The sequence below is a fragment of the Bacillus sp. RCC_6_1 genome (assembly GCF_041360755.1).
GTDB lineage: Bacteria > Bacillota > Bacilli > Bacillales > Bacillaceae_G > Bacillus_A > Bacillus_A cereus.
The window spans coordinates 271,138-328,808 of the sequence record NZ_JBFUPV010000001.1 but is presented as its reverse complement, the minus strand read 5'-3'; the positions used below and the strand labels follow the sequence as shown (position 1 = coordinate 328,808).

Sequence of the window (57,671 nt, the reverse complement as noted above, 5' to 3'; positions counted from 1 at the left end):
ATGTTAGCGGCGAAAGGTAGTTTTAATAAGTGAATCCAGTGATATTTTTAAGCTATGAAAATAAAAGAGGTGCTATTATATATGAAAAGAAAAACATTGGATATTCCAGTTACATTGCGAAGAGAGTGGTTTTTAATAGAGTTAGCTCATTTAACGAAAAAATATGGAATTGAAATTGCAACTAGTAAAATGGATGCTGCACCGTTTTTAAAAGATCAAGTTACGGAGTCAAAGATAGGGAAAGGGCTACAATACGATAAATATGATGATGAGTATATAATTGAAAATTAAAGGGTAACAACAAAATTAAATTAATTTATAACAAAATATAAAATAAAGCAGATTCTAAATATAGAATCTGCTTTATTATGAAATACTTGTAGTCAACTAGCCTCTTTCTAGTGTTTTTCCTACATATTTCTCTTGCGTTATTCCAAAAGAGTCACGAAGAATGCGAGCATAATCTTTAGATTCTATTGGTCGTTTATTTTTGGTGCCTTTAAAGGTTTCTGTATAATTTTTATTTGTTAATGATATGTGACCATAAGTAGTTAATTTACAAGTGATAGCTCCTTTATTAAAAGGAGATTCTTTATGCTCTACAATCACTTTTTGAATCTTATTCACTTTTTTCTCATCTATTGGATCTACAGTGAAAGCATAGCCTATTTTCCATTCGTGTGAAGGTTCAGATTGTAAGAAACTTGTAGATTCCCCGTTAGCTCCTTTTCTCATTTCTAAAATATGCGTACCTTTTCGAGTATTTCGCTTACGAATTCGATATTCTCCTGTTTGAGAGGAGATGACTTCTCCGTTAAAAGGGACTGGATGTAAAGGGAGATGAGATGCAAAACCTGCATCCACAACATAATCTTTATCCTCATGACTTAATATGATAATGACATGACCATCATCGGGTTTCCATTTATTATCGTAAAGGTCATAAACAGTACCGGCTACTTTGTATACTTGAAACCCACAATCAATTAAAAAATAATACAATAGGGAGTTTAATTCATAACAAAGTCCACCTCGTTTTTGAATAAGTAACTTTTCTATTAAGTTATCTTTTGAGATATTCTTAATAGTACCAGCCATAATATCAAGATTTTCATAGGGGAGAATCATTCCCATTTTTAAGAGAATTTCATCTAAATCATCAAATGTTATTTCTTTTGCAGGAATTTCTAAGCGTTTAAAAAACTCCTTTTGTAATTTGGTCATCATAAAGTATTCTCCTTTCTTTTTACAGAATTTTCTTCTGCTCACCGATAGGTTAGTACTTCTAAAAAGTTAATTCAAGTGTGCGGAAATTATCATAATATATGTTTCTGGAAATATGATTTTCTATTCGGAAATTTCAGTTTAATTTTTAATCGTAGGAAAGTCTTATAATACAAGCTCCTTTAAAATTAGTTTGTATTTAATGAAAAGAAAGTACATATCTTTATTATATTTTTAAATAACTAACTAGTAATAAAATGTTTTTTTACTAAAATTTTTTCAAGATTTGTATGCTTTATATAAACAATAATGATTTAAAAAATATCTGGGTGTAGCGAAGTTAACAATTATTGAGAAACTTTTTTGTCGTATTCTATCAAAAGGAAGAGGTAGAAACAAAGAGAATAACGAGAGTTAAGGAAGAGGGTATACAACTAGTAACCTTCTAAAAATAGGGTTAACATCTTTTAAACATAAAAGATTAGCTATTATTAAGGAAGGGAAAATATAAAATATTATAAAGAACACCTTCTTTCAAAAAAATAGGGGGGAGTAATATGCGACTGATGAGAAGATGTGTGGCCTTACTAATTGTATTTTTTATCATGGCTCCAACGATTAGCACAAATGTACAGGCAGAAGTTGTAAAAGAGCTTGGAAAGGGGTTTCCTGATACAGAAGTATTCACACCTGGAGAATGGTTTTTAGGCCAAAAACCTGCTAATTATGATGAGAATAAACCGCCAATTCTCTTTGTACAAGGAAGAAATGGTAATGCTGATAGTTGGTATGGAAAGACAGTATATCATGATATAAATGATATGTATGATTATGCTTTAAAAGCAGGCTATCAAACAGTGTTTATACAATTGTATGATGCTGCAGGGAAAGGTTCGGCTAGTCAGTGGGATAACGGAAAATTGTTAGCACAAAAACTTGAAGAAATATATAATTATTTCGGTAAAAAAGTTAATATTGTAGCGCATAGTAAAGGTGGTATTGATACACAAGCCGCATTAGTTGAATATGGTGCGAATCGATTTGTTGGAAATGTTATTACACTTGCTACACCACATCACGGCTCAAATTTAGCAGATTTGTCATATAGTTGGTGGGCAGGTTGGCTTGCTTCTATATTAGGTCAAAAAGATGATGGTACGTATTCGTTACAAATAGGTGAAATGGCAAAGTTTCGTTCAATAATAGATAACAACCCAGCAGCTAAATTAAACCGTTACTATACGGCTACTGGAACTAGCTGGGGGCCAACATTTTCTGCATTATCTATGGGCGGGTTATATTTATCATCGTACGGTTCAAATGATGGACTAGTAAATGAATGGAGTGCGAAGCTATCGTACGGTACACATTTATTTACAGATTCCAGATTTGATCATGACAATATAAGAAAAGGATCAGCTGTTTTTGCACGAATTGAACCATATTTACGTACGACAAATGTGGGATTACCAGCTTTAGTAGCATCCAGCACTAGTTCAAATGGAGATCTAGAACAATTAAATACAACTTCAAATCAAAATATTTTAGGAGGCGAATTACCACAAAATCAGTGGATAGAGCAAACCGTTACAGTTGATAAAAAAGCGGAAGGAATCGTTTCTATACTAACCGCTTCTTCTGATGTAGAAGTACAAATGGTATCTCCAAAAGGAAAAATCTATGCAAATAAAGATAGCGCTATAACTACTGGTGAAGGCGAATCTTTTTTTAATGGGGCGACAATTAGAACGTTTAAGTTTGATAAATTAGAAGTAGGCGAATGGAAAATCAAAATGATGGCGAAGCAGTCGAAAGATGCATATTTAGTTGTAAGCGATTACAAGGATGACGCACCATTTGTTCTTCGAATGCCTACAAAAGTTAAAATAAATAAACCTGAGTATAAACTGAAAAAATCACCTGTAGCACCTGAAATGAAAGGGGATCTTTCCATAACAGTAAGAGTCGTTAATAAAGAAGGTAAGTTAGTCTCTGAATTTAATGAATTACAAAATGTTAATACGAATACATTTACAGGTGCTTTGAAAGATATAAAACAACCGGGAGTATACAACGTTACGATGGATATAAAAGGGATGAATAAAGAAGGAAAACCATATAATCGTACGATTGTTAAGTCGGTTTATGTAGAGAAATAAGGAAGAATAAATAAGTATAATAAAAAGTGCAGAAATCTTGTGTTAGAAAGAATTCTGCACTTTTTTATGTGGGGAGAGATAATAAAAGTTGAAAAAACTGTTATTCAATAAAAAAAGATGCTGAAATAGCATCTGAATGTGAAGAAATAATTTTAACTTAGTTTTGTAACTGTTAATTCAACTGAATTTATACCATTGTCACAAGTTACAATACTTTGACGATTAAAACCACTATTATTTCTAAGTTGAAGAGTTGAATTAGCAGGCACTGTAACAATTGTTTCGCCAACGAGTTGAAGACATTCGTTATTTGATGAAGTATTCATTTGAATAGCGAAGTCACCTTGACTATTAGCAAGTGGATTGTTATTTAAAAATATAGTTATGACTGGGATATGTGGAAATACAGGATTTAAAGTAGTATTAATACTGGAAATGAACGAAACTCTATAATCACCAGCTTGTCTAAAGTGTATAGTAGTAGGATTTAGTAAGGAAACACCTCCTGCTAAAGGTCCAACGTGATTAAATGGAAAAGGATCTCCAAAAGGAACAGTTATAAATTCAGTTTGCCAAAAAGTTCCGTATGCAGGACAGCTTCGTTTATGTGAATGGTCACATGAACATTTTTTATTTGAACTGGAAGAAGATTTGCATGAGCATTTTTTATACGAGTTTGAAGAATGATAGTATGAACCCAAAATATTACCTCCTATTCTTAATAAATTTAAACCACATAGTAGTTTATGAAGATGAATCACAATTGGCGTGTATGCTTGTACTATAAAAGGAGATAGATTTGGAATATAAAGTGGTCAAATGATGAAGTGTAGTATTTGGGTATTACCTGTAACACCTTTTGAAGATGACAAGGTTTATCATTTGATAGAAAAATAAATGGAATTTCTAAATAGATTGAAGTAATGAGGAAACGTTTATCCCGCTATTTTCCGAGCAGTAAGACTCCCACCTCAAAATTCAGCGAAAGCAAAGAAGTTAGGTGGGGGATGAATTAAACCCCCACTCATTAAAATTTCACTTTACTATATTTATTTAGTCTGACAAAACAGAAATATTACCTTTAGCTGTATGGATGTTATCATTTGGTGAAGTTATAATATTTATCTATATTTACATTAGGTTATTCAGTTTATTTTTTATTTGCGTAGCTGAGCAGGAAAAAGTCAGAAAATATAGAATAATGTACATATGAAGCATCGTTTGTTTTTGGTGTGAATAGTAATTAAAGATACGCTAAAATATTTAAAATTGTAACGAAAGAGAGATTAAATAATAGAGGGAGCAACTTACATGGAAAATATATTAAAGGTATCTTCAAAATCAAGCCCAAATTCAGTCGCAGGTGCAATAGCAGGAGTACTAAGAACAAGTGGTAATGTGGAAATTCAAGCGATTGGGGCTGGAGCTATAAATCAAGCGATTAAAGCAATTGCGATTGCAAGAGGGTTCGTCGCTCCAAGTGGTATTGACTTAGCTTTTGTTCCAGCGTTTCAAGAGATTTCTATCAATAATGAAGAAAGAACAGCGATTAAATTAATTGTAGGCCCTAGAAAGAAAAGGTCTTAGTAGAAGAGAGCGTTACTATAAGGGAAAAAGGCCAATAGACTTCCCAGGTTAGATACGCTATTTTATGTAACCGATCCTTGGGTGTGGACACGGCATTATACCGGACTCATGTCTGTTAATTTCTCCTTAAATTTAGCGCGTGTTCTAGATACTTAAAAATGCCAAATCCTTTGTGATATAAGGGATTTGCCATTTTTGATGTTTTTAAAAATAAACAACCTTAAAACTGCTCATTTAGAAGATTTAGTTTTAGTAGCGGCCATTGAACGTTTTTATGATAGTTTACCTGATAAATGGTCTTTCTAATTCTTGCAGCTATAGACTGTTCGTGTTGGTATCTATTCAAGTCAATTTTATTACGCTCCATAACCTTTGTTTTAATTTGATTCAGTGTTCCTGCTCCATCTAGTTCGGTTAATATTGCTATAATTTCATCTAGCCATGAAGTGCTGTTGGACATACATATACCTCCTAATAAAACATGTGTACTTATTTTTATTTTAATCTTTTAAATTTATATACTCATATATTGATTCGACAAAATTAGCAAAATATAAATCTATTGATAATATTATTAAAGCGTTGAATGAGAGCTTTATTCTTTCTGAGGATGAGCAAGAGGAAGATATGTATCAGGCTAATATTGATTCGGATTTTAGTAAAGTAAAGATTGCAGAAGAAGAGAAACCGGAAAATCGAAAAAAAACTAAAATGGAATCTGGTAGGGAAGTATGGCCTCGTGATCCGAAAAAAGCTAAACAAGCTATTAAACAGGCAGAATTTAAATGTGAAATAGATGACACACATGAAACATTTGTATCGGAAGCCAGCCGAAAAAATTATATGGAGGCCCATCATCTAATACCGTTAAGAATGCAACATGATTTTGAAAATAGTTTAGATGTTGTTGGAAATATAGTTAGTATATGTCCGAACTGTCATAGGTTGATTCATTATGGAAGAGACAAAGATAAGAAAAAAGTTTTAGAACTTCTCTTTGAACAAAGAAAAGATTCTTTGAAGAAGTTCGGTATTGAGGTATCTCTCAAAGAGCTATTTGGATACTATGGAATTCTAAAATAAGAATATTCATAGCTATAGTGAAGGTAGAATGTTTCATACTTAAACATAGCTATTATTGTGATGGAAATTTAAATTTCGTCTTTTGAAAGTATCAATAATTTGTATTATTTTTATAGGGTTATATATTTTTCTTTTGCTCTGCTGTATAGCAGAGCTCTTTTTTTTTGTCGTACAAAAGCCACCTATATATGTGAAGTGCACCCCAATTGTTAGGCTGTGTCTAACAATTGGGGTGCACTTCAGTCCTGTCGGGCGGCTTCTTTTAATTTATATTCACCAATTCATTAAACTTAAACTTAGTATTCAAACCAAAGGCATCTGTACAATATATAGTTTTCGTCATCGGTTCAATATGTAATACATTTATGTACATGTCTTGCACCATTCCATCACGATAGTATGAGATATGTATTTCTTCTTCCTCGTGAAAAGATTGCATTAACGCTCTTTCTATTCGTTCCATAGTATCTTGTGTTAAAAAAGGTTTAGGTACTTTATATTGTTCCTCAAACATTCTATGTATTTCCTCGTATTGCTCCGGTATTGAAGCAAACGGATTCCATTTCACCATACCTCTTCCACGTACTACAGGAAAGCTGTTATATCCCATGATGTAATACCTCACTTTTGTTTTTTTAACGCCACTACAAACAAACATGTGTTCTTTTTTAAGGTTTGAAAAGGGACCATTTTGTTAACATGAATATTCAAAAATAATTTTTTCAAGTTAGAATATTCAAAAACTTATTTATGCAAACAAGCATGTCATGATAACATTTAACAAAAGGGGGTAGAAGTAGATGAGTGTTGACATTATTTCTAAAGAAGAAATCACAAAATTATTAAACGAATGGTATCAAGCTATGATTTCACAACGTGTATTACAGTCTCAGAAAATAAAAGAAGATATTGCAAATAAAATCAATAATATTAAGGAAGACCAAACAATATTAGTCTACTACGCTTTATTGAATGCACGGTATAAACTGCTAATTCGGGATATGGATAGTACAAAAGATATTCTGGACAAAATCGAGCCTTTACCAGAGTCTACAGAAACATTTTTAGAGTACTATCATCATTTATTTAAAGCAATTTACGCTATTAATAAAGCAAACCATAGTGAAGCAAGAATGCAATTTGAAAAAGCTGAAACGTTTTTAGAGTACATGCATGATGAAATTGAAAAAGCTGAATTTAATTATTGGCTTGCAGTCCATTACTATCACGTATTAAAACCGATCCTAGCAGTTCAATTTGCTACAAAGGCGAATGAAGTATTTTCAATTAGTCCAGGGTATGAATTAAAAACTGCAGCATGCTTAAATACTTTAGGAATGGCACACATTCGACTAAATGAATTCGAAAGTGCAGAGGAATATTTACTTTCAGCACTAGGTACCTTCCAAAAATCTAATGATGAACTTCTTATTAAACGAGTTAAGCATAATTTAGGACTTTTATACGCAAGTCAAAACATGCCAGAGTTAGCAATTAAACACTTAGAGGATTCATTAGAAAATAACGCTAAAACTATGTTTCTTTTAGCAAGAGAACATTTTAAGTTAGGTTATAGTCATATCGCTAATGAATATATTGAGAATGGCTATAAGATTAGCGACTTATGTTATCGTCATCATTTCCGAATTTTAAAAGCAGTACATAACTATGTACCGCAAGAAGAATTAGAAAATGTGGTTATAGAAGGTATTTCGTATTTTGAAAAAGAAGAATTATATGATTGGGTAAAAGAATATGCTTCTCTTTTAGGTGAAAGATTCTATGGTTCAGAAAATCACAGAAAAGCAAGCAAGTATTTGCACATCGCTTTAGATGCAGACAAAAAGAGCATAGAAAGAAGGGCGCTAAAATGAAAAAAGCAATCTTATTAATGATGATGTTATCCGCTGTTTTTACTTTTGGTCTTACTAATGTAAAAGACATACCACAAAACGAAGCAATTGAAGTGTTTATGGATCATGGAGAACATATTTAAAACCTAAGGAAGAGGGCGCTTATAGTGTCCTCTTTTTAATATCTATTATTTATATGATGAGGTTGCAGGTACGTCTTTTGGTTATTGTTTGATAAACGTAAGATGTTTCTAAAAATGTGTATACAAAGGTGTAATTTTGTACTGTATATGTTCACGTACTATATAAAAAAGTATGAAAATCTATAAAAATAATTATTTCAATAAAATTTGTTTTAGATATTAAAAAGTGCCAAAACCCTTGTGGTATAAGGGGTTTGGCACTTTTGTGTTTTTTATATTTTATCAAATAAACAATTCTAAAACTGTTCATTCTTCTCCCAAGATTCAACGATATAATGTGCGATCGTCGGATTGAAGCCTTTACCAACTAAAAACATAATCGCAGCAACTTCTGTTAATGCGTGTTCATGTGATGTATGTTTTGCTTCATTTAAACCGTAATCTACCCATGGTTTTACGAAATCTAGTACGGGTTTCTTGAAAGGTAAAAACTGTGTACCGACAACTTGTTGAATTTGTTGTTGTGTTGGTTCAGTAATTGGTCCAGGTGGTAAGATTTGTGGTTGTGTAATGTCTAGTGTTGGTCCAGGTGGTAAGATTTGTGGTTGAGTTGGATCTATTGTTGGTGGTTTAGGTGGTGAGACACGTGCGTCGTAGTTTGGTTGATACATTTGTTGTTGGTATTGCGGTTGTTGTGGTTGAGTTGTGTATGGGTTTTGTGGTGCTGCATATGGATTTTGTTGATATTGTTGTTCTTGGTTTTGTGGTATTACATATGGATTTTGAGGATATCGCTGTTCTTGATTTTGTGGTGCTGCATATGGATTTTGAGGATATTCATAATTTGGACGTGTGTCATATGGATTTTGTTGAAATTCAGTTTCTTGGTTTTGCGTTGTTGCATATGGGTTTTCGTCATATTGTGGTTCTTGCTGTTGTAACTCTTGTTCTTCGTATTGTTCTGTGTATCTCTGTTCTTGTTGTTGAGGATACAATGGTTGCCTTGGATAAGGCGGTTGATTATTATAGAACATGTTTATTCCTCCTTCATGATGATGCCTACCACCTAGTGTATGGGCGGACAAGAAAATATGTGATGAAAAAATGCGGGCGTGTTACAATAAGTAACTGGGTGAAGATAAAATGACAAAACAAGAAAAAATTCAAAAAACAATTACTTTTGTAAAACATATTTTAGAAAAAGATGCGAGTGGGCATGATTGGTATCATATTGAACGTGTACATAAAATGGCGATTTCTTTATCTGAGCAAGAAGGTGGAAATCGTTTTATAATTGAAATGGCAGCATTACTTCACGATGTGGCAGATGAAAAGCTAAATGAAAGTGAAGAAGCAGGAATGAAAAAAGTTTCTGATTGGTTAGAAGAGCTACGGGTTGAAGAAGAGGAAAGTAAACATATTCTTCATATCATCGCCAATATGTCTTATAAAGGTGGCCATGGCGGCACAGTAGAGTCACTTGAAGGGAAAATTGTTCAAGATGCGGATCGTTTAGATGCTCTTGGTGCAATAGGAATTGCTCGTACATTTGCATATGGTGGGGCGAAAGGGAGATTAATGTATGACCCAACTATTCCGCCGCGTGAAGAAATGACGAAAGAAGAATATAGAAAAAATAATGATCCATCTTTAAATCATTTTTATGAAAAACTTTTGAAATTAAAAGATTTAATGAATACGAATGCAGCAAAACAAGAGGCTGAAATTCGTCATCGTTATATGGAACAGTTTATTGAACAATTTATGAAAGAGTGGAATGCACAAATATGAAAATGTTAACTGTGGAGAACTTATCAAAATCATATGGGGAAAAGCCGTTATTTGATGGATTATCATGTAGTATTACAGAAGGACAACGTGTCGGAATTATCGGTGTAAACGGAACTGGTAAATCGACATTATTAAAAATTATTGCAGGATTAGAAACTCCTGATACAGGTGATATGACGCATTCACGTGGGTATACAATTAGTTATTTATCACAGCAACCAGAGTTTGATGAAAAACTAACAGTATTAGAGCAAGTGTTCCATGGTGATACACCTTTAATTCGTCTTCTTCGTGATTATGAAAAAGCACTATTAAATATTGAAAAAGATCCAAGTAATGAAAAAGTACAGGAACAATTATTTGCAGTGCAGCAACGTATGGATGCAATGAGTGCATGGGAAGCAAATGCAAGTGCGAAATCTCTTTTAACGAAATTAGGAATTACAGATTTCACTGCAATTGTTGGGAATTTATCTGGTGGACAGAAAAAACGTATCGCAATGGCACAATGTTTTATTGAAACACCTGATTTATTAATTTTAGACGAGCCTACGAACCATCTTGACCATGAGACAGTTGAATGGTTAGAAGAATATTTAGCAAGATATACAGGTGCGGTATTACTTGTAACCCATGATCGTTATTTCTTAGATCGTGTGACGAACCGTATTTTTGAATTAGATAATGGTAAATTATATAGCTACGAAGGAAACTATAGTACATTTTTAGAAGCGAAAGCACTTCGTGAAGAGCAAGAATTGGCACAAGAATCGAAACGCCAAAATTTATATCGTCGTGAACTTGCTTGGATTCGTCGTGGTGCAAAAGCCCGTTCTACGAAACAAAAGGCGCGTATTCAGCGTTTTGATGAGCTAAAGGAACTAGAAGGACCAGCTGCAAAACAGTCAGTTGATATTGCACTTAGCGGTAGCCGTCTTGGGAAAAAAGTACTTGAGTTAAAAGATGTAACGAAAAAATTTGGTGATAAAACGGTATTAAACAACTTTAATCATATTGTGAAACCAGGCGATCGCATCGGAATTATTGGAGCGAATGGAAGCGGGAAATCTTCGCTATTAAATATGCTTGCAGGTAAGTTATCTCCTGATAGTGGTGAAATTGAAGTTGGACAAACTGTAAAAGTTGCTTATTATACGCAAGAAAATGAAGAGATGAATTTAAATCAGCGTATGATTGAATACATTAAAGAGATTGCAGAAGTTATTCATACGACAGATGGAAAAGTAATTGGTGCATCTCAAATGTTAGAACGTTTCTTATTCCCGACGCATTCACATGGTACACCACTTGGTAAACTATCTGGTGGTGAAAGAAGACGTTTATATTTATTACGTATTTTAATGGGAGAACCAAACGTACTTTTACTTGATGAACCTACAAACGATCTAGATACACAAACATTAACAGTACTAGAAGATTATTTAGAAGATTTCCCAGGTGTCGTTTTAACTGTATCGCATGACCGTTACTTCTTAGATAAAGTAGTAGATGAACTGTTCATCTTTACTGGCGGAGGCGAAGTGCGTGAATTCCTAGGTAGTTATACAGATTATTTAGAAATGGAAAAAACGAGAGAACTTATGGAGAAAGCGGAAGTTCAAAAAGAGAAAAAAGTTGTAGAAGAAGCTCCAAAACAACAACGTAAACGTAAACTTTCATACAATGAACAGCGTGAATGGGAAACGATTGAAGATACAATTGCCGAACTTGAAGAGAAAATTGAGTCAATTGGAGAAGAACTTGCGAAAGTTGGATCTGACTTCACAAAGGCACAGGAATTATCTGAAGCACAGCAGAAAACAGAAGAAGAGCTAGAAAAACAGATGGAAAGATGGAGTGAACTATCAGACATCGTTGAAGGATTAAAATAAAAACAAGCTGCATATATTGAAAAGTAAAGAGAAAAACTTTACACTATTGGTAGAACCTATTTTAGGAGGGAAAAAATGAGAACATCTAATCCAATGTTGAAAAAAGAGGCATTCCGTAAAGAGGGAGCAAGCGCTTCTGCGATGACGATTGGCGGAACAGTAGGCAAAACGTTCATTATGCTTATCTTGCTACTTGCAACGTCTGTCTATTCATACATACAGATGATGCAGGGGACGATGAAGATGCCAGTATTAATTGGTGCTTTAATCGTTGCGGCAATCATCGCATTTGCGTCTATGTTCTTCCCGCGCATTTCACCTTTTGGTGCACCAATCTATGCAGCGGTAGAAGGGGTTGTGTTAGGAAGTATTTCAGCAGTTTATACAATGAAATTTGGCGATTCTATCGTTTTAAATGCTGTATTACTAACAATCTCAATTCTATTTGCAATGTTAGTGTTATATGCAACACGCGTAGTAAAAGTAACGGATAAATTCCGTACAGGCGTTATGGCAGCAACACTTGGAATTATGGTTATGTATTTAGTCGTATTCCTACTAAATATGTTTGGTGTAACTGTTCCATACATTCACCAAGGTGGTACAATCGGTATTATTATTAGTGCAGTTGTTATTGTAGTTGCTGCATTAAACTTATTACTAGATTTCGATTTAATCGAAAATGGTGTACGTAGTCAAGCTCCGAAATATATGGAGTGGTATACTGCGATGGGACTAATGCTTACATTAGTATGGTTATACTTAGAAATTCTTCGTTTCGTTTCTTACTTTACGAAAAATGACTAATAAAAAAATCCTGCATGAAAAATGCAGGATTTTTTTATTTTCAAAGATATATTGAATGTATGGTATAATATGGATGATAGCAACTTGAAGTGAAGGAGATGGAATATGATGAAAGAGAAGAAGGGGATTATGAAAAAATTATTTTCTAAAAGTTTTTTCATAGAACTAGATGAAGCTTTAACGTATCCATCATCAAAAGTTATTACTTCAGCGATTGAAGGATATGCAACTGAATGCAATGAAAGACTAAAATTTGAGAGTAAAGTTAAACCGATTACTTTCTACTTAGAAAATGTAATGTACCGTGCTGAAATAAAGATGGCTCGCGGAGGATATTACATATCTTGTACTGAAGTGTAATAAATTTTGAAACTATACATGTTTGAACTATGTATGGTTTCTTTTTTTGTTTTGTAAGGTCCAAAATAATACTTTCTACTTACGGATATATCATTTTGTGCTTTTTACCATTCAAACATTTCTCCTTACAATGAAGAAAAACATGTGAGGTGGTATAACTTATGATGAATCGAGTTGTATTAATCGGTAGATTGACAAAGGAGCCAGAATTATACTACACAAAACAAGGCGTCGCTTATGCACGAATATGTGTTGCGGTGAATAGAGGATTTCGAAATAGTTTAGGTGAACAACAAGTCGATTTTATTAATTGTGTCGTTTGGCGCAAATCGGCTGAGAATGTAGCTGAATATTGTAAGAAGGGGTCGCTCGTTGGGATTACAGGGCGTATTCAGACTAGTAATTACGATGATGAACAAGGCAAGAGAATATATAGAACTGAAGTTGTGATTGAGAGTATTACCTTTTTGGAGAGAAGGCGGGAGGGGGCATCGTAATAAAAGGTGATTTTAAGTAATAGCTTCGGAAAAAATTGTGGAAAGTATTTTAATAAACTTAAAGAGGGGATACCGCCAGCTTTTTTGAAAAAACAAGTAAAGAGTATACAAAATTTTATAACGTTTTTTGGCTAATCCAGTAACAAACGAGAACCATAAAACCCATCACAGGATAGGAATGTATAAAAAGATGAATCGAGTGATAGAAAATAAAAAAAGGGATTCCTTCTGAGAGTAAGGAATCCTCCTTTTTGTTGCAACCGATAATAGGACGTTATGTTAATTAGAAATGTATACGATATTCATAAAATCCGAACTGTTCAATTTGTTAAAAAAAACTATAGTTGAAATTCTTTCTTTATAATTTCAGCTACTTCTGTAGCATTTAAATTCGTATTATTGATCCTTATATAATTTTTCTCTGTAATTTCTCCTTCTCTTGAATTTAATCTAAAATTTTCAAATGTGCTTAATAAATTTTGTTCAGATTGTTCAATCTTTCTTTTTGTTGGCTTATGTTCAAGTCGATGAGGTGTTTTATTTCGTTGAAGTCTTTCTTCTACATCAGCTTCTAATTCAACAAAATAAATATCAACCCCTTGGGAACGAAAAATATTACATATACTTTCAACATCATCCCAATCTTTCTTTTCATTAAACGCCCATACGTATGTAAAAATCATTCCATAATGTTCACTCTTTGAAAATGATTGAAATATTTCCTTTCGGAAAAGATGGGTTAATCGCCACATTTCCGAAGAGAATCCATACAATGGCTCCAATAAATCAATTGTCATATGGTTATGAAATAATTTTAAATCAGTCATCTTTGCTAGTTCTTGTCCAACTGTCATTTTCCCAACTGCTTGTGGCCCAAATATCAAAACAAACTTTTTCATCGAATTCCCTCCAAAAAATAATAAGACATTAATTATAAAATAAGAGATTCTGTAAATGTATCACAATCAAAATATTTTGTAGAATCTATATACTTTTCTGCCTTTTGTATTTATAAAAATAGTTGTCTTCCAATAACGAAAAATATGTAAATAAGCTATCCATATGGATAGCTTATTTACATATTTTTTTGTTTAGCGTGTTTTTTTCAAAAATAATGGCGATGCCTCAAGAAATGGATAAAAAATAAAAATCATCGGAAACGAAAGCTTTTAAAATCCCGTTCCTAATTTAAAATGTAAAAAGAATGAAATAGTATGGTAGCGGGAAGAAAGTAGTAAAATTAAGCATCCGAGTAGGAGTATAGAGTGATAACATGTTACAATACAGCTAAGAACATGCAATAAAGGAGAGTTTTTTACGTGAAGATTAAAGCAATTGAACCGACGCCAAGTCCAAATACAATGAAAGTTATTTTGAATGAAGTATTACCATCAGGAGCGCGTAATAATTATACAAATGAAAATAAAGAACAAGCACCAATGCAAGTGCAAGAAATTTTGAAAATTGAAGGCATTAAAGGTGTATATCATGTAGCCGACTTTTTAGCAGTGGAGCGAAATGCGAAGTATGACTGGAAAGTTTTATTACAACAAGTTCGTGCTGTTTTCGGCGAAGAAGTAGTGGAAGAAAGTGAAGAACAACAACTTGCTCATTTTGGAGAAGTGAAAGTGTTTGTTCAAATGTTCTTTACAATTCCAATGCAAGTAAAGTTAACAGATGGAACGACGGAAGAACGTGTTGGTTTACCTGATCGTTTTAAAGAATCAATTATGAAAGTGCAAATGTCTGCACCAAATGTTGTAAAAGAGCGTAAATGGGTGGAACAAAGTACACGTTACGGTAACTTTGAAGAAATCGGGAAAGAAGTAGTAGAAGAGATTGTTGCTGCTTATTCAGAAGAACGTGTAAATGAAACGGTTAAAGAATTATTAAATCAAGCAGGTGCTGTTGAAGTAACGATCCAAAAGCGTGAGCCATATAAAGTAACAGAAGAGATGATGAAAGATTCTGACTGGAAAAACCGTTTTGCAGCATTAGAACAAATGGATCCTACTGAAGAAGATATTCCAGTGTTGAAGATGGCGTTAGATGATGAAAAAGTTTCAATACGCCGTTTAGCAACAGCGTATTTAGGTATGGTAAAAGGTGATGAAGTATTACCGTTATTATATAAAGCTTTATTAGATCGCTCTGTAAGTGTTCGTCGTACTGCAGGAGATTGTTTATCAGATGTAGGTGATCCGGCAGCGATGTTCGTTATGATTAAATCTCTGAAAGATCCAAGTAAATTAGTACGCTGGCGTGCAGCTATGTTCTTATTTGAACTTGGAGATGAAAGTGCGATTCCAGCATTAAAAGCAGCGCAAGATGATCCAGAGTTTGAAGTAGCGATGCAAGCACGTCTAGCATTAGAACGTATTGAAGGCGGAGAAGAAGCAAAAGGTTCTGTATGGAAACAAATGACGGAGTCTCGTAAAGGGGAATAATATATGATTGTTTTCTATGATAGTTGGTGTCCGATGTGTACGGCGGTTGCAGAACGTACGAAAAAATTAGATAAAAAGGGTAAGATGAAATTTGTTTCATTTCGAGATGAAGATGTAGTTGAGAAGTATGAGCTTTCTCAAGAACTACAAAGTAAGATGGAACAAAGATTGTATATTTTTAAAAATAATAAGTGGTATGACGGCATTCATAGCATACATGTATTAGCAAAGGCCGTTCCATCTTATTGGTTTGCCGTTCCTTTTATAAAGTTATCTATCGTACTTTGTTTTGGAAGTAAAGTATACGATTATATCGCTAACAATAGAAAACTTGTTCCAGTGGGGCATTGCCGCGGTGGGGTTTGTGAAATCCCTACAAAAAAATGAAATCATCGTTATCTTTCTTTTGCACCTATTAATAGAGCGTGATATGATGAATTTGGAATGAAAGTTGAAGGAGAGATTACAAGATGTCAAATGCTTATGAAGAATACATGCGCCAAATGGTAATCCCAATGCGCCAAGAGTTAGTGCGTTCTGGGTTTGAAGAGTTAACTACAGAAGAAGCTGTAACAGAATTTATGGAAAATACATCAGGTACAACTTTAGTAGTTGTAAACTCTGTTTGTGGTTGTGCAGCTGGTTTAGCACGTCCATCAGCAGGTCAAGCGGTTGTTCGTGCTGAAAAACAACCTGATCATCTTGTAACTGTATTCGCAGGTCAAGATAAAGATGCTACTGCAAAAATGCGTGAATACTTCGGAGAAATTCCTCCATCTTCACCATCTATGGCATTATTAAAAGGAAAAGAAGTTGTTCACTTCATTCACCGTCATGAAATTGAAGGTGCAACTATGGACGAAATTATTACGAACTTAGAACAAGCTTTCGAAAAGAATTGCTAAAGAAGGGGGAGAGTAAATCTCCCTCTTTTCTTTATATAGAGGTGAAACAATGATCGTAACAACAGCAGGAAGAACGAATAAAGAAATGACAGATTATGCAAAGCAGGTAGCCGCAGAATTAAATCGTTCATTCGTTAAACGTAATGACATACCAGTACATAAGCTGCATGAGCAGTATGAACAAGATGTGCTTGTCGTAGGGAAGAACCGATTAGCTATTTATCCGAAAGGTACGGAAGAATCGTTTTTCTTTCATCCGAACTCAGCGATGTTTCGTGTGAAAAGGTTAATGCGTGGAGAACACGATCCGTTTGTACAAGCCACGCAATTAGAGAGAGGAATGACAGTGTTAGATTGTACGCTCGGGATGGCATCAGATAGTATTGTAGCTAGTTATGTTGTTGGTGAAAGCGGAAAAGTAACAGGACTTGAAGGCAATGAGTATATGGCTTATATTATGGAAAATGGTTTGAAAACATGGTCTTCATCCGTTTCTGAAATTGATGAAGCAATGCAAAGAATTCAAGTAAAGCAAACGGAGCATTTTTCATTTTTAGCGCAATGTGAAGACAATAGTTACGATGTCGTTTACCTTGATCCGATGTTTGAAGAAACTGTCATAGAATCCGACGGAATTAAAGGATTAAAACACTTCGCTTTGTATCATGATATTACTGATGAAACAATTGCGGAGGCAAAACGAGTGGCGAGAAAACGTGTCGTTTTAAAAGATCATTTTCGTAGTTCTAGATTTGAAAAACACAATTTTTATGTATACAAAAGAAAAAGTGCTAAGTTTCACTTTGGTGTAATTGACCCTTGCTAATTGTTTGAAAAGATGTATAATAAGCAATAATTAATTAAATATACTGTCTGTGATGAAGAGAGTAGTCTTTTTTAGAAGGAAAGCGAGCTAGGGATGGTGTGAGCCTAGTACGGAAGAAAAAGATGAAGCGCACTTCGGAGATGCTTCTTGAACGAATAGTAGAGAAAGCCGAGGCCCCCTGTCCTCGTTATAAACGGGAAAGTGGTTCGTAACGAACAACAAGGGTGGTACCACGGGTTAAAACTCGTCTCTTTTTTAGAGACGAGTTTTTTGTGTTTTAAAAAATAAGGAGGTTGTATCATGGATTATAAAATGCAGTTTGTGGAAAGTTTATCTAATATTTTCACGAATGAATTAACGCAAAAACAAATTTTAGATTTAATTGAAACACCGAAACAAGATGAATTTGGAGATGCAGCGTTCCCATGCTTTTCATTAGCGAAGCAATATAAAAAAGCACCAGCTCTTATCGCAAAGGAAGTTGCTGAGAAATTCAATGATCCGTTTTTTACGAAAGTAGAAGCCGTTGGTCCTTATGTAAATGTATTTTTCAATCGTGAAACTGTAAGTGATGCAGTATTAAAAACAGTTTTAGCGGAGAAAGAAGAGTTCGGTCAAAACCACTTTGGCTGTGAAAAAACAGTAGTAATTGATTATTCCTCTCCTAATATCGCGAAACCTTTTTCGATGGGGCATTTACGTTCTACAATGATAGGAAATTCGCTGAAACATATCGCTGAAAAATGTGGCTATGAAGTTGTAGGGATTAATTATATAGGAGATTGGGGAACACAGTTTGGAAAGTTAATTACGGCTTATAAAAAATGGGGAAATGAAGCAGTAGTTAAAGAAGATCCAATACGTGAGCTATTTAAGTTATATGTCCAATTCCATGAAGAGGTAAAAGACGACGAAGAACTAGAAGAAGAAGGACGTGCTTGGTTTAAGAAATTAGAAGAAGGTGATGAAGAAGCGGTAGAGCTTTGGAATTGGTTCCGTCATGAGTCCCTTAAAGAATTTTCTCGCATTTATGAACTTCTCGGCGTAGAATTTACTAATTTTCAGGGAGAAGCATTTTATAATAATTTAATGGAAGATTTTATTGGGATTTTAGAAGAACATGAGTTGCTTGAAGAATCAGAAGGTGCATTAGTCGTTAATTTAGAAGAAGAAGGAATGCCGCCTTGTTTAATTAGAAAATCAGATGGTGCGACGATTTATGCAACGCGTGACTTAACGGCAGCTTTATATCGTCAAAACACTTATGGGTTTGATAAAGCGCTATATGTTGTTGGTCCAGAACAAAGCTTACATTTCAATCAATTTTTCACCGTATTAAAAAAACTTGGCTATACTTGGGTTGATGGTATGGAACACGTACCGTTTGGCTTCATTTTAAAAGATGGTAAGAAAATGTCGACACGTAAAGGAAGAGTTATTTTACTTGAAGAAGTACTCGAAGAAGCAATCGAACTTGCAAAACAGAATATTGAAGAGAAAAATCCAAACTTAAAACAAAAAGAAGTAGTAGCAAAGCAAGTCGGTGTTGGTGCAGTCATCTTCCACGATTTAAAAAATGAGCGTATGCATAATATCGAATTCTCATTAGAAAATATGCTGAAATTTGAAGGAGAAACAGGACCTTACGTACAGTACACACATGCACGTGCTTGCTCTATTTTAAGAAAAGAAAGTGTAGAATTTGAAACATGTACGTTTGCTTTAAAAGATGATTATAGCTGGAGTGTCGTAAAATTACTTAATAAATTCCCTCAAGTAATTGAAGCAGCTTTCAATAAAAATGAGCCATCTATTATTTCGAAATATATATTAGATGTAGCACAATCATTCAATAAATATTACGGTAATGTTCGTATATTAGAAGAGAGCGAAGAAAAAGACAGCAGACTCGCATTGGTTTATGCTGTGACGGTTGTATTAAAAGAAGGATTACGTTTACTTGGGGTGGAGGCACCTGAGGAGATGTAACATAGTAGTAAACTGACAAACTGGGTCTAGTATAAACCTGGTTTGTTTTTTTTATTGGATATATATTTTTTTTGCAAAATCAATTAAAATCTTTTTAGAGAGGGTGATTCATATTGATTCGAACTTTTATTTTACAAATTCCTTGTCATAGAAGATTAGATAGGAGTTTTTTTAAACTACAAAAGTACATACCTTTATGTGCGCGTTGTACAGGCATGCTTATTGGTATTTTAATGTTTCCAATTTATTTTTATATGACACCTTCATTTCTTTTGGCAATCATACTATCATTTTTCGCTCAAATTCCGTTACTTATCGATGGGTTCACCCAAAAGTGGAAATGGAGAAGTAGCTCAAATTTGCTAAGAATAACTACTGGTGTATTAAGCGGTAATGGTATGGGATTATTCATTTCCTCTAGTGTTATATGGATATTATCTTAAGATATATAGTAATGGAGGTATTTACATAGATGTTCTGGATTTACTTAATTCTAATTTTTATTTCAGGTGGAAGTGGAATTGGTTTTATGATTCAAAATAAGTATACAGAAGCAATAATAGCTTTTGTTATTTGTATACTATTGTTTGGGCTACTGTATTATTATCTTAAGAGAAACAAAAGAAAGAGAAAAGCAGATTGTGACGATTTAGACTGTACGGATTGTTTTGATTGTGATTGTACTTGTTAAATTTTTATTCCAAATAAAAAGCTAGTGTATTATTAAAAATACACTAGTTTTTTTGCTTTGAAATTTTAAGAAAAGTGTAGGAATACGGCTATTATATAGAGAACTTTAGTTTTGTATATAAAAGGAGGCGGGAAAATAATCTGTTTTGAACCACATTGGATTTCTAATATGGCTTCTTATTTACTAGATGGGGAGAAACAATCGGAATTTATTCAGCTAGGTGTTTTGCAGAAATTATTTGAAAGTGATACGCAAAGAAATGGTAAAGATGGCAATATAGGCATGAAAATACCGATATATTTAAGTGAATTAGGTGTGAAAAATATTGAATGTAGAGTAAGCGATAAAGTGAACTTTTTAGATTCAAATATGCATCACAATGATAAAAACGATTTGTATCAATCATTAAAAGAAGAGGGAATTGCAGGTGATCCGGGTGATAAGCAACAATTTGTAGAACGTTTAATAGCCAGAGGATTAACATATGATAATGCGCTAGCTCAATATGAAGCTGAACTACGATTTTTTAAAATATTTCATGTGTATTCTTCTTTTGTATACGCTCCCAATATGAAAATTACATTTGGTGACATAGTTTGTTAAAAGGTATGATGTATAAGGCTTGTCGTTTAATGTCGATAAGTCGATATTCGACATATAATCGCTGATATATGTTAAGAATCGGTCGATATAATTTGAAAATCGCCGATAAAATGAAAGAATCGCTGATATATTTGAATTATCGCCGATATAATTTTATGTACTAATTTCAGCTTCTACAAGATTAAAACCGCATGTTACGTTATTCCATATAATTAAACAAAATACGGAGAAAAACAATCATTTTTACTATATTTTGTTATAAATTTGAATAATATTAATTAATAACATCTATTATAAGAGATTTTAGTTGAATACATACTATATGGTGTGTAAAATCTAAGCAAGTAGCAGTTTAAATATAAATTCGAGGTGAATGCATGCTAGATTTTAAGCAGTTAGAAACTTGTTTAAAAGACAAGAGATTTGTAGATGGATTACAGGAAATAAATAATGAAATTGCATATATAAAAGAAACGAATACTTTATCCTCTGTGAAGAATTGGCTTGCCAATATTCCTTCGCATAAGGAGTTCGATATATTAATTCGCCTTACTGATGAAGGGCTTATGCACCAATACAGTTCATTCCTCATTCGTTACGCTTATAAAAAATTCCCAAATATGAGAACGCTCTCTTTATATTGTGATGAGTTAATTGATGAGCGGAAAATTCTTGAAGCGGAGCAGTTGTTAAAATCTTCTTTAGAAGAGTTAAGTAAAGAAGAAATAGATGCAGATTTTTTAGCGAAAACATATTTTACGTTAGTACGATGTCTTTTAGAAATGAAACGAAACGAAGAAGCGTTAATGTATATGCAAAAAGCAGAGGAGTACAGTGCACGCGCAGTGTTTGATAAATGGGGCTACGTTTATATGCATACAGGTGAATGGGAGAAAGCGGAAAAACAATTTATTGCTGGCATGCAGCATGAAGATTGTGAAGAGTTATCTACCTATTTATTATCACAATTGTATGCGAATAAAGGAGAACAAAAACGCGCGATACAGTTAATCGATGATGCGATTGTAAAATTCCCACAAGTACCATATTTTCATTTTGAGAAGATAAAGTATTTATTAGATTTAGAGCAATATGAAGAGATGTTAGCGGTAATAGATAACATAAATACTCAGCTGCCATATCATGCCTATAATACTTACTTTGTACATTTACGTGCAGAAGCGCTGTACAAAATGAATAAATTTGCAGATTTACAAAAACTATTAAAAGAAGAAAAGAGTTTAAAAGAATCTTTATATCATAATTTAGAAAAAAATCCGGATGGAAAAAAGGTTCACTTGCCGATAGTTCCTATTGTACAAAAGGATAATTATTGTGTTCCGACAAGCTTAGAGATGATGTTGCGTATATGGGGAGAGAAACGTACACAAGATGAAATAGCAGAGTTTATTTTTGATATGACAGGTTCGAAGTTTTCAGATACTGTTTCTTATTTAGAAGAATTAGGTTATGAATATCGTTATTTTAAAGGGAATGAAGAGAATTATAAGAGACTGATTGACGAAGGAATTCCTGTTTTATTAAGTATAGATATTGAGCATGCTTCACACGTACAAGTTCTATCTGGATATGATGATACATTGCAAGCTTTCTATGTTCAAGATCCAAACTTTATAGAACCAGTTCTTGTGGAATATAGTAAATTACAAGAAAAATATCGTTATACAGGCTGTTTAGCAATCACGTTTGTTCCGAAAGAAAAGAAGGAGCAACTAGCGTTTCTAAGTGAAGAAGAAAATCGTTACTTTAAATCTATTTTTTCTCTTACGGATCATTTAGATGAACATGACAAAGAGGGAATTAGTAACTTAGTACAATTTTTAAAAGAAACGAGTGATAATCCAAATACGTGGTTATATACGATAAAGCACTTAGATGTTGAAGTAGATAAAGAATTTATTTTATATTGTATTGATAAGTTAATGGAAAAGTTTCCGAACTCGGACTTTGTTAAATTGCATGGTGCACAGTGTTTTATTCGTCTTCAAGAAGTAGAGAAAGCGGAGCAAATGCTGACAAGCGTTGAGAAGAAAAATAATCGTGCTTTATATCATTTAATAAACGGAAGATATGCGTTTGAACAGGAAAGTTATCTAGAAGCGATTTCAAGCTTTCGTTCATCGTTACAATTAGACGCAGATCAGCCTATTGCTTGGAGTTTTCTCGCTTTATCCTATATGTATATTGATCAATCTGAAAAAGCATTGCAATACTCTCAAGTTGCGTTAGAGCGTAGTCCTGAAAGGTTCACTTTAACAAATCACGGTTTAATATTAATAGATTTAGAAAGATATGAAGAAGCATATGAAATCTTTAATGACTTGTTAAAAGAGTATAAATATGAAGCGCATGTATGGTATGAACGAGCGAGATGTGCACATCAACTAGGGAAATTATATTTAGCAATAAAAGGGCTTAAAGTAGCGATTCATTTGGATAGTAATGCACCTTACATTTATACGAAACTTTCGGAAATATACGAATCTGATTTGAAGGATGAGGAAAGTGCGAAAGAAATTTTATTAAACGGTATTGAGAATTGTGATGATAAAGCACCTCTTTACGTAAAATTAGGTGACTATCATTTTCAAAATGATAGCTTGGAAGAAGCAGAAGTATTGTATAAGCGTGCTTTAGAAGAAAATGATGAGGATGTTTATTCTCACTTCGGACTTACACAAGTTTATATGGCAAGAGAACAATATAAGGAAGCAAAAGAATATATTCTTGGTCTTGAGAAGCAAATTGAAAAGAGCCAAGATTTCCTCATGAATGCAGGAATGGTTTTATGGGATGCTGAAATTGAACTTGGTGGAAATGAAGAAGGATTTAAAGTAGCGCTATCTAAGTTAGAAAATGGTATAAAGAAAAGTGATTATAATGTAGCAAGTGCGTTAGATGAATATGTGAATCGAATTAAAGGAACGGAATTTGTACAACGAGGTATAGCATTTTTAAGAACGTTACACAAAGAAAGAAATGAAGTAAGTGAGTACGGTTGTTATGCAGGTATTTTGTATGAATCTATTGGACAGTACGGCCAAGCGATGAAAAGATATAATAAGGCGATAGAACAAATGGAAACGGCATTACCGTATTACCGAATTGGCGAAACACTTATGGCATTAGGGCAATTGACGGAAGCAAAGCAGGCGTATGAAACATGTTTAGAGCTTGATGGGAATTTCGTAGGTGTACATTTACAGCTTGCGGAAATATACGAAAAAGAAGAAAACCGTTCTAAAGAACAAAGTCATATGGTTCAGGCGATGAAAGAAGAGCCGTTGCATATTAATATGGAATATTTGGCACAGCTTTCAGTAGAAATGAACCTTCAGGAAGAATTGCTGATTGAACTAGAACAATTAGCGGACGAAGTACCTGAAATATGGCGTTTAGATGCGATTGCATATGTGTACGGAGCGATGAATGAAACAGATAAAGAACAAGCACAGATTGAATACGCGCTACAATTAGATGGTGAGCATATAGAAGTACTATATCATTATGCAAAAGTATTAGTGAAAAAAAGAAATGTAAAAGCAATTGAAGTTGCAATGAAAGTAATACAAAAAGATTTTGATAATGAACGTATATTTGATGTTTATGTAAAAGCAGTAGAGCAACATAAAAAATTGTCTAACATACGAGATTTTCTTCATACGTTAAAGGTGAAAAAAGCAGAAAGAAGTACAGCATTCATGTATGCTGCAGCTGCGGTTACGGAAATATGGATTGAACGCCAGCTGCATGAACAGCCGAAACGATCTATCATTACGAGAGCTTTTTATCGTATGAAAAATCGTGCGAAAGAAATTTCAATGGTTACTATGATAATTGATTTATATGAAATCTCTTTAAAGTTAAATCCGAAAAATAGTATGGCAGCACAGCGATTTGCGCTATTTTATGAGAATGTCGAGATGAATAAAGAAGCAATAGAGATTCTACACACGTCACTAGAAAATAAATGGGATTATGACGTAGCGAAGCAACTTGTAAATCTTTTCGTTGAGTGCGAGGAAGAAGATATGTTAAGAGATGCTTTGGAATTAACGAAACAAATGGTTCGAGAACTACCAGATGATTATGATACTCTTCTTCTGCAAGCACAAGTATTCTTTAAAGCAGGGGAAGAAAGAAAAGCAGAAAAGATTATCTTACAATTAACAGAGCAAACACCGTTTGTAAGTAGAGCATTTCTTGCTTTAGGAGAAATATATCAAAGTCAAGAAAGGTTTGAAGAGGCAATTCAAGTATTAGAAAATGCTTCTGTACATCATCCAAATGAAACAGCAATTCTTCTTTCTTTAGCATCTTCATATCATGGTGTCGGTCAAACGATAAAGGCAGAAAAAATAACAAATGAAGTATTAATAATTGACGCGAGTGATTTGTTAGCAAGATATGATCGTGCTTGTTATTTAGCGCAGTTAAATAGAAATGAAGAGGCGAAGGAAGAGCTTGAATTTGTCCTTCGTGAGGATGAATCGGGATTCTTTGCTGAACTTATTGAGGATGATGAAAATTTAGCAGCATTGCGAGAATTTGAAAAGTAATTGTATAAGAATAGGGAAAAAAGATAAGGATATATTTTGAATTAGTTGACAATTAGTTGCTAAATGGCATAAAATAACTTTTAACAAAGTATACAAATCTGAAGACGAGAAAGAGTAAAATAGTGAGCTGCTCTCCAGAGAGCCGGTATATTGCTGAAAGCCGGTGTGCAGACGTTATTTGAAAATCATCTCCGAGGAGCCGAGGCTGAAAGTAAGTAAGCCCGGACGGATGTCTACCGTTACAAAGAACACGTATGACAGTACGTTGCTAAGTGCTATTAGTGAAAAAGCTAATAGAATTAGGGTGGTATCGCGGGTAAACCCGTCCCTACTTTATAGGGACGGGTTTTTTGTGTGCTTTAAAATATTCAAAGGAGTGATTGTATATGGAAAAAGTAGATGTAAAAGAATCAGCTGTAGGAAGAGAAATGCGAATTCGCAAACAGTGGAACGAACAAAATATTTTCGAACAATCAATTCAGAATCGAGAAGGCGCACAGTCTTTCGTATTTTATGAAGGACCACCAACGGCGAACGGACTACCGCATGTAGGTCATGCACTTGGACGAACAATTAAAGACTTAGTAGCAAGATATAAAACGATGGCTGGTTATAAAGTGTTAAGAAAAGCGGGATGGGATACACATGGTTTACCTGTAGAATTAGGCGTTGAGAAGCAACTTGGTATTTCTGGTAAACATGAGATCGAAGAATATGGCATTGAACCATTTATTCAAAAGTGTAAAGAGAGTGTTTTCACATATGAGAAGCAGTGGCGTGAATTCACTGAAAGTATTGGTTATTGGGTAGATATGGATGATCCATATGTAACTTTAAAGAATCCATATATCGAAAGTGTATGGCATATTTTGGGGACAATCCATGAAAAAGGATTGTTATATAAAGGACATAGAGTTTCACCATACTGCCCAAGCTGCCAAACCTCATTGAGCTCACATGAGGTTGCACAAGGGTATAAAACAGTAAAAGATTTAAGTGCAACTGTGAAGTTTAAAGTGAAAGATAGTGAAAATGAGTATTTCTTAGGTTGGACCACAACACCTTGGACACTTCCAGCAAACGTTGCGCTTGCTGTCCATCCAAATATGGAATACGTTAAAGCAAAACAAGAAAGTCATGTATACATTGTTGCGAAAGAACGTGTACAAGAAGTATTAAAAGAGAACTATGAAGTATTATCTGTTCATAAAGGCGAAGAATTATTAAACACATCTTATACAGCGCCATTTCCGATGAAAGAAGTTACAAATGGTTACCGCGTTATTGCAGCAGATTTTGTAACGGGAGATAGTGGTACAGGACTTGTTCATATTGCTCCAGCATATGGAGAGGACGATTATAGAGTCGTTCAAAGTGAAGGATTGTCATTCTTGCACGTTGTAGATGAAAAAGGTGAGTATACAGAAGCGGTACCATTTTTGAAAGGGAGATTTGTAAAAGATTGTGACGTGGATATCGTTCGTTATTTAGCGAAGGAAGGTTTACTGTATCATAAAGAAAAATATGAACATAGCTATCCGCATTGCTGGCGTTGTGATTCACCACTACTTTATTATGCAGGAGAAAGTTGGTTAATCCGAACAACTGCAATTAAAGATACATTTTTACAAAATAATGATTCTGTTACTTGGTATCCGGATCATATGAAACATGGACGTTTTGGTAAGTTTTTAGAAAATATGGTGGACTGGAATATTAGCCGAAATAGATATTGGGGAACACCATTAAACGTGTGGGAATGTGAAAGTTGTAATCATCAGTTCGCACCGAAGAGCATTGCCGAATTAAGAAAGCATAGTACGAAAGAAACACCGGAAGATTTGGAATTGCATAAGCCGTATGTAGATGAAGTGCAAGTCTGCTGCGAGAAATGCGGAGGAACAATGAATCGTACACCAGAAGTAATTGATGTTTGGTTTGATAGTGGTTCTATGCCATTTGCACAATATCATTACCCATTTGAAAATAAAGAGTTATTTGAAGAGCAGTTTCCAGCGGATGTTATTGCAGAAGGAATTGATCAAACACGCGGCTGGTTTTATAGTTTATTAGCAGTATCAGCACTATATACAGGAAAAGTACCGTATAAACGAGTGTTATCACTAGGGCATGTTTTAGATGAAGAAGGGCAGAAAATGTCTAAAAGCAAAGGAAATGCACTAGACCCAGTTGATTTAGTAGATAAATTTGGTGCAGATGCGCTAAGATGGGCTTTACTTGTTGATAGTGCCCCGTGGAATGCGAAGCGTTTTTCTGAAAGAACAGTACTGGAAGCGAAATCTAAATTTGTAGATACATTAGTCAATGTGTATAGCTTCTACGTTTTATATGCAAATTTAGATGAGTATAATCCGAAAGAAACGTATGATGTAAAGCTTACGAAATTAGACGAATGGGTATTATCAAGATTGCATAGTACAACGAAAAAAGTGAGAACGGCACTTGATGATTATCAATTTACGAATGCAGCTCGTGAAATTGCAGCACTTGTAGATGAAGTGAGTAACTGGTATGTAAGACGCTCACGTAATCGTTTCTGGGAATCTGGTATGAACGCTGAGAAAGCAGCTGCGTATGAGACACTTCATGAAGTACTTGTAACAATTAGTAAATTAATTGCACCATTTACACCATTTGTCGCGGAAGACATTCATCTGAATTTAGAAGGAAGCAGCGTTCATTTAGCCGATTATCCAGTTGTAAATGAATCACTACTTCAGCCGAAATTAGAAGCGGAAATGGATGCTGTTTTACAAGTTGTTGAACTTGGAAGAAGTAACCGTAATCAGCATTCTTTAAAAGTAAAACAGCCGCTAGCAGAACTTGTATTACTTGAGCATAACGAGAATGATATGGATTGGGAATCTTATCGTGATATCGTTATGGATGAGTTAAATGTAAAAGCGTTCCATGTTGAACTCGATGAAACAAAATACACATCATATCAATTGAAGCTTAATTTTAAAACAGCGGGGCCGAAGTTCGGTAAAAATGTGAATGCAGTGAATGGTTGGCTAAAACAATTATCACAAGAAGAAGTGCAAAACTTTGTATCAACAGGAAGAGCAGTTTACGAAGCAACACCAGGAGAAGAAGTAGTTGTAACTGCTGAAGATGTGCTAGTTGAGAAAGTTGCAAAATCAGGATTCTCTAATACGACTAACGGACAATATACAGTTATGTTAGATACGAATGTAACGGAAGAATTGTTGCAAGAAGGAGTAGCGCGTGAATTCATTCGTGCGGTTCAAGAATATCGTAAACAGTTGAATTTACCAGTTAATTTACGAGTCGATGTTATTCTTGATACAGAAGTAGAGCTACAGCGAACGTTAACGAACCATAAAGATTTATTGGAAGAAAACTTACTCGTTAAACAATTTACATTTGGTCACTTAACGAACGAAGACGATGAACTTTCTTTAGGTGAAACGAAAGTTCGAATTAAATTAAGCGCGGCTCATTAAAGGAAAAGGAAGTTGGAATGATTCCAACTTCCTTTTTGTATGATGGAAATTTATCCGGCTAATTTCCTCATAATCCATTCGATAGGACCTCTAGAAAATTTTTTTCTCCATAACACACTAATTAAAATGCTGAAAATGAAAAATGCAGTAGCAAATAATAAAACGAATAGTAGTGATTGATTTTCCATTCTATTTAATAGAATTAATGTCCCAATACCGATAAATACATGACTGACATAATGAGTTAATGTTAATTGTCCTGTTTGCACAATGGAAGTGACAAACCAATTATTTCTATATTTTTCAGCGATATAGAGGCAAATGATTAATATAGCAATAGAGGATCCTGTAGCAGATAAAATATATAATACATTTGGTAAGATGGGTCCTGTATTAAATAAAAATGTGGCGGTCTCTCTGCCGATGTATGGAATAAAAAAGTGTGTAAGTCCTTTTGATAAAAGTTCTGTCAATATTGTGATTGTAATACCGAGTAAGAGTAATCTTTTTTTTATTTTTTTATTATGAAGATCTAACCTGCCAATTAACATACCGATTAAGAAGAACGAGAACCAAGGGAAAATAGGGTGATAGCCATTAAAGAATAAGTTGCGAAGAAAACCCTTTATTGTCCAGAAGTCTACATAATTTATAAATGGAGTTGGACCTACCCAACCCTCGAAAGTATTGAAAGTAAGCTGAAGAGATTGTGCGAACAATAAAATAATGATAGAAAGAAAAAGTAATAGTTTTTTGCGTACTGTCATGAGTAATGCAGCAACGAAAAGGTAAACACCATAGTAGTGTAATATATCCCCAGTCCACTCCATTACATATAGTAGTAATCCTAAAATAAATAAGAAAAGTGATCGTTTCCATATGGTCTTTCGGCTATTAGAAATTTTTATTTGTTCATTGCTAGCAACGGCTGACCTAGTCATTAAAGTTATACCAATGCCAGCAAGTATAACAAACAAAGCAGAGGCTCTACCTTCAAATAGTGACATGAAGGTTATTAAAAAAGGGGGACCATTTCCTTCTGCACCTGTTATCACCATGAAATTAACAAGTAGCATACCAAACATCGCCCAAGCTCTAGCAAAATCTAAGCCGATAATGCGTTTTTTTGTATTCACTTCAACCCCTTCTTTCAAAAATGTTATTTACAGCTTCAATCCAAATTTGTTTATAATCTATCTTTGCATCAATCATCATAAAATTTCCGATATTATCAAGCACTAATGCTAACATATGAGCTTTTGAAACTAGATTTTTATTTTCAATTAATTGAAGTTCATTTGCTTTTGTAAGGAGTACTTCAAATCCATGTAAGTATTCTGTTTGCACAGTTAGTAATCGATCTTTGTACATCTTGTTTCTTGAAGATAGTAATACATATTCTTGTAACACTCGGTTAAAATAAGGGTCGTTTCGCTGTTCATCAATTATTTTAAGGCCAATTGCAATACATTTTTCAATAAAATTTGATTTTGTAAACTCTTCTGTATGGAAATAAGAAGAGAACTGCATAGCTTTACATAATTCAGTAAAAATACATTCAATTAAAGCATCTTTAGACTTAAAGTAGTAATATATAGATGGTTTTGCGATACCAACCTCCTCACCAATCATCGTATAAGTTGTTTTAACAATACCGTACGTAGCAAAAAGGCGATAACTTGCTTCCATTATTGAAGAGAGTGTTTCTTCACTTTTACTCATATAGATCCTCCTAAAAAAAGGTTATTTAAATCGTATCATTTACAAGTGCTTTTTTCAACCTACCGTTAGGTAAAAAAATAGTCTATTTTTTTAAACAGTAATATGAAAAGCTTTAGGGATAAGGAATGGATTTAGAAATTTCTTTCTAAAGTATTGTGTTCACTTTACACATAAATATTGAGAAAATTTCACTTACCCTAAATGGAAAGGTAATAGAAGTGTTCATAGAGAATTACTCGTAGATTCAATTTTTATCCATCCGTTTTGCGGGGAATGATTGCCTAGTGGTAATGGGATAAGGTTGAGCTACTTTATTAGGGGGAGTGGTTCTATGTTTAATAAAAAAATGGTGGCAATGGCAATGACCGTGCCGTTAGTAATGGGGACGATTTCTACGGTTTCGGCATTGGAAAAACAACAGCAAGTAAAGTTAGAAGCTTATTCGCCACAGAAAAAAGCAACTGAATATTTAAAAGAAAATGCTGCGCAGTATGGATTGAAAACAGATCTTTCAGACTTGCAATATATTTCTACAACAGAAACATCAGTAGCTTCATATGTTAGGTTCCAACAAGTTGTTAATGGTGCACCTGTATTTTCAAAACAAATAACAGTTACGCTTAACGGAGAGGGAAAGGGAGTACTCGCTGTTTCTGATTATCAGCCTGTTACAGGTGTGAAGGAAGTAACGACAAAAATTAGTGAAAAAGATGCAATACAAAAATCAATGGCGTATGTTGGAGAAGCAAGTGAGCAAAATTTATGGGCTCCTACAGATAAAGAGTTCGGATATATTGTTGAAGAAGGAATTGCTCGTCCAGTATATAAAGTTGTAGTCCATTCTAATAATCCATTTGGTGCATGGGAAACATTTATTGATGCAGAAAATGGAAAGTTAATTAAAAAGGTTGATATAAACCGAAAAGCTGAAGGGTCAGGAAAAGTATTTTTACCTAACCCAGTCGTATCTAGCGGTAGTAAAGTAGGCTTAAAAGATAATAACGATGCAGATTCAACAGCTCTAACGAACCAACTGAAAACTGTTACGTTAAAAGGTTTAGATGGAACAGGATTTTTAATTGGAGAATATGTAACGATTTCTTCAAAAGCGAAAACAAAATCTACGAATTTACAATTTAACTATACACGCGCAAATGATAGCTTTGAAGATGTTATGTCGTACTATCATATCGACACATTGCAACGTTACATTCAAAGTCTAGGTTTTAAAAATATTAATAACCGTTCGATAAAAGTGAATGTTAATGGTACAACTGATGATAACTCATTCTATTCTCCATCAACAAAAGCTTTAACTTTCGGTACTGGCGGTGTTGATGATGCAGAAGATGCTGGTATTATCGCACATGAGTATGGGCATTCGATTCAAGATAACCAAGTTCCTGGCTTTGGTAGTTCAGCAGAAGGTGGAGCGATGGGAGAAGGATTTGGCGACTTCTTAGGTGCTACATATGAAGATGCAGTATCGACTACTGGATATGGTAAAGCATGTGTTGGAGAATGGGATGCGACTGCTTATTCTAGTTCAGATCCGACGTGCTTACGCCGATTAGATACGAATAAAGTGTATCCGAAAGATATTACAAATGAGGTACATGATGATGGGGAAATTTGGGCACAAGGCCAATATGAAATGGCACAAGCATTTGGACGTGATGTAGCAACGAAAATTATTTTACAATCGCACTGGTCATTAACACCAAACTCTAAATTCAGTGATGGAGCAAAAGCGATTAAGCAAGCGGATGCTCTTTTATATGGCGGACAACATGCTGCTGATATCGATCGCATTTGGGCAGCGAGAGGCATTAGTACGAATTAATATAAAAAGTCGTGGCATTTATAAGCCACGACTTTTTAATTTGCTTACGAACTGGTACTAGTAAATAAAGCTATATCAATGATAGTGTGAATATATCCGTATCCCATTTACTTTTTAGCTTCTTTAAAAACAAAATGCTCTTTAAATTTTCTAGATTCAACTTTTTGACCATTTCGCATCGATCGGAATGGGTGTTCTTGCCATGTAATAATAACATCAACTTCATCTGCTTTTGTAGCAACGGGTAAATTAGCGTGTTCAAATCCAGTTTTTCCACTTGCCAAACGACTTTCCTTTAGGGAAAAGAGTTCATATTTCGTTTTCTTATTTGGTTCGTTGCGGAATACTTCGACGTTTACATTATATACTTCACTATTCCCGACATTCTTTACTGAAAAATGATATGTTTGAAATTCATCTTTTTTAGCTTGAAGCATATTCTTGTTTGTTTTTTTCGGTTTATCAATATTCACTTGCCATTGATCAGAGTTTTGAGAGATTGGTAAAGATTTTGGTGAATAGGCATACGTTTCGTTTACTACAATTAAGCAAAACAAAAGGAAAAAGAAACTAATTGCTTTTTGCATATACACACCTCGCGTTAAAATTTTTATTAATATGCGTAAATGAATTAGTTTTTATGTAAAAATTGGAAAATATTAAAGGTGTAATTTTGGATGTAATACATAAGAATATGTATTACAAAATTAACTTTTCACACTTTAGAAGAAGTTAGGAGTTATAAAACCAGAATGTTTCAAAAAAAGCTTGCGTTTTATAAGGTGAGGAGTTAGAATACTCTGTAAATATAAAAAGTGATGATCAGGAAAAGTACATGGTGCAAAGGTCTACAGAGAGCAGCCAGTTGCTGGGAAGGTTGCGATACCGCATGATGGAAAGACACCTGTGAGTGTTGCTTTGAACGTGATTATTAGTAAAAGCAAACGGTACCTACCGTTATCAGGGCTAAGATGGTCAGTATGACAATTTGGGTGGTACCGCGGAAAAAATCCGTCCCTATTTATAGGGGCGGATTTTTGTATTCTTTGAAAGGGGGTGAGTGACCGTGGATGATGACGATGACAACAATAACGTAAATAAATATAAAATTACTGGAGGGAAAAATAATGGATTCAATAATGAAGCGTTCACTCACAAAAGAATGTACAAAGCAAAGTGGAAAGGTTGTATTACTTCAAGGATGGGTAAAAAAGATTCGACATCTTGGAAATGTTAGTTTTTTATTATTACGGGACAGAACAGGAGTAATTCAATGTGTATTAGAAAATGAATTGGCTGGATATAAAGTTGATGTAGAAAGTGTCGTCCACGTAATTGGTGAAATAGTCGAAACATCGAAAACAGAATTGGGTGTTGAAGTACTTGCTCATGAAGTGAAAGTAATAAACGGTGCAGAGCCACTTCCATTTGAAATAAATAAAAAGAAGTTACAAGTTGGCTTAGATCAACTACTTAATGAGCGAGTAATATCATTAAGGCATGAGCGAACCGCAGCGATTTTTAAAGTGAAATCTACACTCGTTCAAAGCTTTAGTGAATTTCTTATAGAGAACGATTTCACACGAATATTTACGCCGAAAATTGTTTCGCAAGGGGCAGAAGGAGGAGCAAATGTTTTTAAGCTTCCATACTTCCAAAAAGAAGCTTATTTAGCACAATCACCACAGTTCTATAAGCAAATGATGGTGGCAGGTGGGTTAGAACGAGTTTTTGAAATTGCACCTGTATATAGAGCGGAACATCATAATTCTTCCCGTCATTTGAATGAATATATATCGTTAGACGTAGAGCTTGGTTTTATTCATGATTTTTATGAAGTGATGCAACTAGAAACGGATGTTTTACGATATATGTTTCAACAAGTAGCGAAAAAATGTGAAATAGAACTACAACTATTACAAATAGAAGTACCTGTTATTACTGAAATACCTAAAATTACATTGTTAGAAGCACAAGAAATTTTGAAAAGTAAGTATCGTAAAGAATCTCCTGTAGGGGATTTAGATACAGAAGGTGAAAAGTTACTAGGGAAATATGTGAAGGAAATATATAATAGTGAATTTGTTTTTATTACGCATTATCCGAAAAAAGCGAGACCGATGTATACGATGCCGAATAAAGAGAATCCAGCTATTACTGATTCATTCGACTTATTATATAAAGGATTAGAAATAACGTCAGGGGCACAGCGAATTCATAATTATGAAATGTTACTCGCTTCGTTTAAAGAAAAAGGATTACACCCAGATAAATTTCAATCTTATTTAAATACATTTCGATATGGTTGTCCACCACATGGAGGTTTCGGAATTGGGTTAGAAAGGGTTGTATATAAACTTTTAGAATTAACAAATGTACGAGAGGCGAGTGCTTTTCCGAGAGATTGTACTCGTCTCATACCGTAAAAAGAATCTTCGCGATTATCGCGAAGATTCTTTTTTTATAGTTCGTTTGAAAAGGTGAAAATATAGACTCTTTCTTTTTCTAATAAGCTTAGTAAAAGTCAGTTGAAATATGAACCATTTCGACAAAAAAATCAATATACCCTTGACAGTTACAAATATAACAGATATACTTCATATTAATTTCAAAAGAAAATATATTCTAAATATTAAAATGTGTTGAATAGGAGTAGTAAGGTCATGTATTTGTACAGAGAGCTATGGGTTGGTGTGACATAGTCAAATAACATCCTGAACTCGCCTAGGAGCAGTAAGGTGGAACGGAATTACATTCTTAGTAAATCTTAACGGTTAACCTTCGATATTAGGTTTGTAATCAAACGATTACTACTAAGGTGGATTCATAATGGAATCAATAAGGGTGGTACCGCGTTAAGTAAATGGCTTAGCGTCTCTTTATATAGAGATGCTAGGCCATTTTTTTATTATATGGAAGAAGAAATGGAGGGTTTATTTGAATAGGTTTATAAAATTTATTTATTTATATAAAAAGATTTAATTAGGAGGAAAATGAGATGAAACAGACGGAGCAATGGACTTCGAAATTAGGTTTTATAATGGCGGCAGCCGGATCAGCAATTGGACTTGGTGCGATATGGAAGTTCCCTTATATCGCTGGGAAGAGTGGGGGAGGAGCGTTCTTTTTAATATTTATATTATTTACTGTTTTAATTGGACTACCGCTACTTATAGCTGAATTTATGATTGGACGCAGTACGCAGAAACAAGCAGTTGGAGCATTTAAAAGCATCGCACCAAATACGGGATGGCATTGGATTGGACGCCTTGGTGTTGGAACTTGTTTTATACTACTTTCGTTTTATAGTGTTGTAGGTGGATGGGTATTAATTTATTTATTCAGAGGAATAACTGGACAACTGATTACTCCAGGACAAAATTACGGTACATTATTTACTGAAACAATTGGGAATCCTGCTTGGGCTATTATGGGACATTTCGCTTTTATGTTCATTACGATATGGGTTGTATCAAAGGGTGTACAAAACGGAATTGAAAAAGCAAGTAAATATATGTTGCCAGCATTGTTCGTTTTATTTGTCGCTCTTATTATTCGTTCGTTAACACTTGATGATGCAATGAAAGGTGTGAAGTTTTTCTTACAACCAGATTTCTCAAAGATTACTTCGGAAAGTATTTTGTTCGCAATGGGGCAATCATTCTTTGCAATTAGTATCGGGATTTCAATTATGGTTACGTATAGTTCCTATTTAAATAAAAAAGAAAGTTTACCAAAATCAGCAATAACAATTGTTGGATTAAATTTATTTGTTTCATTATTTGCAGGTCTTGCTATTTTTCCAGCCGTATTTTCATTAGGAATGGAGCCAACAGAAGGACCTGGATTACTATTTATCGTATTACCATCTGTATTTAGTCAAATCCCATTCGGTGGATTTTTCTTAACAGTATTTCTTGCACTATTTACATTTGCGACATTAACATCAGCATTTTCTCTACTAGAAACTGTTGTTTCAGCATTAGCAAATGGTGAACAAGAAAAGAGAACGAAATTATCATGGATGATCGGTTTCGGCATTTTCTTGGTAGGTATACCATCAGCGTTATCATTTGGAGTATGGAGTGATATTACGATTTTCGGAAAGAATATTTTTGATGCAGTAGACTTTTTATCTAGTAATATATTAATGCCACTTGGAGCACTATTTATTAGTATTTTCGTTTCATTCAAAATGGAGAAGAAGGTACTAGAAGCAGAGTTTTTTGTAGGTGGAAATTATGGAAAGAAAGTATTTACTTGTTGGGCATTTTTACTTCGATTTGTAGCACCACTTGCAATAATTATCGTCTTCTTAAATGTAATAGGAATTATTTAATATTAAATGTTATAATATTCAGTAAAAAAGGGGGTGGTGATCATAAAGGAAAATTTGATAGAAGCAGGGAAATACATGAATATTAGAGGGAAAAAGCTATACGTTGAAACACATGGAAATCCTAAAAATAAGCCAGTCTTATACTTGCATGGTGGACCAGGAGAAAGTTGTTATGATTTTTCATTTCATCAAGCGGAACGTTTAAAAGATTCTCTATATGTAATTATGATAGATCAAAGAGGTGTTTGTCGCTCAGAAGAAATAACTGAAGACGAAGCTTTTGGATTAAATGATTTGATTGAAGACTGTGAGGAATTAAAAAAAGTATTACAAATTGAGAAGTGGTCTATAATTGGACACTCTTTCGGTGGATATGTAGCATTGCTTTATGCGTCGATATATCCAAGTTCAATAGAGAAAATAATATTTGAAGGACCAACTTTTAATTTTGCATTAACAAGTAGGGCTTTGTTACAAAAGACAGGACATTTATTAAAAAAGTATGGAAAAGAAGAAATAGCAAAAGAATGCTTTGCTTATTCATCTAGCGATGCTAGTTCAGAAGAGTTGTTAGAAGCTTATATAAGATTAAGCGCTGAATTAGAAGAAAAAAGAATGGAGATTTACAATAATAAGGAAAATAGGACAGATGAGAGTTTATACAGTGATGAAGAGTGGGAAATATTTTCAAATCGCTCCAAAATTCACTTTGATAGATTAAAATTAGAGGGAGCATGTCATACATCATTATTATCAAAAATAAAAGATGTACAAAATCTAATGTTATTAATAGTAGGAAAACATGATGTAGTAACGTGTGAAGAACAAATTAAAACATTTAATAAAGATGCCCGAAACGGCAAGTATATCGTATTTGAAGAGAGCGGTCATTCACCTCATTATGAGGAAGCAGATAGATTTGCAGAAACAGTCATACATTTTTTGAAATGAAGAAAAGGGTGCTTCTATAAATGAGAGGCCCCCTTTCTAAATTTCTGGATATGTGATTGTGATGTTAGGCCACTTACTTTGCCAATTCTTTTTTATAACTCTGTTTTTGTACATATGTAATCGTTCTTTCGATTCAAGAAAATGAGCTGTTGGTTTCACTTGTAAGGAAAGGACATCTTCAATACCACATGGGGCTGTTAAGATAACGTTGTTTAGTTCATCAAGTGTAACTCCTAAAGCCGTTGCTGTTTCAGGGAATTTAGAAATAGCATTAACAGAAGAAGAATATGGTGGCATATTATTCACTACATGCATACGAGCTTGATTTTTTACAGACCAAGGGATAGTAGCATCAATATTCATTAATTTCGTTTCTAATGATTGTTCGTATATCTCATCTTGATGTAGACTATCATAATAAATCACATCAACATCAGGCATAGCCGTTTTAGCTTCATAGTCATGTAAAGTATCCCAAATTTTAGAACGAACAAATCCGGCACAAATCCACCAATCAGGTAGCTCTAGTGATTTTGCCATTTGTAATACATTCATCATCCATTCGTCGTTTTCTATTAAGCGAATTATATCTTTCTCTGTTTTGATCTTCATTGATAAATTCACCTTTCTAGTAAATTAATGCATCAGTTCAATAATCCATAAAATCCAGTAAGCACCTGGTACAAATAGCAGTTGTGCTAATAATGTGCCGAGAAGTCTAGAAATCATTAGCCAACCATACATTTTACTCATAGATTCAGCACCGCTTTCTGATTGTAGAGCACGTTCTGTTAAAAGAGCAATGCGTGGATCGAGTAATACAGTTAATAAAATAGTGGCGAAACCATTTACAAGGCCAGAAGCTGTACTTGCATTTGTTGCATAATCTGGATTTAAAAAAGAAGCGTAAAGGGCTGAAAGTACCCCTGCTGTATAAATAGCAGTAGCAAACATGTTAATAAGCATAATACGCTTTGGAATACCACCGATACGCAGTCTATGAATCATTTCTAACTTTGGAAAACGGACATATTTTTTTGTGTACTTTAATTTTTGAATGTTATTCGTTTTCATCATTCGAATGAAAGAACCGTCTGTTTCAAAGTTTTGAATGACATATCCAAATAATTTTGTCAAAGTTGGATAAAGAATGATCGCGATTAAAGTACCGATAGAAGCCGATAATAGTACGAGTCGTATAATATGCTCTAAATTAATAGAAGAATCTAGTTTTGCTTCATCGACAATACCACCGATTAAAAAGGCTTGTAGTAAGTTTGATGTTCTTGAAATAAGTAACACCATTCCTACAACAGACAAGGCAACCGCAATCTTCTTTAAACGTACTCCAGCTAATCGAATACTATAAGAGCTTGTTTCAACTGCGTGGATCACAATTGTGAAAGCCATTATAAAAATTAACGTAATTGACATTTGTTTCACCAGTTTCTATTAAAATAATTGTAACTTTTTTACTGTATCATATCTATCGTATTTTGTAACTGAAAGTATGTGACATATGGAAATTGATTTTTCGAAAAAATAGATAATAATAGTATAATAGGGAGAAGTGGAAGAGATGTTAGCACTTATTTATACAGCAAATTAAGTGGAGGAATGAAGCATGTATAAAACATTTCTATTTGATTTAGATGGAACTTTAACTGATCCGAAAGAAGGGATTGTAAACTCGGTTTTATATGCATTAAAAAAAGTAGGAATTGAAGAAGTACATATAAGTGAGTTAGATTCATTTATAGGTCCTCCTATTCAGCAATCATTCATAGAGAGATATAATATGAGTGAAGGAGAGGTTGAACGTGCTGTTTTTTACTTCCGTGAGTATTTAAAGCAGCGTGGATTGTTTGAAAATAATGTATACGAGGGGATTCTGAAGCTCTTGCAACAATTAAAAAGTTCAGGGAATCGCATATTCGTAGCAACTTCAAAGCCCACTGTATTTGCGAAACAAGTTATAGAGCATTTTCAATTAACGAATTATTTCGAAGACATCATTGGAAGTAATTTAGATGGTACGAGAATAAAAAAAGAAGAAATAATTGCTCATATTTTACAAACACATGAAGAACTAAATAAAGAAGAAATGATAATGATTGGTGATAGAAAGCACGATATAATAGGTGCAAATCAGAATGGAATTGCTTCAATTGGTGTTTTATATGGCTATGGCTGTGAAAAAGAACTGACTGAAGTTAGTGCGACCTACATAGTGAAAGATGTTGAAGAACTGTATCATTTTTGTGTAGAGAAAAATTTAATACAGCAGTAAATATAGATTCTAGCAATCCCTTTATAACGTATGACGATGAATTCGTTTCTGTTTAAAGGGATTTTTCATATGTAATCGAATAATTATAATTAGACATTTTTAGCATAAAAATTTGTATGAATAAGAGGAGGGATGTCAGAATTGAAAGGTTAGTAGAAATTTATCAATAAAATTTAGAATATTCTGTTTAATGGAGGGGTAAAATTGGAGTTAGTTATTATATTATTAGCACTAAGTTTACTTATGTTCGTAGCATACAGAGGTTTTTCTGTTATTTTATTCGCGCCGATATTTGCATTATTTGCAGTATTTTTGACAGAACCTAGTTATGTATTACCTTTCTTTTCTAATATCTTTATGGAGAAAATGGTTGGATTTATAAAATTATATTTTCCTGTGTTTTTATTAGGAGCAATATTTGGAAAAGTAGTGGAAATGTCAGGAATTGCAGATTCTATCGCAAAAACAATTATTGAGTTAGTTGGTGAAAAACGTACTATATTAGCGATTGTATTAATGGGGGCTATTTTAACGTATAGTGGTGTTAGTGTGTATGTAGTAGTGTTTGCTGTTTATCCGTTCGCAGCTAAGTTGTTTCGACAAGCTAATATTCCAAAGCGTTTAATCCCTGGAACGATTGTTCTTGGAGCAGTAACGTTTACAATGGATGCGCTACCTGGATCACCACAAATTCAAAATGTAATACCTACAACATTTTTTAAAACGGATATTTATGCTGCACCGATACTTGGGATTGTAGGAGCAATTTTTGTTCTTACATTAGGTTTACTATATTTAGAGAGTAGACGTAAGAAGGCAAAAGCAGCAGGTGAAGGATATTTTGGTTTTAATGATGGAAATACTGAAATGGCAGCATCTTTGCAAGTAGAACAAAAAAATATGCCATTAATTAATAACATTGAAATCACAAGAGCACAACAACTTATTGCATTTATACCACTTATTTTAGTAGGTGTAATGAATAAAGTGTTTACTATTATGATACCGAAGTGGTATCCAAGCGGTTTTGATTTTTCTGCAATTGGTATGAAAGCATTTGGAAAAGTAGAATTAAGTGCAGTAGTAGGAATTTGGTCTGTAGAATTGGCACTTATTATAGGAATCTTAACAACGTTATTATTATATTGGAAGCGAGTAGTAACAGGTTTCCAAGCTGGATTGAATACAAGTATTGGTGGAGCGCTACTTGCAACGATGAATACAGGAGCTGAGTTTGGATTCGGTGGTGTCATTGCAGCACTTCCAGGCTTCGCAATTATGAGAGATGGCATCTCTGCTACTTTCACAAATCCGTTAGTGAATGGTGCAGTAACGACGAATATTTTAGCTGGAATTACAGGCTCGGCATCAGGAGGAATGGGAATAGTATTAAGCGCAATGGGAGACAAATTTATTGCAGCGGCCAATCAATTTGATATTCCATTAGAAGTTATGCACCGTATCGTATCAATGGCATCAGGAGGAATGGATACACTACCACATAACGGGGCTATTATTACTATTCTTACAGTAACAGGATTAACTCATAAACAGTCATATAAAGATATATTTGCTATTACAATTTTGAAAACGGTTGCTGTATTTTTAGTTATCGCATTCTATACTTTAACAGGACTCTATTAAAAAATTTGAATCGTAAAGATTCATCAAATCGATAATTTATATTATAAAATATTAATTAGGATAAGAAGGGGTGGGGGACTTGCAGGAGGTTTCTGAGTTTCGTATGCCAAAGTCGGTATTATATGGAAGGAATTCGCTTGAAAAACTGGGAGAACAATCAAAAAAGTTAGGGAAAAAAGCTTTTATAGTTACTGATACAATTATGGAGAAATTAGGATATGTTGAAAAGTGTATGCAACAACTAAATAAGAAAGGTATTACTGTTAGCACATATAATAAAGTGGATGCTGAGCCTACAAATATACACGTATTAGAAGCGTTATCTCTTTGTAAAGAGGAAAAGTGCGATTTTATTATCGGTATTGGTGGTGGAAGTTGTATTGATGCTGCGAAAGCGGTAGCGGTTTTATATAAAAATGGTGGAGAAGTTGAGGATTATGTCCAAAAGGATATTGAAATAGAAAACAATCCACTACCACTTATTGCAATTCCAACAACTTCTGGTACTGGTTCGGAAGTTACAAGTGTAGCAGTAATTACGAATAAAAAAACAGATGTAAAAATGATGATGAAGCATCCTAGTTTTATACCGAAAGTAGCAATTATAGATCCAGTTTTGACAAGTTCGTTACCACCACAAATTACGGCAGCAACAGGAATAGATGCGTTATGTCATGCGATTGAAGCTTATATTTCTAAATTTTCACAACCACTTACAGATGTACTTGCTCTTTCAGCTATTGAAAGTATTATGAAATATTTACGTATAGCATATGAAGATGGACATAATATGGAGGCAAGAGAAGCGATGATGATTGCTTCCTTACAAGCTGGAATTGCATTTTCGAATGCATCAGTTACATTAGTTCATGGAATGTCAAGGCCAGTGGGAGCATTATTTCATGTACCGCATGGAATATCAAATGCCATACTATTACCTACAGTGTTAGAGTTTACGAAAACAAGTGCAGTGAAAAGGTTAGCAAAAATTGGACGTAACTTAAATAAGGATTTGTATTCGAATTCTGATGAGGAAGTAGCAGACTACACGATTGGGGAAATAAAAAAGCTTTGCTATGATCTTCGTATTCCAAATTTAAAAGAATACGGTATCGATGAAATTGAATTTGAAAATGCTATCTCTAAAATGGCATCAGATGCAATTGAAAGTGGTAGCCCAGCTAATAACCCACGTGTTCCATCATATGATGAAATCAAAGAGTTGTATCGAGAGTGTTTTAATTATAAGTATAAAGAATTTATAAAAATATCAGATTATTAATTTCAGAATATTCTATAAAAATTTCCTTGGAAATGAAAGTACAATTATTCTATATTATTACGTTAAAACAAGACTTTATATTCCAAACTTAAAGTCTTGTTTTATTGTGTATAATATACATAATAAAACGTTGTTATTAGTTTTATAAAAAAAGTTTAGGTAGGTGTTTATATGAAAACGATAGGTCTTATAGGTGGTATGAGTTGGGAATCAACTTCTGAATATTATCGAATTATTAATGAAGAAATAAAAGAGAGATTAGGAGGGCTACATTCAGCAAAATGTTTGATTAATAGTGTGGATTTTGAAGAGATTGAACGATGTCAGTCTAGCGGAGATTGGGATGGTGCTGGAGAAATTCTAGGGAATGCGGCATATTCATTACAAAAGGGAGGAGCAGACTTTATAATCATTTGTACAAATACAATGCATAAGGTAGTTGGAAAAATAAAGGCCAAAATTGATATTCCAGTCTTACATATTGCTGATGCAACTGCAAAAGAAATTAAAAGAAAAGACATTCAAAAGGTTGGTCTGCTTGGAACTAAATATACAATGGAGCAAGATTTCTATAAGTCACGTATTGAAGAGCATGATATAAAAGTAATAGTACCATCAGAAAAAAATAGAAAAGAAATAAATAAAGTAATATATACAGAATTATGTTTAGGAAAAATAGTATCTCAATCTAGAGAATATTATAAAAGAGTCATCGAAGAGTTAGTGCAAAAAGGAGCACAGGGAATCATATTAGGTTGTACAGAAATAGGGTTATTAATAAAGCAAGAAAACGTATCTGTCCCGATATTTGATACAACTCATATACATGCAATTGAAGCAGTCAAGGTAGCTCTAGATAGAGTATAATTATATTATGTAAACTTTATTCGTATATCTGGAAAACATTCAGAAAATATTTTATAATGTAAGTGGTTACATTTAAGGGGGAATGCGTATGTTTTCAGTTCAACCAATCGCATTTGTACATAATGAAAGAAAGGAAATAAAAGATGATGAGTGGGGAGAAGTAAGATCTCGTATAACTTTAACTGAAATGTATGCAGAAGAGAGTATACAAGGGGTTGAAGATTTTTCTCATATTGAAGTTGTTTTTTATTTTCATAAAGTAACTGACGAGCAAATTCAGTATTTTGCTAGACATCCTAGAAATAATAAGGATTATCCTGAAGTAGGTATTTTTGCACAGCGCGGGAAAAATCGCCCAAATCGCATAGGTGTAACAATTGTAAAGGTGATCAAAAGAGAAGGTAAATCAATTATTGTTGAGGGATTAGATGCTATTGATGGCACTCCTATATTGGATATAAAACCAATAATGAAAGAGTTTATGCCGACAGAAGAAATACACCAGCCTAAATGGGCAACGGATATAATGAGACAGTATTGGAAGGGGAATGGAGTAAAATGAGAATATATGAGGCAACAATTGCAGATTTAGATGGACTAGCATCAGTTTTTAATAACTATCGCATGTTTTATAGGCAAGATTCTGATTTAGAAGGGGCAAAAGTATTTTTACGAAATAGAATTGAGAAAAAAGAGTCTGTTATTTTCGTAGCAGTTGAAGACGGCGAATATATTGGGTTCACGCAACTATATCCATCATTTTCTTCTATTTCAATGAAAGAATTATGGATTTTAAATGATTTATTTGTACAAGCGGCGAAGCGTGGAGCCGGAACAGGTAAAAAATTATTAGAAGCTGCTAAAGAATACGCATTAGAAAATGGAGCAAAAGGTGTAAAGCTGCAAACGGAGATTGATAATTTATCAGCACAACGATTATACGCTGAAAATGGTTATTTGAGAGATAATCGTTATTTCCATTACGAATTAACGTTTTAAAAAATTAAGTTGAAAGAGACATTTTCAAGAAAAAGAATTTCTTTGTAATGAGAAATTCTTTTTTATTTTTGCCTAAATTAAAAAACATGACGAAAATAAAACGATATTTATTTATTGTTAAACAATAAATATTGTGATAAAATTATGTTGCCATTAAATAAGTGAGGTATTGTAAATGAATCTTAAACGAAGTTCAACAACGTTCTTAAAAGTAATTATTTTTCTTGCTGGAATTTCAGTACTTGCTTTATGCATATTTTTAGTGCCGGAAATGGCGAATTTCGCAGCAAATTTGTATCCTAATATTGCTCCGATGAAATATCTTGTTTTCATTGTGATGTATGGAGCAGCTGTGCCTTTTTACGTTGCTCTTTATCAGGCTTTCAATCTTTTACAGTACATTGATGAGAACACAGCGTTCTCGGAATTATCAGTAAAGGCGTTAAAGAATATAAAGCGCTGTGCAATTACAATCAGTGGTTTGTATGTATTAAGTTTACCACTTTTTCATTTTATAGCGAAAAAAATGGACCCTCCTATTGGGCTAGTGGGACTCATTATCGTTTTTGCTTCGCTCGTTATCGCCGTTTTTGCTGCTATCCTCCAACGACTTCTACAAGAGGCAATTAACATAAAATCAGAAAATGATTTGACGGTCTGAGGTGGCGGATATGACAATCATTATTAATATTGACGTCATGTTAGCAAAACGAAAAATGAGTGTAACGGAGCTTTCGGAGAGGGTTGGAATTACGATGGCGAATCTTTCTATTTTGAAAAATGGGAAAGCAAAAGCGGTTCGTTTTTCAACATTAGAAGCGATATGTAAAGCTTTGGAGTGTCAGCCAGGGGATATTTTGGAGTATAAAAACGATGAGAATACTCAATAAAAACAGATAACAAATGTAAATAATAGAAGTCAATAAAGAAGGGATAGCCACTAAGCTATTCCTTCTTTACGTTAATTGCTGTTACTAATAAAAAATATAATTTGAATTGCAATGTTTGCGTATCAAAAGGGAACTTGCTACCTTTTGAGGTGATCCGTTTTGTGGAATACAATTATTTGCCAAAAAGGCTATTTTAACTATGTTTTAAATTATTTCGGGTGAATCAAAATTTTCATTTGTATTATAGTTGATTTAAAACCCAGTTTGTTGCATCTTCAAAGTTATCTGCAATGTAGTTTGGTTCAATATGTGCCCATTTGTCTCGGTACGTATGCAAAGCATCATACCCAGCGCCTGTTCGGACTAGAATCGTAGTCGCATTTACTTTTGCTCCTGCAACAATATCAGTCCAGCGATCACCAACTACAGCACATTGTGTTAAATTAAGTCCATGTTTTTTTGCTGCTTTAAGCAGCATGCCTGTACTTGGTTTACGGCATTCACAACCATCACCGTGTTTATGAGGACATACATAAATATCATCAAAACCGAAGCCTTCTAATTCTTGTACAAAATCGGCTACAGTTGCAATTCCATCTGCGATACCAGGTTGATTTGTGAAAGAGAAAATTTTTATATTTTTAGCTTTTAGTTTTTGCAAGGATGTTTTTGTGAATGGAAATAATGAAAAAGATCCTGGATAATGTATTGTAGTGTCACCACCAATTGTACCGTCACGATCAATGAAAATTGCTTTAATGTTTGTCATAGTTATAGTCCCTTCAATTTATAAGTAGTTTAAAAATGTTTTACAAATCTGTAGCCATTTACTTCATATCCTAATTTTTTGTAAAAAGGATGAGCTTCTACTCTTTTTGTTCCACTAACTAGCCATGTGCCAATGCAATTATGTTTCTTTGCTAATTGCTCGGCATAATCCATCAACACTTGTCCAATGCCTTTCCGTCGTATGTTAGAATCAACGCTAATAATTGAAATCTCTCCATAACGTGTTACATCTTCTAAATTTTCACGTATACGAAATCCAAGTAATCCAAATATAGCTTCTTCTTCCTCGTAAACATATAAAAAATCAAACGGACTCATTTGTACGAATTGTAATCGGTTGTTCATATCTTCATAGGAAATAGAGGAACCTTTTAATTCTTTCGTTAAAGAACAAAGTGCGTCTATATCATCTATCGTTGCTTCACGAATTTGAAAAGACATATTATCCACTCCAATAAAATGTAATCAAACATTTAATATTCTGTTAAAAAATGTTTTTTCCTGCTATGAAAATAAATATTTTATAATGATATATAGATAGTTATATGTTATTCTTTTCCTTGATTGTATTAGAAATGGAAAGAAGGGGAATGCATGTTAAAAGTAAATATCCGCTCAGCTGGATATGAAATAGGCGAAAAAATAATTCATGATATAGCTTTTTCTATCGAAAAAGGTGAACTAGTTGCTCTTATTGGAGCAAATGGTGCTGGGAAGAGTACGACGATTAAAACGATACTCGGATTACTTGTAAATATGGACGGTGAAATATCATTCGGTGAAAAGAAAAATCCGTATGCATACGTACCAGAACATCCAACATACTATGATTACTTGACGCTCTGGGAACATATTGAATTATTAATGGCAGCTCGTGGAAGTGAAATGGGAAGTTGGGAAGAACGAGCGGAACAATTATTACATACTTTTCGAATGAATAAGCATAAACATGAGTATTTATCAAAATTTTCAAAAGGCATGAAACAAAAATCGATGCTAATATTGGCGTTTTTAACTGAGCCAGATTTTTATATCATTGACGAACCTTTTATCGGTTTAGATCCGGTAGCTACGAAAGAGTTTTTAAATTATTTATATAAAGAAAAAGAGCGCGGGGCAGGAATTTTACTTTGTACGCACGTATTAGATACTGCTGAAAAAATTTGTGAAAGATTTTTACTCATTTCACAAGGTACATTAGTCGCAGATGGACATTTAGAATCTATTCAAATATTAGCGGAAATGCCGGGTAGTTCATTATTAGACTGCTTTGATGTAATTGTAAGGCGTGAACAACATGATTAAACAACAATTTTATAAGAGATTACGCCATGAACTTGAGCGGAAATGGAAGTCTATACGTTCGGTAACAGATTGGACAGTCGCATTATATATTATTATTCCAGCACTTATATTTATGGGAATCTATTATCGATCGCTATGGATAAATGAATTATCAACGGAAGAGACGATTTATTTCGGATTAGGATTACTCGCATTTTATCTAGTAACATATCCAAGAGGAGTTCGTTCATTTTTTGAGCAAGCGGATAGTTTATTTTTAATTTCGTATGCAACACATATGCGAAAATTAGTCCAGTATGGCATGATGTACACATTTGTTCGAATAGCGATAACGAATATAATAGTAGTCGTTATTATGTTACCGGTGTTGATGAAAAGTATCGAAGTAACAGAGATACAAGTCCTATTATTTTGGGTATTCTTTACTATATTTCGATTTATGTTGTCGTTGTTAACGAGATTTGTTCATGTACATGTGGGGAAACGATGGGTTTTATGGATTGTAAAAAATGTAGTATTTTCTATGAGCGTGTCCTTTTTTGGAATTAGTTTATTTTTTATTTATAAAAATCCGTTGTATTCAATTTTATTTATCGGTCTAGTAATTTTCTTAAGTAGTGTATTAGTAAAAGAGAAAATGAATTATAAAAAGTTCTTTTTTAAAGAAATCGAGAAAGAAAAGGAGGAAAGCATGCGCTGGACGAGCGGAATTATGCAAGTTGGTGGTCATGCGGCTAAACCGAGTAGTTCGAATAAAAAACCGTGGATGTTTCCGCGCTCTAAAAGACTTTTAGGGAAAAAAGCTGATTCTCGTATTGTCGAATCTTTTTTGAAAGAATTTTTCCGTACAAGTACTGCACGAATATTTTATATTCAAATTGTATGTATCAGTACTGCAAGTATAATTATGACTCCAAGGTGGATTGCAGCTATTGTTCTCGTATTTGCTGTAGTTGCAATTTCTCGCTATGCACGTGATTATTGGAATGAATTTACGAATAAGATGTTTCTTCGTTTATATTGTGATGAAGGGAAATTACTATTGTTAAGATGGAAGGCAGATCGTTATTTACTACTACCAGCAATACTTTTATATGGAATAGTTATACTTTCACAGTTTTATTTATTGCCAGCTGTGGTAGGCAGCGTTGTTTTTATTTTATTAATTGTATGGATTGTATTTCTACCATTAAAAAAGAGCCATTGACGGCTCTTTTTCTAGTCTGTAACACATTGATAAATAAAATATACTAAAACGAGTATGCTTGCGGCGGAATACATGACATCTAAAGTCATTCAAGTGCCTCCTCAATATCGTGGTATTAATATTGTATGAAATCTTACAATTTCATATTCAAGTGAAAAATATGTGAACGTTAACAAAATTGTAAAGTGCAAAAATTACAATCATTTTGTATAATAGAAGAAACCACCGTTATATAAAAAATAATGAGTGAAAGGGGAGGGAACATAAATGCCAAATTGGTTTAGAAAAACCTTAGTCGCATTAATTACCGTATTTACATTTGGTTTAGTGACGCCTCCTTCCATATTGCTTGATAATGCCAAAGCTGCGGACAAGCCTACGAGCACAGCTGGGCAACAAAGTTTGGAGAGTACGTCCTATACATATGAAGAAACGAATGACAGGTTAACCACCGATACTTTTATTACTTATGCGATGCAAGAAGCAGAGAAGCAGTCGATGCAAAAGTTTGGTACTAAAATTGGTCCAGTAATTGAAGATGAATTTAAAGATGTAATATTACCAAAGATTGAAGAGGCAATTGCTGAGCTTGCTAGTGATGTACCAGAAGATTCACTACAATCATTAGCGATTTCTCAAAAACCAGCTGGTGGGAATAATGAAAAGATTTTTCATGTCTACGATACGAAATCAGGAAATGATTTATTGCGTTTCCATGTAAGAAGAGATCATCCACCGCAAGATGGTTATTATTTTAATTTCCATTATCATCGTTTTGATGATGGATACTCAGGACATCATGAGTTAGGAAATATTTATTGGAATACGAATGTACCGCCGAAATGGCTTTCTTAAAAAGAACAAGAGAAAATCTTGTTCTTTTTTATTTTTATAGAAGGGACAGACAACCATGTTGTTGAATAACATAGGTTTAGAAAAAAGAAGCAAAGGGAGTATGGGAATGCAAAAATATATTGTTTTTGACTTTGATGGCACATTAGTAGATTCACAAAATATATTTGTACCAATTTATAATCAAATTGCTGAAAAGCACGGATATAAAACGGTAAGAGAAGAAGAAATTGAGTATTTACGCAAGTTAACGATGGCGGAGAGATGTAAACAACTCGATGTACCACTGTATAAACTACCGATATTAGCGCTGGAGTTTTATAAATTGTATCAACCTGCTATAAAAGATCTTATTTTGTTCCATGGGATGAAGGAAGTATTAGATGAACTACATAAAAAAGGCTACGGAATTGCAGTCATATCATCGAACTCAGAAGAGCATATTCGGGCGTTTTTACAAAAGAATGATATAGAAAATATACAAGAAGTGTATTGTTCTAAAAATTTGTTCGGTAAAGACAAGATGATAAAAAGATTTTTAAAATCGAAAAAGATAACAGAGAAAGATATGTTATATGTCGGTGATGAACAGCGAGACGTAGCAGCGTGTAAAAAGGCTGGAGTGAACGTAATTTGGGTATCTTGGGGATATGATGTTATTGAAACAGTGAAAAAAGATGCACCAGATTACATGGTTCATAAGCCGATGGAAATTGTGCAAGTAGTACAAGGAGCGTATTCTTAATATGAATACACTGCGAGCAGGCATTCATCATATTGAATTTTGGGTAGCAAATTTAGAGGAGTCCATTTCTTTTTATAATAAGTTGTTCTCCATAATTGGGTGGAGAAAGTTAAATGAAGTAGCATATAGCACAGGAGAAAGTGAAATATACTTTAAAGAAGTAGATGAGGAAATTGTAAGGACGTTAGGGCCTAGACATATTTGTTATCAAGCTATTCATAGAGAAGTAGTTGATGAAGTAGCAGATTTTCTTTCTAGTACGAAAGTGAAGGTAATACGTGGTCCAATTGAAATGAATCATTATTCGGAAGGTTACTATACGATTGATTTTTACGATCCGAATGGATTTATTGTAGAAGTTGCCTATACACCAAATGCAGAAATGTAAGGGGAATAGATATGAAGATAATTACAGCACGGCAAAGCAATATACAAATAGTAAAAGATGCAGCGAATATTGAAGAAATTTCTAAAGGTTTCTCTCCAGATAAGAAATATATAATTACGAATGCAAATAATGAAAAATATTTATTTCGGACAGGCGATATAAAAGAGTATGAAAGAAAGAAAATAGAGTTTCAAATTTTAAATGAAATGGTAAAACGTAACGTACAGGCACAAAGGCCAATTGAAATAGGTATATTGGAAGAAGAAGGTGTATGCTATAGTATTTTTTCATATTTAGAAGGGGAAGATGCGAAGAAGCTATTGCCTACGTATTCACCAAAAGAACAATATGATATTGGTATAGAGGCAGGAAAAGATTTAGCAAAAATGCATACATTTGAAGCTCCTAAGGATATACTTCCATGGTATGAAAGAGCTATGAAAAAACATAGTAAATATGTAGAGGTATACAAAACATGCGGAATAAAAATAAAAAATGATGATAAAATCATAAAGTTTATAGAAGAAAATGAAATATATTTAAAGAGCCGCCCGAATCGATTTCAACACGATGATTTTCATTTAGAAAATATAATTGTACGGGATGGAAAATATGTAGGTGTTGTTGATTTTAATGGCTATGACTGGGGCGACCCAATTCATGATTTCGTAAAAATTGCACTGTTTGCAAGGGATATTAGTATTCCGTATTCAATCGGACAAATAGAAGGATACTTTAATAGGAAAATACCAGAGGAGTTCTGGAAATTATACACGGTGTACGTTGGCATGACAGTTTTCTCCTCAGTTGTCTGGACATTACGAGCAGCGCCGCATATGTTAGATGATATGTTAGAGCGTCTTACTATAGTTTTAGAGGATCATAATAACTTTGAGTTATCGAAGCCAATTTGGTTTCAACCAGATAAGATTGATGTTAAAAAATAAAGGTAGGTGTGATTCGCACCTACCTTTATTTTTTAACATCAAGATACTTATTTAATTTTCTTAAATGTAAGCGGCTGAGTACTTAATGTAGCTGGTACATGTAACTGAAGGGATGGGAATTCACCACTTACATTCATTTCATAAGCGAATAATAAGCTCATTTTCATTTGGAATAAGTCAACTTTTGTGGAGAAGATGTCGTAATGATGATGCCCTAATTGAATATCCATTTCCATAAATTGTACATATAACGAATCATCTCGTTTGTATACTTGTAATGTTCCGTATGCAGGATGTTCAAAAGTACCAGTATAATCCTCTAACTTGTGCGAAGGTGTAGTCCCTTTAATTTGTTCAGGGAGGGATTCAGTTGCTTCTTTCATCATTTCCTTCATTTTTTTAGTATCTTCTACAGCACGTTTATGCCAATCAATAGATTCTAATTCAAGTAGTTCGTCATAAATTTGATTAGCGAGATAAGTAGGAAGTAATGTTCCTCCAGCATTCGTTAAAATAACAAGGCCTATGTTTTCTGTTGGTATGAATGAAACAAGCGCTGAAAATCCATCGATATTACCGCCATGATGAATCACTTTTTTACCACGATAAGCGCTAATAAACCAACCAAGACCGTAACTATTTAATGGAGATTCAGGGAGTGATAAAACCGGTTGGTCTGGAATTGAATTGTGTGGTGTATACATTTGTTGTAATAATTCAGAGGAGATTAATTCATGATCTCCAAATTTTCCTTCATTTAAGTGGAGAAGTACCCAATTTGCCATATCTTCAATTGTGGAATTAATACACCCAGCAGCGCCAACTGTATCGATGTTACGGAATGGAACTGCTTTTATTTCACCGTCATTTTCAATGTAAGGTAAAGCGTAATCATCTGTAGTTTGTGAATCGTTAACAGAGAAGTTTGTATGTCTCATATTTAAAGGTTCTAAAATATGTTCTGTAGTGTATTGCTCCCACGTTTGATTTGTAATGTTTTCAACAATGTAGCTAATTGTTGCATACATTAAGTTGTTATATAGAAATGCAGTCCGGAACGGTGCATCAAGTGGTAAATGTTTTATTTTTTCAACGAGATCTTTTCGAGATAAGGAAGAACTGTACCAAAGAGCCTCATGACGACTCACTCCAGTTCGATGAGAAGCTAAATCCCGTCCTGTAACTTGTGAGCTAGCAAGTAGTTCAGATAAAGTAAAGTTAGGTATATAAGACGGGACAGGAGCATCCCAATTAAACTTTTTTTGCTGTGCTAACAAGCTTAATGAAAGTGTACCAAACGCTTTCGTTGAGGAACCGATTGCGAATCGAGTATTCGGTGTAACAGCCTCTTTTGTTTCTATATTACGATAGCCGAAACCTTCTGAAAGAATAACTTCACCGTCTTTTATAACAGCGACAGCAACACCAGGAACATTTAAATCCTTCATCATTTTTTTAACCGTGGTTTGTAAAGAAGTCATAACAGGTGTTTCAATTTTAGACATATTTCTAACCTCCAAATATAAATTTTGATCTACCGCACTATACTTTCGGTAATAGAAAATGAAAACCTTTTAAAATATGGAAAGTTAATAATTTTGTAAGAATTAGCGCAAGAAATTTTATTAATTAAGATTATTAAATTTACCATTTTTCATGTTATGATAAATTCCATATACGATTGAAAGAAGGTTTTCCTACATATGAAACATGCTGAAAATGAATACTTAAATTTATGCCGCCATGTAATGGAACATGGTACGAAGAAAGAAGATCGTACAGGGACAGGAACTGTATCTGTATTTGGATATCAAATGCGTTTTGATTTGAGCAAAGGATTTCCTTTATTAACGACAAAAAGAGTACCATTTCGCCTTGTAGCAAGTGAACTACTTTGGTTTATGAAAGGTGATACAAATATTCGCTATTTATTGCAGCATAATAATAACATTTGGAATGAATGGGCGTTTAAGAGCTGGGTAGAAAGTGATGAGTATACTGGTCCTGACATGACTGATTTTGGTCTTCGCTCACAACAAGATGAAGAATTTAAAGTACAGTACGATGAGCAAATGGAATTGTTTAAAAAGAACGTTTTAGAAGATGATGAGTTCTCAAATAAATATGGTTATTTAGGAGACGTTTACGGTAAACAATGGCGTGCTTGGAAAACGACAGCTGGTGAGACACTTGATCAATTAAAAGATGTAATTGAAATGATTAAAAAAACACCAGACTCACGTCGTTTAATCGTTTCTGCTTGGAATCCTGAAGACGTACCGAGTATGGCATTACCGCCTTGTCATACATTATTCCAATTTTATGTAGCGGACGGAAAACTTTCTTGTCAGCTATATCAAAGAAGTGGTGACATATTCCTTGGAATTCCATTTAACATCGCAAGTTATTCACTACTAACACATTTAATTGCACATGAATGTGGTCTTGAAGTAGGAGAATTTGTTCATACAATTGGAGATGCACACATTTATACAAATCATTTTGAACAAGTAGAAAAGCAATTGGCACGTAAACCACGTCCATTCCCGAAACTTACATTAAATCCAGATGTGAAATCTGTGTTTGATTTTGAAATGGAAGATTTAACGATTGAAGGATACGATCCGCATCCAGCAATTAAAGCACCGGTTGCAGTATAATTGTAGAGGAGATGAAAAAATGATTGTTTCATTTATGGTCGCGATGGACGAAAATAGAGTAATTGGTAAAGATAATAATTTACCTTGGCGTTTACCGAGTGAATTACAATACGTGAAGAAAACAACGATGGGCCACCCGCTTATTATGGGAAGAAAGAACTATGAAGCGATTGGTAGACCACTGCCTGGAAGACGTAATATTATTGTAACTCGTAATGAAGGGTATCATGTTGAAGGCTGTGAAGTTGTTCATTCTGTAGAAGAAGTATTTGAACTATGTAAAAATGAAGAAGAGATTTTTATTTTTGGCGGAGCGCAAATTTACGATCTCTTTTTACCTTATGTAGACAAGTTATATATAACAAAAATCCATTATGCATTTGAAGGAGATACATTCTTCCCAGAAATGGATATGACAAATTGGAAAGAGATTTTTGTAGAAAAAGGTTTAACGGATGAAAAAAACCCGTATACGTATTATTACCATGTATATGAGAAGCAACAATAATAAAAAAGATTGATGTGAGAATTCACATCAATCTTTTTATTTGTATTCACCAATATAAGTTTATAGATGAGATTCGATAGTGCTATAATGATAGGTAGCATGTAAAAATGCTAAAATTTTCAAAAGTACTAATATAGAAAGAGGAGGAGAATCGATTGAGAAAGATATGGGGGATTCTTTTTCTTTGCTTAACATTCATGTTAGTTGGATGTGGTAAAGAAGAAAAACCACAAGAAGCGTTTGATACATATGTAAAAGCGTGGAATAAACAAAAATTTGCAGATATGTATGATCAACTATCAAAAAATGCAAAAAAAGATATTTCAAAGAAAGAGTTTACTGAGAAATATGAAAAAATTTATTCTGGTATCGAAGTGAAAGACTTAAAGGTAGAAACAGGGGAAGTAAAAGAAGATAAAAAAGATGAAGGTCCTGTTCCTTTTAAAGTAAGCATGGATACAGTTGGTGGTAAAATCACATTTGGTCATGAAGCAAAAATGGTGAAAGAAAAAGATGGAGATAAAGAATCTTGGAAAATAGATTGGACTCCTGATTTTATTTTCCCTGGCATGACGAAAGATAGTAAAGTGCGTATGCAGACAACACAGCCAAAACGTGGTGAAATATACGATCGTAATGGAAAAGGTCTTGCAACGAATGGGAAAGCTTCTGAAATCGGATTGATTCCTGAAAAGTTAGGCGATACTGCTCCGCAAACGAAAGAAACAGTAGCGAAGTTATTAAATATGTCTGTAGAAGAAATTGATCAAAAATTAGCTGCTAAATGGGTAAAACCAGGGTATCTCGTACCAATTGGAATTTTGCCTGAAGGGGCAACACAAAATACGTACATTGATTTACCAGGTGTTTCAACAAAACCTGTAAATGTTCGTACATATCCGTTAGGGGAAGCGGCAGCTCATCTGACTGGTTATATTGGAAAGGTAAATGCTGAAGATTTAAAAACGCTACAAAAGAAAGGCTATCAAGCTGATGACCCAGTTGGTAAAGCTGGCTTAGAGCAAGTATTAGAGGAAAAGCTACGCGGTAAAAAAGGTGGCCGTGTCTTTGTAGAAGATGCGCAAGGAAAAGAAATTAAAAATTTAGCAAAAACAGATGCTGTTGATGGAGAAAATGTAACTTTAACTATTGATAGTGTTGTTCAAGAAAAAACGTATAATGAAATGAAGGGCGAAGCTGGTTCAAGTGCAGCAATTAATCCGAAAAGTGGAGAAACAATTGCACTAGTAAGTAGTCCAGCATATGATCCTAATATAATTGCACGAGGGACATCGAAGGCACAACGCGAAGCTTGGAATAATGATCCGAAAAAACCAATGACAAATCGCTTTACACAATTGTCGGTACCAGGTTCTGTATTTAAACCTATTACAGCTGCAATTGGTCTTGAAACGAAAACGATTGATCCAAAAGAAGAGTTGAAAATTGAAGGATTAAAATGGACAAAAGATTCTTCTTGGGGTAATTACTATGTAACGCGTGTGAAAGATGCAAATCCGATTGATTTTGATAAGGCGATGAAATACTCGGATAATATTTACTTCGCACAAGAAGCTTTAAAAATCGGAAAAGACAAGTTTATGAGTGAAGCAAAAAAATTCGGATTCGATGAGAAACTACCAATTGAATATGGATTCCCTGCTTCTAAAATTGCAAATGACGGCATTAAAAATGATATTCAAATGGCAGATACAGGATATGGACAAGGACAAGTATTAATGACTCCTCTTCATTTAGCTTTAACGTATGCGCCAATTGTAAATGATGGAGCGATTCCGTCACCGTATATTATTAAAACAGATAAACAACCAAAAGCTTGGAAAGAAAATGTAATTTCTAAAGGAAATCAGGATATATTAAAAACTGCAATGACGAAAGTAATTAATGATCCAGATGGTACAGGGAAAATTGCTAAAATTGATGGTATGACTCTTGCTGGAAAAACAGGTACAGCGGAATTAAAAGTATCAAAAGAGGCCGAAGGAAAAGAACTAGGTTGGTTCGCTGCATTTGATTTAAATTCACCAGATATGGTCATTACAATGATGATTGAAGATGTAAAAGGTAGAGGCGGAAGTAATATTCCAGCTGAAAAAGTAAAACATGTATTTCAAAAATAATATGTAATAGAAGGCTATCTCTATAAGTTGTAGAGGTAGCCTTTTTATATGAAAGAGTTCTTAATATCTGTATACTAAATTTTAAGGAAACAAAGTAAATCATTAACTTACGAAAAAAAAGTAGCTATTTTTTATTGACATTGATTAAAACTTTTTGTATTATACTTACATAAGGTAAGTTGTTAACTTTTAAAAAATAAATCTTGAATTAAAGATAAAGAGAAAAAAGGGAGAGAATACAATGACAAAAGTACTATTTATTACAGCAAATCCAAATTCAGCAGAAGGTTCTTTCGGAATGGCAGTAGGGGAAGCTTTCATCGAAGCTTATAAAAATGAACATCCACAAGACGAAGTTGTAACAATTGATTTATTCA

At 33.8% G+C, this 57,671-nt stretch carries 56 protein-coding genes, 1 pseudogene and 4 other annotated features; of the genes and pseudogenes, 43 read left to right on the top strand and 14 right to left on the bottom strand.

Annotation, left to right across the window (positions count from 1 at the left end):
• Nucleotides 1-81 precede the first annotated feature (81 nt).
• Nucleotides 82-291 carry a hypothetical protein gene (locus AB6801_RS01570; RefSeq protein WP_000824205.1) on the top strand — a complete coding sequence of 70 codons (210 nt, stop codon included), beginning with the start codon at nt 82-84 and terminating at the stop codon, nt 289-291.
• A gap of 96 nt (nt 292-387) precedes the next feature.
• Here AB6801_RS01570 and AB6801_RS01565 read toward each other — a convergent pair whose 3' ends face one another.
• Nucleotides 388-1,227, bottom strand: coding sequence for an arylamine N-acetyltransferase family protein (locus AB6801_RS01565; RefSeq protein ID WP_088066228.1), 840 nt, complete (start codon nt 1,225-1,227; stop codon nt 388-390).
• 554 nt (nt 1,228-1,781) lie between these two features.
• Here AB6801_RS01565 and AB6801_RS01560 point away from each other — a divergent pair.
• Nucleotides 1,782-3,383 carry a lipase family alpha/beta hydrolase gene (locus AB6801_RS01560; protein WP_097998226.1) on the top strand — a complete coding sequence of 534 codons (1,602 nt, stop codon included), beginning with the start codon at nt 1,782-1,784 and terminating at the stop codon, nt 3,381-3,383.
• A gap of 152 nt (nt 3,384-3,535) precedes the next feature.
• Here AB6801_RS01560 and AB6801_RS01555 read toward each other — a convergent pair whose 3' ends face one another.
• A complete protein-coding gene (locus AB6801_RS01555; RefSeq protein ID WP_000536153.1) occupies nt 3,536-4,084 on the bottom strand; it encodes a hypothetical protein in 549 nt (182 codons plus the stop codon).
• 610 nt (nt 4,085-4,694) lie between these two features.
• Between AB6801_RS01555 and AB6801_RS01550 the strand changes: the two genes are divergently transcribed.
• Entirely contained in the window at nt 4,695-4,970 is a 276-nt protein-coding gene (locus AB6801_RS01550) for a stage V sporulation protein S (RefSeq protein WP_000427801.1), read from the top strand.
• 220 nt (nt 4,971-5,190) lie between these two features.
• Here AB6801_RS01550 and AB6801_RS01545 read toward each other — a convergent pair whose 3' ends face one another.
• Nucleotides 5,191-5,430: a hypothetical protein gene (locus AB6801_RS01545; RefSeq protein WP_000071988.1), complete on the bottom strand. Its 240-nt coding sequence runs from the start codon at nt 5,428-5,430 to the stop codon at nt 5,191-5,193.
• A 167-nt stretch (nt 5,431-5,597) separates the two neighbouring features.
• Here AB6801_RS01545 and AB6801_RS01540 point away from each other — a divergent pair, with 167 nt between their 5' ends.
• Nucleotides 5,598-6,053 (top strand): HNH endonuclease, encoded by a 456-nt coding sequence (locus tag AB6801_RS01540; protein WP_000283853.1) that lies wholly within the window; start codon nt 5,598-5,600, stop codon nt 6,051-6,053.
• Nucleotides 6,054-6,315: 262 nt separating this feature from the next.
• On the opposite strand, the gene AB6801_RS01535 is transcribed toward AB6801_RS01540, so the two are convergent.
• On the bottom strand, nt 6,316-6,663 hold the full coding sequence (locus tag AB6801_RS01535) for a YolD-like family protein (RefSeq protein ID WP_000541074.1): 348 nt from the start codon (nt 6,661-6,663) through the stop codon (nt 6,316-6,318).
• Between the two features lie 190 nt (nt 6,664-6,853).
• Here AB6801_RS01535 and AB6801_RS01530 point away from each other — a divergent pair, with 190 nt between their 5' ends.
• Nucleotides 6,854-7,927, top strand: coding sequence for a response regulator aspartate phosphatase (locus tag AB6801_RS01530; protein WP_000109862.1), 1,074 nt, complete (start codon nt 6,854-6,856; stop codon nt 7,925-7,927).
• Nucleotides 7,924-8,049 carry a hypothetical protein gene (locus AB6801_RS01525; protein WP_000709202.1) on the top strand — a complete coding sequence of 42 codons (126 nt, stop codon included), beginning with the start codon at nt 7,924-7,926 and terminating at the stop codon, nt 8,047-8,049. Before AB6801_RS01530 ends, AB6801_RS01525 begins: the two co-directional genes overlap by 4 nt.
• 296 nt (nt 8,050-8,345) lie before the next feature.
• On the opposite strand, the gene AB6801_RS01520 is transcribed toward AB6801_RS01525, so the two are convergent.
• A complete protein-coding gene (locus AB6801_RS01520; protein WP_097999202.1) occupies nt 8,346-9,083 on the bottom strand; it encodes a hypothetical protein in 738 nt (245 codons plus the stop codon).
• Between the two features lie 109 nt (nt 9,084-9,192).
• On the opposite strand from AB6801_RS01520, the gene AB6801_RS01515 reads away from it, so the two are divergent.
• The 5 genes from AB6801_RS01515 to AB6801_RS01495 all read left to right on the top strand — a co-directional run bounded on the left by AB6801_RS01515 (nt 9,193) and on the right by AB6801_RS01495 (nt 13,396).
• A complete protein-coding gene (locus AB6801_RS01515; RefSeq protein WP_000165966.1) occupies nt 9,193-9,840 on the top strand; it encodes an HD domain-containing protein in 648 nt (215 codons plus the stop codon).
• The gene (locus tag AB6801_RS01510) at nt 9,837-11,732 is read left to right on the top strand and encodes an ABC-F family ATP-binding cassette domain-containing protein (protein WP_097998225.1); all 1,896 of its coding nucleotides are present in this window, start codon (nt 9,837-9,839) and stop codon (nt 11,730-11,732) included. The genes AB6801_RS01515 and AB6801_RS01510 overlap by 4 nt, the downstream gene beginning before the upstream one ends.
• A 75-nt stretch (nt 11,733-11,807) precedes the next feature.
• The gene (locus tag AB6801_RS01505; RefSeq protein WP_001260655.1) at nt 11,808-12,539 is read left to right on the top strand and encodes a Bax inhibitor-1/YccA family protein; all 732 of its coding nucleotides are present in this window, start codon (nt 11,808-11,810) and stop codon (nt 12,537-12,539) included.
• A 105-nt stretch (nt 12,540-12,644) separates the two neighbouring features.
• Nucleotides 12,645-12,899: a DUF4318 domain-containing protein gene (locus AB6801_RS01500; protein ID WP_000975140.1), complete on the top strand. Its 255-nt coding sequence runs from the start codon at nt 12,645-12,647 to the stop codon at nt 12,897-12,899.
• 161 nt (nt 12,900-13,060) lie between these two features.
• Nucleotides 13,061-13,396 carry a single-stranded DNA-binding protein gene (locus tag AB6801_RS01495; protein WP_000982014.1) on the top strand — a complete coding sequence of 112 codons (336 nt, stop codon included), beginning with the start codon at nt 13,061-13,063 and terminating at the stop codon, nt 13,394-13,396.
• 338 nt (nt 13,397-13,734) lie between these two features.
• On the opposite strand, the gene AB6801_RS01490 is transcribed toward AB6801_RS01495, so the two are convergent.
• Complete coding sequence (locus tag AB6801_RS01490; protein WP_000714950.1) at nt 13,735-14,295, bottom strand: AAA family ATPase; 561 nt, start codon at nt 14,293-14,295, stop codon at nt 13,735-13,737.
• Nucleotides 14,296-14,715: 420 nt separating this feature from the next.
• Here AB6801_RS01490 and AB6801_RS01485 point away from each other — a divergent pair, with 420 nt between their 5' ends.
• The 10 genes and pseudogenes from AB6801_RS01485 (at nt 14,716) to ileS (ending at nt 28,925) form a co-directional block, all read left to right on the top strand.
• A complete protein-coding gene (locus AB6801_RS01485) occupies nt 14,716-15,843 on the top strand; it encodes a conserved virulence factor C family protein (RefSeq protein ID WP_000692580.1) in 1,128 nt (375 codons plus the stop codon).
• A gap of 3 nt (nt 15,844-15,846) precedes the next feature.
• Nucleotides 15,847-16,230, top strand: coding sequence for a thiol-disulfide oxidoreductase DCC family protein (locus AB6801_RS01480; RefSeq protein ID WP_097999204.1), 384 nt, complete (start codon nt 15,847-15,849; stop codon nt 16,228-16,230).
• Nucleotides 16,231-16,313: 83 nt separating this feature from the next.
• Nucleotides 16,314-16,748: a BrxA/BrxB family bacilliredoxin gene (locus AB6801_RS01475; protein ID WP_000063706.1), complete on the top strand. Its 435-nt coding sequence runs from the start codon at nt 16,314-16,316 to the stop codon at nt 16,746-16,748.
• A gap of 49 nt (nt 16,749-16,797) precedes the next feature.
• Entirely contained in the window at nt 16,798-17,574 is a 777-nt protein-coding gene (locus AB6801_RS01470; RefSeq protein ID WP_016077794.1) for a class I SAM-dependent methyltransferase, read from the top strand.
• Between the two features lie 40 nt (nt 17,575-17,614).
• Nucleotides 17,615-17,829 (top strand) — a binding site (T-box leader).
• Between the two features lie 45 nt (nt 17,830-17,874).
• A complete protein-coding gene (gene argS, locus AB6801_RS01465; protein ID WP_000384928.1) occupies nt 17,875-19,563 on the top strand; it encodes an arginine--tRNA ligase in 1,689 nt (562 codons plus the stop codon).
• 113 nt (nt 19,564-19,676) lie between these two features.
• Nucleotides 19,677-20,006 (top strand): DUF2085 domain-containing protein, encoded by a 330-nt coding sequence (locus AB6801_RS01460; protein WP_000621475.1) that lies wholly within the window; start codon nt 19,677-19,679, stop codon nt 20,004-20,006.
• 29 nt (nt 20,007-20,035) lie between these two features.
• Complete coding sequence (locus tag AB6801_RS01455; protein WP_000498601.1) at nt 20,036-20,254, top strand: hypothetical protein; 219 nt, start codon at nt 20,036-20,038, stop codon at nt 20,252-20,254.
• A gap of 117 nt (nt 20,255-20,371) precedes the next feature.
• Nucleotides 20,372-20,857 (top strand): annotated as a pseudogene (locus tag AB6801_RS01450) (class I SAM-dependent methyltransferase); the annotation flags it as partial.
• 377 nt (nt 20,858-21,234) lie between these two features.
• Nucleotides 21,235-25,437 (top strand): bacteriocin-processing peptidase family protein, encoded by a 4,203-nt coding sequence (locus tag AB6801_RS01445; protein WP_048567952.1) that lies wholly within the window; start codon nt 21,235-21,237, stop codon nt 25,435-25,437.
• Nucleotides 25,438-25,529: 92 nt separating this feature from the next.
• Nucleotides 25,530-25,770, top strand: a binding site (T-box leader).
• A gap of 53 nt (nt 25,771-25,823) precedes the next feature.
• Nucleotides 25,824-28,925 (top strand): isoleucine--tRNA ligase, encoded by a 3,102-nt coding sequence (gene ileS / locus AB6801_RS01440; protein WP_058839548.1) that lies wholly within the window; start codon nt 25,824-25,826, stop codon nt 28,923-28,925.
• A gap of 50 nt (nt 28,926-28,975) precedes the next feature.
• On the opposite strand, the gene AB6801_RS01435 is transcribed toward ileS, so the two are convergent.
• Both AB6801_RS01435 and AB6801_RS01430 read right to left on the bottom strand, forming a co-directional pair.
• Nucleotides 28,976-30,061, bottom strand: coding sequence for a DUF418 domain-containing protein (locus AB6801_RS01435; RefSeq protein ID WP_001093123.1), 1,086 nt, complete (start codon nt 30,059-30,061; stop codon nt 28,976-28,978).
• Nucleotide 30,062: 1 nt separating this feature from the next.
• Entirely contained in the window at nt 30,063-30,647 is a 585-nt protein-coding gene (locus AB6801_RS01430) for a TetR/AcrR family transcriptional regulator (RefSeq protein WP_000045224.1), read from the bottom strand.
• A 331-nt stretch (nt 30,648-30,978) separates the two neighbouring features.
• On the opposite strand from AB6801_RS01430, the gene AB6801_RS01425 reads away from it, so the two are divergent.
• Nucleotides 30,979-32,490, top strand: a complete 1,512-nt coding sequence (locus AB6801_RS01425) for a M36 family metallopeptidase (RefSeq protein WP_000482274.1) — start codon at nt 30,979-30,981, stop codon at nt 32,488-32,490.
• Between the two features lie 107 nt (nt 32,491-32,597).
• Here the strand turns inward: AB6801_RS01425 and AB6801_RS01420 are convergent, their stop codons facing one another.
• The gene (locus AB6801_RS01420) at nt 32,598-33,077 is read right to left on the bottom strand and encodes a hypothetical protein (RefSeq protein ID WP_069605045.1); all 480 of its coding nucleotides are present in this window, start codon (nt 33,075-33,077) and stop codon (nt 32,598-32,600) included.
• A gap of 222 nt (nt 33,078-33,299) precedes the next feature.
• Nucleotides 33,300-33,512 (top strand) — a binding site (T-box leader).
• A gap of 105 nt (nt 33,513-33,617) precedes the next feature.
• Here AB6801_RS01420 and aspS point away from each other — a divergent pair.
• From aspS to AB6801_RS01405, 3 genes are all read left to right on the top strand, one after another.
• On the top strand, nt 33,618-34,916 hold the full coding sequence (aspS, locus tag AB6801_RS01415) for an aspartate--tRNA(Asn) ligase (protein ID WP_000377345.1): 1,299 nt from the start codon (nt 33,618-33,620) through the stop codon (nt 34,914-34,916).
• A gap of 207 nt (nt 34,917-35,123) precedes the next feature.
• Nucleotides 35,124-35,372: a binding site (T-box leader), on the top strand.
• Between the two features lie 116 nt (nt 35,373-35,488).
• Complete coding sequence (locus AB6801_RS01410; protein ID WP_000814539.1) at nt 35,489-36,829, top strand: sodium-dependent transporter; 1,341 nt, start codon at nt 35,489-35,491, stop codon at nt 36,827-36,829.
• 75 nt (nt 36,830-36,904) lie between these two features.
• A complete protein-coding gene (locus tag AB6801_RS01405) occupies nt 36,905-37,780 on the top strand; it encodes an alpha/beta fold hydrolase (protein WP_070757587.1) in 876 nt (291 codons plus the stop codon).
• Between the two features lie 36 nt (nt 37,781-37,816).
• On the opposite strand, the gene AB6801_RS01400 is transcribed toward AB6801_RS01405, so the two are convergent.
• Nucleotides 37,817-38,392 (bottom strand): nucleotidyltransferase family protein, encoded by a 576-nt coding sequence (locus AB6801_RS01400; protein WP_000695357.1) that lies wholly within the window; start codon nt 38,390-38,392, stop codon nt 37,817-37,819.
• Between the two features lie 24 nt (nt 38,393-38,416).
• On the bottom strand, nt 38,417-39,214 hold the full coding sequence (locus AB6801_RS01395) for a lipid II flippase Amj family protein (RefSeq protein WP_000028915.1): 798 nt from the start codon (nt 39,212-39,214) through the stop codon (nt 38,417-38,419).
• 190 nt (nt 39,215-39,404) lie between these two features.
• Between AB6801_RS01395 and AB6801_RS01390 the strand changes: the two genes are divergently transcribed.
• The 8 genes from AB6801_RS01390 to AB6801_RS01355 all read left to right on the top strand — a co-directional run bounded on the left by AB6801_RS01390 (nt 39,405) and on the right by AB6801_RS01355 (nt 45,752).
• Nucleotides 39,405-40,070, top strand: a complete 666-nt coding sequence (locus AB6801_RS01390; RefSeq protein WP_000278478.1) for an HAD family hydrolase — start codon at nt 39,405-39,407, stop codon at nt 40,068-40,070.
• Between the two features lie 204 nt (nt 40,071-40,274).
• Nucleotides 40,275-41,714: a GntP family permease gene (locus tag AB6801_RS01385; RefSeq protein WP_000424327.1), complete on the top strand. Its 1,440-nt coding sequence runs from the start codon at nt 40,275-40,277 to the stop codon at nt 41,712-41,714.
• A gap of 79 nt (nt 41,715-41,793) precedes the next feature.
• Nucleotides 41,794-42,996 (top strand): iron-containing alcohol dehydrogenase, encoded by a 1,203-nt coding sequence (locus AB6801_RS01380; RefSeq protein WP_033667951.1) that lies wholly within the window; start codon nt 41,794-41,796, stop codon nt 42,994-42,996.
• Between the two features lie 171 nt (nt 42,997-43,167).
• Nucleotides 43,168-43,863: an aspartate/glutamate racemase family protein gene (locus AB6801_RS01375; protein ID WP_000848569.1), complete on the top strand. Its 696-nt coding sequence runs from the start codon at nt 43,168-43,170 to the stop codon at nt 43,861-43,863.
• Nucleotides 43,864-43,951: 88 nt separating this feature from the next.
• Nucleotides 43,952-44,425 carry an SAM-dependent methyltransferase gene (locus tag AB6801_RS01370; RefSeq protein WP_000493255.1) on the top strand — a complete coding sequence of 158 codons (474 nt, stop codon included), beginning with the start codon at nt 43,952-43,954 and terminating at the stop codon, nt 44,423-44,425.
• Nucleotides 44,422-44,862 carry a GNAT family N-acetyltransferase gene (locus AB6801_RS01365; protein ID WP_001223866.1) on the top strand — a complete coding sequence of 147 codons (441 nt, stop codon included), beginning with the start codon at nt 44,422-44,424 and terminating at the stop codon, nt 44,860-44,862. Before AB6801_RS01370 ends, AB6801_RS01365 begins: the two co-directional genes overlap by 4 nt.
• A gap of 175 nt (nt 44,863-45,037) precedes the next feature.
• Nucleotides 45,038-45,523 (top strand): DUF2975 domain-containing protein, encoded by a 486-nt coding sequence (locus tag AB6801_RS01360; RefSeq protein WP_001050149.1) that lies wholly within the window; start codon nt 45,038-45,040, stop codon nt 45,521-45,523.
• Nucleotides 45,524-45,533: 10 nt separating this feature from the next.
• Nucleotides 45,534-45,752 (top strand): helix-turn-helix domain-containing protein, encoded by a 219-nt coding sequence (locus AB6801_RS01355; RefSeq protein WP_000152538.1) that lies wholly within the window; start codon nt 45,534-45,536, stop codon nt 45,750-45,752.
• A gap of 241 nt (nt 45,753-45,993) precedes the next feature.
• Here the strand turns inward: AB6801_RS01355 and AB6801_RS01350 are convergent, their stop codons facing one another.
• Both AB6801_RS01350 and AB6801_RS01345 read right to left on the bottom strand, forming a co-directional pair.
• A complete protein-coding gene (locus AB6801_RS01350; RefSeq protein ID WP_000181772.1) occupies nt 45,994-46,521 on the bottom strand; it encodes an HAD-IIIA family hydrolase in 528 nt (175 codons plus the stop codon).
• A 29-nt stretch (nt 46,522-46,550) separates the two neighbouring features.
• Nucleotides 46,551-46,982 carry a GNAT family N-acetyltransferase gene (locus tag AB6801_RS01345; protein WP_000009776.1) on the bottom strand — a complete coding sequence of 144 codons (432 nt, stop codon included), beginning with the start codon at nt 46,980-46,982 and terminating at the stop codon, nt 46,551-46,553.
• 153 nt (nt 46,983-47,135) lie between these two features.
• Between AB6801_RS01345 and AB6801_RS01340 the strand changes: the two genes are divergently transcribed.
• The 6 genes from AB6801_RS01340 (at nt 47,136) to AB6801_RS01315 (ending at nt 51,985) form a co-directional block, all read left to right on the top strand.
• Nucleotides 47,136-47,846 (top strand): ABC transporter ATP-binding protein, encoded by a 711-nt coding sequence (locus AB6801_RS01340; protein WP_000921904.1) that lies wholly within the window; start codon nt 47,136-47,138, stop codon nt 47,844-47,846.
• A complete protein-coding gene (locus tag AB6801_RS01335; protein ID WP_000595442.1) occupies nt 47,839-49,053 on the top strand; it encodes an ABC transporter permease in 1,215 nt (404 codons plus the stop codon). The genes AB6801_RS01340 and AB6801_RS01335 overlap by 8 nt, the downstream gene beginning before the upstream one ends.
• 267 nt (nt 49,054-49,320) lie before the next feature.
• Nucleotides 49,321-49,908 (top strand): YpjP family protein, encoded by a 588-nt coding sequence (locus AB6801_RS01330; protein ID WP_001134421.1) that lies wholly within the window; start codon nt 49,321-49,323, stop codon nt 49,906-49,908.
• A 106-nt stretch (nt 49,909-50,014) separates the two neighbouring features.
• On the top strand, nt 50,015-50,650 hold the full coding sequence (locus AB6801_RS01325) for an HAD family hydrolase (protein ID WP_001987851.1): 636 nt from the start codon (nt 50,015-50,017) through the stop codon (nt 50,648-50,650).
• 1 nt (nt 50,651) lies between these two features.
• Nucleotides 50,652-51,038, top strand: coding sequence for a VOC family protein (locus tag AB6801_RS01320; protein ID WP_001094668.1), 387 nt, complete (start codon nt 50,652-50,654; stop codon nt 51,036-51,038).
• Nucleotides 51,039-51,049: 11 nt separating this feature from the next.
• Nucleotides 51,050-51,985 (top strand): aminoglycoside phosphotransferase family protein, encoded by a 936-nt coding sequence (locus AB6801_RS01315; RefSeq protein ID WP_097999207.1) that lies wholly within the window; start codon nt 51,050-51,052, stop codon nt 51,983-51,985.
• 47 nt (nt 51,986-52,032) lie between these two features.
• Here the strand turns inward: AB6801_RS01315 and AB6801_RS01310 are convergent, their stop codons facing one another.
• Nucleotides 52,033-53,490 (bottom strand): serine hydrolase, encoded by a 1,458-nt coding sequence (locus AB6801_RS01310; RefSeq protein WP_097999208.1) that lies wholly within the window; start codon nt 53,488-53,490, stop codon nt 52,033-52,035.
• 198 nt (nt 53,491-53,688) lie between these two features.
• Between AB6801_RS01310 and AB6801_RS01305 the strand changes: the two genes are divergently transcribed.
• The 4 genes from AB6801_RS01305 to AB6801_RS01290 all read left to right on the top strand — a co-directional run.
• Nucleotides 53,689-54,645, top strand: coding sequence for a thymidylate synthase (locus tag AB6801_RS01305; protein WP_097999209.1), 957 nt, complete (start codon nt 53,689-53,691; stop codon nt 54,643-54,645).
• Nucleotides 54,646-54,664: 19 nt separating this feature from the next.
• Nucleotides 54,665-55,153, top strand: coding sequence for a dihydrofolate reductase (locus AB6801_RS01300; RefSeq protein ID WP_000637207.1), 489 nt, complete (start codon nt 54,665-54,667; stop codon nt 55,151-55,153).
• Nucleotides 55,154-55,308: 155 nt separating this feature from the next.
• Nucleotides 55,309-57,294, top strand: coding sequence for a penicillin-binding protein 3 (gene pbpC / locus AB6801_RS01295; protein ID WP_001227246.1), 1,986 nt, complete (start codon nt 55,309-55,311; stop codon nt 57,292-57,294).
• 241 nt (nt 57,295-57,535) lie between these two features.
• On the top strand, nt 57,536-57,671 hold a 136-nt coding region (locus AB6801_RS01290; protein WP_370941039.1), incomplete at its 3' end, for an NAD(P)H-dependent oxidoreductase.

Bases quoted from the DNA above. Each gene is read 5' to 3' on its own strand.
- AB6801_RS01425 (WP_000482274.1), top strand. From the start codon at position 30,979: ATGTTTAATAAAAAAATGGTGGCAATGGCAATGACCGTGCCGTTAGTA.
- AB6801_RS01500 (WP_000975140.1), top strand. From the start codon at position 12,645: ATGATGAAAGAGAAGAAGGGGATTATGAAAAAATTATTTTCTAAAAGT.
- AB6801_RS01355 (WP_000152538.1), top strand. From the start codon at position 45,534: ATGACAATCATTATTAATATTGACGTCATGTTAGCAAAACGAAAAATG.
- AB6801_RS01430 (WP_000045224.1), bottom strand. From the start codon at position 30,647: ATGAGTAAAAGTGAAGAAACACTCTCTTCAATAATGGAAGCAAGTTAT.
- AB6801_RS01510 (WP_097998225.1), top strand. From the start codon at position 9,837: ATGAAAATGTTAACTGTGGAGAACTTATCAAAATCATATGGGGAAAAG.
- AB6801_RS01495 (WP_000982014.1), top strand. From the start codon at position 13,061: ATGATGAATCGAGTTGTATTAATCGGTAGATTGACAAAGGAGCCAGAA.
- AB6801_RS01505 (WP_001260655.1), top strand. From the start codon at position 11,808: ATGAGAACATCTAATCCAATGTTGAAAAAAGAGGCATTCCGTAAAGAG.
- AB6801_RS01330 (WP_001134421.1), top strand. From the start codon at position 49,321: ATGCCAAATTGGTTTAGAAAAACCTTAGTCGCATTAATTACCGTATTT.
- aspS (WP_000377345.1), top strand. From the start codon at position 33,618: ATGGATTCAATAATGAAGCGTTCACTCACAAAAGAATGTACAAAGCAA.
- AB6801_RS01405 (WP_070757587.1), top strand. From the start codon at position 36,905: ATGAATATTAGAGGGAAAAAGCTATACGTTGAAACACATGGAAATCCT.
- AB6801_RS01515 (WP_000165966.1), top strand. From the start codon at position 9,193: ATGACAAAACAAGAAAAAATTCAAAAAACAATTACTTTTGTAAAACAT.
- AB6801_RS01565 (WP_088066228.1), bottom strand. From the start codon at position 1,227: ATGATGACCAAATTACAAAAGGAGTTTTTTAAACGCTTAGAAATTCCT.
- AB6801_RS01560 (WP_097998226.1), top strand. From the start codon at position 1,782: ATGCGACTGATGAGAAGATGTGTGGCCTTACTAATTGTATTTTTTATC.
- AB6801_RS01455 (WP_000498601.1), top strand. From the start codon at position 20,036: ATGTTCTGGATTTACTTAATTCTAATTTTTATTTCAGGTGGAAGTGGA.
- AB6801_RS01310 (WP_097999208.1), bottom strand. From the start codon at position 53,490: ATGTCTAAAATTGAAACACCTGTTATGACTTCTTTACAAACCACGGTT.
- AB6801_RS01320 (WP_001094668.1), top strand. From the start codon at position 50,652: ATGAATACACTGCGAGCAGGCATTCATCATATTGAATTTTGGGTAGCA.
- AB6801_RS01530 (WP_000109862.1), top strand. From the start codon at position 6,854: ATGAGTGTTGACATTATTTCTAAAGAAGAAATCACAAAATTATTAAAC.
- AB6801_RS01365 (WP_001223866.1), top strand. From the start codon at position 44,422: ATGAGAATATATGAGGCAACAATTGCAGATTTAGATGGACTAGCATCA.
- AB6801_RS01375 (WP_000848569.1), top strand. From the start codon at position 43,168: ATGAAAACGATAGGTCTTATAGGTGGTATGAGTTGGGAATCAACTTCT.
- AB6801_RS01570 (WP_000824205.1), top strand. From the start codon at position 82: ATGAAAAGAAAAACATTGGATATTCCAGTTACATTGCGAAGAGAGTGG.
- AB6801_RS01445 (WP_048567952.1), top strand. From the start codon at position 21,235: ATGCTAGATTTTAAGCAGTTAGAAACTTGTTTAAAAGACAAGAGATTT.
- AB6801_RS01490 (WP_000714950.1), bottom strand. From the start codon at position 14,295: ATGAAAAAGTTTGTTTTGATATTTGGGCCACAAGCAGTTGGGAAAATG.
- AB6801_RS01335 (WP_000595442.1), top strand. From the start codon at position 47,839: ATGATTAAACAACAATTTTATAAGAGATTACGCCATGAACTTGAGCGG.
- AB6801_RS01370 (WP_000493255.1), top strand. From the start codon at position 43,952: ATGTTTTCAGTTCAACCAATCGCATTTGTACATAATGAAAGAAAGGAA.
- AB6801_RS01410 (WP_000814539.1), top strand. From the start codon at position 35,489: ATGAAACAGACGGAGCAATGGACTTCGAAATTAGGTTTTATAATGGCG.
- AB6801_RS01315 (WP_097999207.1), top strand. From the start codon at position 51,050: ATGAAGATAATTACAGCACGGCAAAGCAATATACAAATAGTAAAAGAT.
- AB6801_RS01345 (WP_000009776.1), bottom strand. From the start codon at position 46,982: ATGTCTTTTCAAATTCGTGAAGCAACGATAGATGATATAGACGCACTT.
- AB6801_RS01545 (WP_000071988.1), bottom strand. From the start codon at position 5,430: ATGTCCAACAGCACTTCATGGCTAGATGAAATTATAGCAATATTAACC.
- AB6801_RS01420 (WP_069605045.1), bottom strand. From the start codon at position 33,077: ATGCAAAAAGCAATTAGTTTCTTTTTCCTTTTGTTTTGCTTAATTGTA.
- AB6801_RS01350 (WP_000181772.1), bottom strand. From the start codon at position 46,521: ATGACAAACATTAAAGCAATTTTCATTGATCGTGACGGTACAATTGGT.
- AB6801_RS01475 (WP_000063706.1), top strand. From the start codon at position 16,314: ATGTCAAATGCTTATGAAGAATACATGCGCCAAATGGTAATCCCAATG.
- AB6801_RS01390 (WP_000278478.1), top strand. From the start codon at position 39,405: ATGTATAAAACATTTCTATTTGATTTAGATGGAACTTTAACTGATCCG.
- AB6801_RS01480 (WP_097999204.1), top strand. From the start codon at position 15,847: ATGATTGTTTTCTATGATAGTTGGTGTCCGATGTGTACGGCGGTTGCA.
- AB6801_RS01535 (WP_000541074.1), bottom strand. From the start codon at position 6,663: ATGGGATATAACAGCTTTCCTGTAGTACGTGGAAGAGGTATGGTGAAA.
- argS (WP_000384928.1), top strand. From the start codon at position 17,875: ATGGATTATAAAATGCAGTTTGTGGAAAGTTTATCTAATATTTTCACG.
- AB6801_RS01550 (WP_000427801.1), top strand. From the start codon at position 4,695: ATGGAAAATATATTAAAGGTATCTTCAAAATCAAGCCCAAATTCAGTC.
- AB6801_RS01300 (WP_000637207.1), top strand. From the start codon at position 54,665: ATGATTGTTTCATTTATGGTCGCGATGGACGAAAATAGAGTAATTGGT.
- AB6801_RS01395 (WP_000028915.1), bottom strand. From the start codon at position 39,214: ATGTCAATTACGTTAATTTTTATAATGGCTTTCACAATTGTGATCCAC.
- AB6801_RS01540 (WP_000283853.1), top strand. From the start codon at position 5,598: ATGTATCAGGCTAATATTGATTCGGATTTTAGTAAAGTAAAGATTGCA.
- AB6801_RS01520 (WP_097999202.1), bottom strand. From the start codon at position 9,083: ATGTTCTATAATAATCAACCGCCTTATCCAAGGCAACCATTGTATCCT.
- AB6801_RS01325 (WP_001987851.1), top strand. From the start codon at position 50,015: ATGCAAAAATATATTGTTTTTGACTTTGATGGCACATTAGTAGATTCA.
- AB6801_RS01305 (WP_097999209.1), top strand. From the start codon at position 53,689: ATGAAACATGCTGAAAATGAATACTTAAATTTATGCCGCCATGTAATG.
- ileS (WP_058839548.1), top strand. From the start codon at position 25,824: ATGGAAAAAGTAGATGTAAAAGAATCAGCTGTAGGAAGAGAAATGCGA.
- AB6801_RS01400 (WP_000695357.1), bottom strand. From the start codon at position 38,392: ATGAAGATCAAAACAGAGAAAGATATAATTCGCTTAATAGAAAACGAC.
- AB6801_RS01525 (WP_000709202.1), top strand. From the start codon at position 7,924: ATGAAAAAAGCAATCTTATTAATGATGATGTTATCCGCTGTTTTTACT.
- AB6801_RS01340 (WP_000921904.1), top strand. From the start codon at position 47,136: ATGTTAAAAGTAAATATCCGCTCAGCTGGATATGAAATAGGCGAAAAA.
- AB6801_RS01470 (WP_016077794.1), top strand. From the start codon at position 16,798: ATGATCGTAACAACAGCAGGAAGAACGAATAAAGAAATGACAGATTAT.
- AB6801_RS01360 (WP_001050149.1), top strand. From the start codon at position 45,038: ATGAATCTTAAACGAAGTTCAACAACGTTCTTAAAAGTAATTATTTTT.